General features: G+C 44.5%; 46 protein-coding genes and 8 tRNA genes (1 of these 54 running past the window's edge). 28 read left to right on the forward strand and 26 right to left on the reverse strand.

The window, feature by feature from the left end; translation table 11 throughout:
* The first annotated feature begins 53 nt into the window (after positions 1–53).
* Both N4A56_RS08005 and N4A56_RS08010 read left to right on the forward strand, forming a co-directional pair.
* Positions 54–139 (forward strand) — tRNA-Tyr (locus N4A56_RS08005).
* 111 nt (positions 140–250) lie between these two features.
* Complete coding sequence (locus N4A56_RS08010) at positions 251–448, forward strand: hypothetical protein (protein WP_295546373.1); 198 nt, start codon at positions 251–253, stop codon at positions 446–448.
* Between the two features lie 51 nt (positions 449–499).
* Here N4A56_RS08010 and N4A56_RS08015 read toward each other — a convergent pair whose 3' ends face one another.
* Positions 500–709 carry a hypothetical protein gene (locus N4A56_RS08015; protein ID WP_293668387.1) on the reverse strand — a complete coding sequence of 70 codons (210 nt, stop codon included), beginning with the start codon at positions 707–709 and terminating at the stop codon, positions 500–502.
* Between the two features lie 395 nt (positions 710–1,104).
* Between N4A56_RS08015 and N4A56_RS08020 the strand changes: the two genes are divergently transcribed.
* The 11 genes from N4A56_RS08020 (at position 1,105) to N4A56_RS08070 (ending at position 10,440) form a co-directional block, all read left to right on the forward strand.
* Positions 1,105–1,190, forward strand: a tRNA-Tyr gene (locus N4A56_RS08020).
* 195 nt (positions 1,191–1,385) lie between these two features.
* Positions 1,386–1,565: a hypothetical protein gene (locus N4A56_RS08025; RefSeq protein WP_293668386.1), complete on the forward strand. Its 180-nt coding sequence runs from the start codon at positions 1,386–1,388 to the stop codon at positions 1,563–1,565.
* Positions 1,566–2,225: 660 nt separating this feature from the next.
* Positions 2,226–3,479, forward strand: coding sequence for an electron transfer complex subunit TmcD (gene tmcD, locus N4A56_RS08030; protein WP_295546377.1), 1,254 nt, complete (start codon positions 2,226–2,228; stop codon positions 3,477–3,479).
* Between the two features lie 18 nt (positions 3,480–3,497).
* The gene (gene tmcC / locus N4A56_RS08035; RefSeq protein WP_295546380.1) at positions 3,498–4,154 is read left to right on the forward strand and encodes a TmcC family electron transfer complex membrane anchor subunit; all 657 of its coding nucleotides are present in this window, start codon (positions 3,498–3,500) and stop codon (positions 4,152–4,154) included.
* A gap of 17 nt (positions 4,155–4,171) precedes the next feature.
* On the forward strand, positions 4,172–5,485 hold the full coding sequence (tmcB, locus tag N4A56_RS08040; RefSeq protein ID WP_295546382.1) for an electron transfer complex ferredoxin TmcB: 1,314 nt from the start codon (positions 4,172–4,174) through the stop codon (positions 5,483–5,485).
* 12 nt (positions 5,486–5,497) lie between these two features.
* Entirely contained in the window at positions 5,498–5,893 is a 396-nt protein-coding gene (gene tmcA, locus N4A56_RS08045) for an acidic tetraheme cytochrome c3 TmcA (protein WP_293668382.1), read from the forward strand.
* 23 nt (positions 5,894–5,916) lie between these two features.
* Positions 5,917–6,450 carry a hypothetical protein gene (locus N4A56_RS08050; RefSeq protein WP_295546384.1) on the forward strand — a complete coding sequence of 178 codons (534 nt, stop codon included), beginning with the start codon at positions 5,917–5,919 and terminating at the stop codon, positions 6,448–6,450.
* 3 nt (positions 6,451–6,453) lie between these two features.
* Positions 6,454–7,359, forward strand: coding sequence for a universal stress protein (locus tag N4A56_RS08055; RefSeq protein ID WP_293668380.1), 906 nt, complete (start codon positions 6,454–6,456; stop codon positions 7,357–7,359).
* 26 nt (positions 7,360–7,385) lie between these two features.
* Positions 7,386–7,793 carry a response regulator gene (locus tag N4A56_RS08060; RefSeq protein WP_293668379.1) on the forward strand — a complete coding sequence of 136 codons (408 nt, stop codon included), beginning with the start codon at positions 7,386–7,388 and terminating at the stop codon, positions 7,791–7,793.
* A gap of 26 nt (positions 7,794–7,819) precedes the next feature.
* A complete protein-coding gene (gene divK, locus N4A56_RS08065; RefSeq protein ID WP_293668377.1) occupies positions 7,820–8,188 on the forward strand; it encodes a DVU0259 family response regulator domain-containing protein in 369 nt (122 codons plus the stop codon).
* A 308-nt stretch (positions 8,189–8,496) separates the two neighbouring features.
* Positions 8,497–10,440, forward strand: coding sequence for a response regulator (locus tag N4A56_RS08070; RefSeq protein WP_295546386.1), 1,944 nt, complete (start codon positions 8,497–8,499; stop codon positions 10,438–10,440).
* Between the two features lie 749 nt (positions 10,441–11,189).
* Here the strand turns inward: N4A56_RS08070 and N4A56_RS08075 are convergent.
* The 8 genes from N4A56_RS08075 to N4A56_RS08110 all read right to left on the reverse strand — a co-directional run bounded on the left by N4A56_RS08075 (position 11,190) and on the right by N4A56_RS08110 (position 21,336).
* Positions 11,190–11,795: a hypothetical protein gene (locus N4A56_RS08075; RefSeq protein WP_295546388.1), complete on the reverse strand. Its 606-nt coding sequence runs from the start codon at positions 11,793–11,795 to the stop codon at positions 11,190–11,192.
* 445 nt (positions 11,796–12,240) lie between these two features.
* A complete protein-coding gene (locus N4A56_RS08080; RefSeq protein ID WP_295546390.1) occupies positions 12,241–13,392 on the reverse strand; it encodes a hybrid sensor histidine kinase/response regulator in 1,152 nt (383 codons plus the stop codon).
* Between the two features lie 100 nt (positions 13,393–13,492).
* Entirely contained in the window at positions 13,493–15,754 is a 2,262-nt protein-coding gene (locus tag N4A56_RS08085; protein WP_295546393.1) for a PAS domain S-box protein, read from the reverse strand.
* Between the two features lie 184 nt (positions 15,755–15,938).
* Positions 15,939–16,475, reverse strand: a complete 537-nt coding sequence (locus N4A56_RS08090) for an Rrf2 family transcriptional regulator (RefSeq protein ID WP_293668369.1) — start codon at positions 16,473–16,475, stop codon at positions 15,939–15,941.
* Positions 16,476–17,155: 680 nt separating this feature from the next.
* On the reverse strand, positions 17,156–17,404 hold the full coding sequence (locus tag N4A56_RS08095) for a hypothetical protein (RefSeq protein ID WP_293668368.1): 249 nt from the start codon (positions 17,402–17,404) through the stop codon (positions 17,156–17,158).
* Between the two features lie 383 nt (positions 17,405–17,787).
* Positions 17,788–20,274: an ATP-binding protein gene (locus N4A56_RS08100; protein ID WP_295546397.1), complete on the reverse strand. Its 2,487-nt coding sequence runs from the start codon at positions 20,272–20,274 to the stop codon at positions 17,788–17,790.
* Between the two features lie 9 nt (positions 20,275–20,283).
* Complete coding sequence (locus tag N4A56_RS08105; RefSeq protein ID WP_293668365.1) at positions 20,284–20,715, reverse strand: Hsp20/alpha crystallin family protein; 432 nt, start codon at positions 20,713–20,715, stop codon at positions 20,284–20,286.
* A gap of 339 nt (positions 20,716–21,054) precedes the next feature.
* Positions 21,055–21,336 (reverse strand): peptidylprolyl isomerase, encoded by a 282-nt coding sequence (locus N4A56_RS08110; RefSeq protein WP_293668364.1) that lies wholly within the window; start codon positions 21,334–21,336, stop codon positions 21,055–21,057.
* A gap of 314 nt (positions 21,337–21,650) precedes the next feature.
* Between N4A56_RS08110 and N4A56_RS08115 the strand changes: the two genes are divergently transcribed.
* The 4 genes from N4A56_RS08115 (at position 21,651) to argB (ending at position 27,257) form a co-directional block, all read left to right on the forward strand.
* Positions 21,651–23,117, forward strand: coding sequence for a 30S ribosomal protein S1 (locus tag N4A56_RS08115; protein ID WP_293668362.1), 1,467 nt, complete (start codon positions 21,651–21,653; stop codon positions 23,115–23,117).
* Positions 23,118–23,337: 220 nt separating this feature from the next.
* Positions 23,338–24,783, forward strand: a complete 1,446-nt coding sequence (locus tag N4A56_RS08120; RefSeq protein ID WP_295546400.1) for a DegQ family serine endoprotease — start codon at positions 23,338–23,340, stop codon at positions 24,781–24,783.
* Between the two features lie 182 nt (positions 24,784–24,965).
* The gene (hslU, locus tag N4A56_RS08125; protein WP_293668359.1) at positions 24,966–26,324 is read left to right on the forward strand and encodes an ATP-dependent protease ATPase subunit HslU; all 1,359 of its coding nucleotides are present in this window, start codon (positions 24,966–24,968) and stop codon (positions 26,322–26,324) included.
* 39 nt (positions 26,325–26,363) lie between these two features.
* Positions 26,364–27,257: an acetylglutamate kinase gene (gene argB, locus N4A56_RS08130; protein WP_293668358.1), complete on the forward strand. Its 894-nt coding sequence runs from the start codon at positions 26,364–26,366 to the stop codon at positions 27,255–27,257.
* Between the two features lie 153 nt (positions 27,258–27,410).
* Here the strand turns inward: argB and N4A56_RS08135 are convergent, their stop codons facing one another.
* The 3 genes from N4A56_RS08135 to N4A56_RS08145 all read right to left on the reverse strand — a co-directional run bounded on the left by N4A56_RS08135 (position 27,411) and on the right by N4A56_RS08145 (position 30,515).
* Positions 27,411–28,262 (reverse strand): 2-oxoacid:ferredoxin oxidoreductase subunit beta, encoded by an 852-nt coding sequence (locus N4A56_RS08135; RefSeq protein WP_295546403.1) that lies wholly within the window; start codon positions 28,260–28,262, stop codon positions 27,411–27,413.
* A gap of 5 nt (positions 28,263–28,267) precedes the next feature.
* Positions 28,268–29,956, reverse strand: a complete 1,689-nt coding sequence (locus N4A56_RS08140) for a 2-oxoacid:acceptor oxidoreductase subunit alpha (protein WP_295546406.1) — start codon at positions 29,954–29,956, stop codon at positions 28,268–28,270.
* A 211-nt stretch (positions 29,957–30,167) separates the two neighbouring features.
* Entirely contained in the window at positions 30,168–30,515 is a 348-nt protein-coding gene (locus N4A56_RS08145; RefSeq protein ID WP_293668353.1) for a helix-turn-helix domain-containing protein, read from the reverse strand.
* 437 nt (positions 30,516–30,952) lie between these two features.
* Between N4A56_RS08145 and N4A56_RS08150 the strand changes: the two genes are divergently transcribed.
* A complete protein-coding gene (locus N4A56_RS08150) occupies positions 30,953–32,104 on the forward strand; it encodes an iron-containing alcohol dehydrogenase (protein WP_295546410.1) in 1,152 nt (383 codons plus the stop codon).
* Between the two features lie 78 nt (positions 32,105–32,182).
* On the opposite strand, the gene N4A56_RS08155 is transcribed toward N4A56_RS08150, so the two are convergent.
* Positions 32,183–32,689 carry a ferritin gene (locus N4A56_RS08155; protein WP_293668350.1) on the reverse strand — a complete coding sequence of 169 codons (507 nt, stop codon included), beginning with the start codon at positions 32,687–32,689 and terminating at the stop codon, positions 32,183–32,185.
* 260 nt (positions 32,690–32,949) lie between these two features.
* Between N4A56_RS08155 and N4A56_RS08160 the strand changes: the two genes are divergently transcribed.
* Positions 32,950–33,159: a dual CXXC motif small (seleno)protein gene (locus tag N4A56_RS08160; protein WP_293668348.1), complete on the forward strand. Its 210-nt coding sequence runs from the start codon at positions 32,950–32,952 to the stop codon at positions 33,157–33,159.
* Here the strand turns inward: N4A56_RS08160 and N4A56_RS08165 are convergent.
* The gene (locus N4A56_RS08165; protein ID WP_295546414.1) at positions 33,156–33,821 is read right to left on the reverse strand and encodes a phosphoadenosine phosphosulfate reductase family protein; all 666 of its coding nucleotides are present in this window, start codon (positions 33,819–33,821) and stop codon (positions 33,156–33,158) included. The genes N4A56_RS08160 and N4A56_RS08165 overlap by 4 nt on opposite strands.
* A 461-nt stretch (positions 33,822–34,282) precedes the next feature.
* Between N4A56_RS08165 and N4A56_RS08170 the strand changes: the two genes are divergently transcribed.
* The 6 genes from N4A56_RS08170 to N4A56_RS08195 all read left to right on the forward strand — a co-directional run bounded on the left by N4A56_RS08170 (position 34,283) and on the right by N4A56_RS08195 (position 38,248).
* A tRNA-Arg gene (locus N4A56_RS08170) sits at positions 34,283–34,359 on the forward strand.
* Between the two features lie 216 nt (positions 34,360–34,575).
* Positions 34,576–34,652 (forward strand) — tRNA-Arg (locus N4A56_RS08175).
* Positions 34,653–34,757: 105 nt separating this feature from the next.
* A tRNA-Arg gene (locus N4A56_RS08180) sits at positions 34,758–34,834 on the forward strand.
* Between the two features lie 106 nt (positions 34,835–34,940).
* Positions 34,941–35,017, forward strand: a tRNA-Arg gene (locus tag N4A56_RS08185).
* Positions 35,018–35,452: 435 nt separating this feature from the next.
* Positions 35,453–38,068: a hypothetical protein gene (locus N4A56_RS08190; RefSeq protein WP_295546415.1), complete on the forward strand. Its 2,616-nt coding sequence runs from the start codon at positions 35,453–35,455 to the stop codon at positions 38,066–38,068.
* A 103-nt stretch (positions 38,069–38,171) separates the two neighbouring features.
* Positions 38,172–38,248, forward strand: a tRNA-Arg gene (locus N4A56_RS08195).
* Positions 38,249–38,492: 244 nt separating this feature from the next.
* Here N4A56_RS08195 and glpX read toward each other — a convergent pair.
* The 7 genes from glpX to rsmD all read right to left on the reverse strand — a co-directional run bounded on the left by glpX (position 38,493) and on the right by rsmD (position 44,686).
* Positions 38,493–39,464 carry a class II fructose-bisphosphatase gene (gene glpX / locus N4A56_RS08200; RefSeq protein WP_295546418.1) on the reverse strand — a complete coding sequence of 324 codons (972 nt, stop codon included), beginning with the start codon at positions 39,462–39,464 and terminating at the stop codon, positions 38,493–38,495.
* A 275-nt stretch (positions 39,465–39,739) separates the two neighbouring features.
* Complete coding sequence (locus N4A56_RS08205; RefSeq protein ID WP_295546422.1) at positions 39,740–40,336, reverse strand: OmpH family outer membrane protein; 597 nt, start codon at positions 40,334–40,336, stop codon at positions 39,740–39,742.
* Positions 40,337–40,542: 206 nt separating this feature from the next.
* Positions 40,543–41,502, reverse strand: a complete 960-nt coding sequence (locus tag N4A56_RS08210) for a hypothetical protein (RefSeq protein ID WP_295546425.1) — start codon at positions 41,500–41,502, stop codon at positions 40,543–40,545.
* A gap of 36 nt (positions 41,503–41,538) precedes the next feature.
* Entirely contained in the window at positions 41,539–42,459 is a 921-nt protein-coding gene (locus N4A56_RS08215; RefSeq protein ID WP_295546427.1) for a hypothetical protein, read from the reverse strand.
* A gap of 244 nt (positions 42,460–42,703) precedes the next feature.
* Positions 42,704–43,624: a tRNA (adenosine(37)-N6)-dimethylallyltransferase MiaA gene (gene miaA, locus N4A56_RS08220; RefSeq protein ID WP_295546429.1), complete on the reverse strand. Its 921-nt coding sequence runs from the start codon at positions 43,622–43,624 to the stop codon at positions 42,704–42,706.
* Between the two features lie 4 nt (positions 43,625–43,628).
* Positions 43,629–44,138, reverse strand: coding sequence for a pantetheine-phosphate adenylyltransferase (coaD, locus tag N4A56_RS08225; protein ID WP_293669648.1), 510 nt, complete (start codon positions 44,136–44,138; stop codon positions 43,629–43,631).
* Positions 44,114–44,686 (reverse strand): 16S rRNA (guanine(966)-N(2))-methyltransferase RsmD, encoded by a 573-nt coding sequence (rsmD, locus tag N4A56_RS08230; RefSeq protein WP_293669649.1) that lies wholly within the window; start codon positions 44,684–44,686, stop codon positions 44,114–44,116. The genes coaD and rsmD overlap by 25 nt, the downstream gene beginning before the upstream one ends.
* 217 nt (positions 44,687–44,903) lie before the next feature.
* Here rsmD and N4A56_RS08235 point away from each other — a divergent pair, with 217 nt between their 5' ends.
* The 3 genes from N4A56_RS08235 to N4A56_RS08245 all read left to right on the forward strand — a co-directional run bounded on the left by N4A56_RS08235 (position 44,904) and on the right by N4A56_RS08245 (position 46,288).
* The gene (locus N4A56_RS08235) at positions 44,904–45,569 is read left to right on the forward strand and encodes a TIGR00730 family Rossman fold protein (RefSeq protein WP_293669650.1); all 666 of its coding nucleotides are present in this window, start codon (positions 44,904–44,906) and stop codon (positions 45,567–45,569) included.
* Between the two features lie 3 nt (positions 45,570–45,572).
* Positions 45,573–46,133, forward strand: coding sequence for a tRNA adenosine(34) deaminase TadA (tadA, locus tag N4A56_RS08240; protein ID WP_295546433.1), 561 nt, complete (start codon positions 45,573–45,575; stop codon positions 46,131–46,133).
* Positions 46,134–46,193: 60 nt separating this feature from the next.
* Positions 46,194–46,288, forward strand: a tRNA-Ser gene (locus N4A56_RS08245).
* Positions 46,289–46,402: 114 nt separating this feature from the next.
* On the opposite strand, the gene N4A56_RS08250 is transcribed toward N4A56_RS08245, so the two are convergent.
* The 5 genes in view from N4A56_RS08250 to N4A56_RS08270 are tightly spaced (at most 10 nt apart) and all read right to left on the reverse strand, a layout consistent with a single transcriptional unit that may run on beyond the window.
* Complete coding sequence (locus tag N4A56_RS08250; RefSeq protein WP_295546435.1) at positions 46,403–46,822, reverse strand: phage tail assembly chaperone; 420 nt, start codon at positions 46,820–46,822, stop codon at positions 46,403–46,405.
* A gap of 9 nt (positions 46,823–46,831) precedes the next feature.
* Positions 46,832–49,372 (reverse strand): hypothetical protein, encoded by a 2,541-nt coding sequence (locus N4A56_RS08255; protein ID WP_295546436.1) that lies wholly within the window; start codon positions 49,370–49,372, stop codon positions 46,832–46,834.
* A 9-nt stretch (positions 49,373–49,381) separates the two neighbouring features.
* Positions 49,382–55,408: a hypothetical protein gene (locus N4A56_RS08260; RefSeq protein ID WP_295546437.1), complete on the reverse strand. Its 6,027-nt coding sequence runs from the start codon at positions 55,406–55,408 to the stop codon at positions 49,382–49,384.
* Between the two features lie 10 nt (positions 55,409–55,418).
* Entirely contained in the window at positions 55,419–57,167 is a 1,749-nt protein-coding gene (locus N4A56_RS08265) for a hypothetical protein (protein WP_295546440.1), read from the reverse strand.
* Positions 57,168–57,174: 7 nt separating this feature from the next.
* On the reverse strand, positions 57,175–57,671 hold the 3' portion of the coding sequence (locus tag N4A56_RS08270; protein WP_295546442.1) for a hypothetical protein. 1 nt of this gene lie beyond the right edge of the window; only the last 497 of its 498 coding nucleotides appear in the window; its start codon straddles the right edge of the window (only 2 of its three bases are visible, at positions 57,670–57,671); the stop codon is at positions 57,175–57,177.

Genomic DNA, 57,671 nt, shown 5'->3' on the forward strand with positions numbered 1-57,671 from the left:
TGATTTGTAATCAGCAGGTTGCGGGTTCAAGTCCCATCGCCAGCTCCAGTACAGGTGGGGTTCCCGAGTGGCCAAAGGGAACAGACTGTAAATCTGTCGGCGTACGCCTTCGGAGGTTCAAATCCTCCCCCCACCACCACGTTAATTAAGCCAGTCGCAAGACTGGCTTTTTTTGTGCCTAATTTCTGCATAACCTCTTTTGCATATTATCCAATAAAAAAGCCAACTCTACTTAAAGAGCTGGCTCATCATGTGTGATCTCAAAACTCATGCCTGTTTTCCGCAACCAATCATAAGCGACCGGCTCCCCAAAGCCGATCACGCCATCCTGTCATCCATTACGTGCAAGTTAGATTCGATCATCAAGCTCACCAACACGCTTATTAAAGATTATCTCTATCGCAAAGAAACTGCTGTTGTCTCAAAAAAGCAGTTCTTGTCGCATTAAAGCAAGTTCGTAATAGACGCACCCCCATAACGAACATACCCCCACAATTTTCTATTGTGGCTTTTGGGTCACCGGTACAGAGCGTTCGAACTGAGCCTGACTGTACACTTCGCTTAGAAGCTGATCGGCGACTCCATTTAAACGTTTCTGGAAGCCAGATGGAAGCGCTTCGATTTCTTCTGCAAGTTCTGCCATCAGGCTAAACAAATTCTCTGAAAAATATCTGCTCTTGGGATCAACTTTATGTGTTGCTTTAGGCATTTTCCCCTCCGTGAGTTGGTTTTACTTATGTGGTTTCGCATTCTGAAAAAAACATGAATGTAGGGTTTGCATCAAACAAAATTGGCGTATTTTGCCTGACATAGGAACGTATTAACTGTATGCAAAATCAAAGCGAAGATCATGACGTATATTTACAGTGGTTCGCATCGATTTTTTTTGATGTTGGTCACATAACCAAAAATAATAACGTGTTGGCTAAAGTGTCTTTTGTATTTTTGCAAACATTATTTTGCATTTTTTAATATTTTCTGCTGTAATTAGACATTTTTATTTAGTTATCGCTCAAAAAAATCTTTTTCACTTGCCAAAACACTGTTGCATGCGTAGAAATTTTTCGTTGCCAAGATCCACTAATTCTTAGCAAGACCATCCAAGGTGGGGTTCCCGAGTGGCCAAAGGGAACAGACTGTAAATCTGTCGGCGTATGCCTTCGGAGGTTCAAATCCTCCCCCCACCACCATGGAACACGTTGTGGTTAGCTCAAACAAGCTAGCCACTTTTTTATTGCCTTTCACTCTCCCCTCTGAATCAATCTAGAACGATATTCTTCTATCCTCATAATATAATAAGAATCTCAAGCCTTATAACAGCTTTGCATAAAGTTATAATAATAATCAAGCATTGATTATGACATAAGCTAATTTAGGAGATTTTTATGCAACAGCCCAAACGCTCACCCGAAGAAGCAAAAAAGCTAATCTGCCCCTATCAGCTCAGCAATGCCGACTTTGCGTTTCGTTTCAAAGACGAAGCCTCAGACCATGGAAAATGCATGGCAGAACGATGTATGGCTTGGAGCGATGGACGCTGTTTGCTTATCCCATCCACTCCATAGCTAGTTTTAGGCTACGTCACTCCATACACCGCCTGAAGCACTAGTCGCCAACCCCTCATAAAACACACGACCCAAAACTCCTTGGTTCGCTACCGTAGTATTTTTTACGACCTGCATTTTTTGTCTATTCACCAGCCCGCCCCATCTTATGCCAAAATATTTTAATACGATTGTCAAACAATCTATTCAAAACCATTCTCCACTTATGCAGTAGGAATATTGGCGTAGCCTGCCTAACGTATCACCTCACTATTACAACATTATATATACATGTATAAGTACGGTATAATTTGGCATTCAAATATTTTTTCTGAAGTAATTATATACTAGATTACTCTATTTTCCATAACCATGCATACTTTCAACAAGCCATAGTCAATGCGACAAAGTTACAGACTAAAGCGGTATAGTTATAATTGGAATAACAGTTTTTGTAACACCTTGTTTTCAAGCACATTATAAAAGAGAAAAAGTAACAATCCTATTTCCCACCACGCTTGTTACGTATTAATTTTATTTTTTCTAAATCATTTTTCATATAATTGTGTTACGTTGCTTAAGAAATAGGAAAAAATATGTTGCAACTATATTTTCTCCCTTTTGTCGCGTGTCTTGACAAAAGGAACGTCTGTTAACCCTTGGATGGCCAAGGAGGCCAGCATGTATAAAACTGAAACGTGGAATTGGGAGGTCGGTCAACGCACCACTGCGGATATGACACCCGACAGCACCCACAAATGGCAGGAAGAAATTTTTATTTCTCCTGACGGGGAGAAGGCTTCTGCCGTTGTGTGTCTGGATGATGCTGAGTTCTCAATACGGACGAATGACAGTGTTTCTGAAAACACATTCGAAAAATTGTGGGAACTTACATACGCTGCAAATGGTAACCTGTGCTGCTATGCAATGCAGGATGAAGAATGGACCGTCGTCGTAGCCGACAGCCCATGGGAAGAATCATACGGCTTTGTCTGGTCACCGCTAATCAGTGCCGACGGTACCAATGTAGCGACAGCGGTTCAGCAGGATATGGAATACGGCATGTCCGTAAACGGGGTACTGTGGGAAAATCTTTTTGAAAATGCAAATAACTTTGCAATAAGCTCAGACGGTAAAAAATCCGCTGCCGTTGTTCAGGTGAAACCAATGGGGCAAGCAGACCTGCAAACCTTCCGCGACGGAATTTTTTCCATCGCTGTAGATGGTGTTGCATGGGATAACAACCTCATGAATCTTTGGACACCTGTATTTGATAACAACGCTTACCGCGTTGCAGCGCAAGTTCGCCTTACTCTTTATGATTATAGTATTATTGTAGACAACACACTTTGGGACAATACGTACCAAGGAGTCTGGGAGCCTCTGTTTACTCCAGATGGAAAACATGTAGTTGCTCCCGTACGCCAAGGTGGAAAATGGGGAATGGCTAAAGACGGCCAACTCATTTGGAAAGCCACATACGCAAACTGTTGGCATCACCAGTTCAGCGCAGATGGCGAGAACCTTTACGCTATTGTTGCACCTGAATACGGTAAATTTTCTGTTGCCGTAAATGACAAGCCATGGAGCATGCGCTCCCCTGTCATAACTGATCTTGCCGTTTCTCCCGATGGAAAAAGTGCTGCTGCTCTGGCAAACACCGTAAATAAAAATTGGCGCATTTGTGTAAACGGTTCCGTTTGGGATGGAACCTACGACATGGCATGGAAGCCAGTATTCTGTCCTAATAGCAAGTCGGTTGCTGCCAAGGTACGTAAAAATGGCAGATACTCTGTCATCCTGAACGGTAAAGCTGTTGGTGGTGAATTTGATATGTGCTTTGACCCTATTTTTAACGCTGACGGCAGCAAAGTTCTTATTCGCGGTATTCTCAACCAAAAAGTACTGCGTGTTGTTGCAAATGTGTCCAACTAACCAACCGGAGATTTTGCTATGAACAGTCTCTATAATTTTGCTGTAGGACCGTTAGCATGGGCAGCCTTTATCATTTTGGCTGTAACAGCAGTATGGCGCCTGTGGTCCATGTACGTGCTTGCTACACAAAAAGATGCGTCATCTATAGCTTATATGAATTGGAGATTCAGTCTCCGCTCTATTTTTAATTGGCTTATTCCTTACAAATCATTGGGTTGGAAAACTAACCCAATGCTCACCGCTGTTACGTTTGTTTTTCATGTCAGCTTTGTTGTGCTTGTTATATTTGTAACCCCGCATCAAATTCTTTTAGAAAACACCTTCGGCATAACCTATCCCACTCTTTCTCCGCAAAGCGCTGAAGTGTTAACTCTTATTGTTATCGCCTGTTGCTGTTACTTTGCCTATCGCCGTCTGACCAATGTTACAGTCCGCTATGTTACACGCAGCAATGACTGGATAAGCCTTGGTCTTGTTGCTGCTCCTTTTATTACAGCTCTTCTTGGCTCATGGGGGCTGGGTGGAGAAATTATGCCTGTGCTGCATGTACTCACAGCATTGGCTCTCATAGTTGCTATTCCTTTTACGCGTCTTTCCCACATCCTGTTTGCCCTGTTTACCAGAGCCTACATTGGGTCAGAATTCGGCGGCGTGCGCCACTGTAAAGACTGGTAAAGGTTCTGGAGGAAAAAATGAGTATTCAAGACAGAAAAATCGAGGATGAAGGTCTCGCGTACGGTGTAAGTAAGCTTACTACCGACAAAATCCAAAAGACATTCAAAGCTCTTATCGATAATGAAACCGGTGCTAAGCTCAAAGCATTTTCAGAAACCTGTATGCGTTGCGGCATGTGTGCTGAAGCTTGCCACTTCTTTGTGTCTCATGACAACGATCCTTCCTATTCACCAGTTGGCAAAGTTTCTCAAACAATGACGAAACTGCTTGCCCATAACGGTAAAGTAACACCGGAAGATGTCTACGGCATGGCACAAATTGCATACACAGAATGCAACCTGTGCCGCCGCTGTGTTCACTACTGTCCAATTGGTATTGACGTTGCTTACATCATGACAACTATCCGCCGTTTTTGCCACAATCTAGGTGTAACTCCTCAATATATTCAGGATACAGCACACTCACACTCCGCAACCATGAACCAGATGTGGGTGAAAGACGATGAATGGATAGACAGCCTGTTCTGGCAGGAAGATGAAGCCCGCGAAGAATTCCCGAACCTTCGCATTCCAATGGATAAAGAAGGCGCTGACTTCTATTACTCAGTTATCGCACCAGAACCAAAATTCCGCACTCAGCTTATCTATCAAGCTGCCGCCATCATGAACCAAGCCGGATGCGACTGGACAATGCCATCCATGCCGGGTTGGGATAACAGTGACATGTGTATGTATTCTGGTGACTTTGAAATGATGGGGCGTTTAAAACGGCAGCATTTCGAACTCGCACAAAAACTTAAGGTCAGCAGAATTGTTATGGGCGAATGTGGTCACGCTTTCCGCTCCATTTATGACAATGGCAACCGCTGGCTCGGTTACAAAGACTATCCAGTCCCTGTGGTTCACTCCATTGAGTTTTTTGCAGAACTTTTTGAGCAGGGACGAATCAAGCTCACAGGTAAAATACAAGAACCAGTAACAATTCATGACCCTTGTAACATTGTTCGCGGCTATGGTCTTATGGACAAGCTACGCTATGTTGCACATCAGTTATGCGACAACATTGTAGAAATGTACCCAAATCGCGAACATAACTTCTGCTGCTCCGCTGGTGGTGGTGTTATCAACTGTGGTCCTCCATTCAAAAAGGTACGAGTAGAAGGCAACCGTGCAAAAGCAGATCAGCTTAAAGCAACCGGTGCAAAAATATGTATCGCTCCTTGTCATAACTGTCATGGCGGACTTGAAGACGTAATTCACCATTACGACCTTGGGATTGAACTCAAATTCCTTGGAGACCTCATTTATGAGTTAATGGAAAAACCGGAGTAACTGGAGAGCATCATGAATAAAGTATTCACATTGATACTGCTGATCGCTGCCTTCATGCTCACTGTTCCGGCAGTATCCGCAGTTGCCGAAGGCATGCCGGAAGGTAGAATGAACGTACCAGAGCTTGAGCCGTTCAAATACGCACCTGCTGTTTTCGATCATGATCCGCACAATGAAAAAGCCGGACTGGAAGAAGACTGTACTGCGTGCCACCATGGCGGCGAAAACGGAATCATAGATATGGAAGAAGATTCTTCTGGCACTCCATGTGTTGAATGTCACACCGTAAAAAAACAACGCGGTGTTACTGCGCTTCGCAGAGCATTCCACCTGCAATGCATCACCTGTCATGAACAGCAAAACAAAGGTCCTGTGCAGTGTAGATCCTGCCATGTTCCACAAAAATAGCGTGTGAAAAACAGGAGAGAAGCATGGAAAACTTAAGATTAGCGCAAGATGGCACCCTCCGGCTAGATAATGCCGATGTAACAGACATTATCAGCTGTCTTGGTTACAAACTTACGTTTGAACAAGGCGTAACTTTGCGCTCTTTTTTCTCCCTGTTTTCTGCACACCCCGACTTGCTTCGCCTGAATCCATTTTTGCAGGGAGCGAGCATTGACGCTGCTGCCTGCAAAAATTCAGGATGCACGACAGAGGAATTCACGCATTTGGAGCTGTATAGACAACTGGAGATGACTGGTGCTCCGGGCACACCGGAAATGAACATTCACACTCTAGTACGCGGTATAAATGACACAGGCAGGCATGAGCTTCGTTTTTTCCGACTTCAACACCTGCTGGATATGCCCTTTTTGCTCGGTCAGATGCGTCATGTAATATTCGGAGACAGAACAAGTGAGCTTTATTGCAACACAACGTTCTCTCTCTTTGAAGTAATCGAGGGGATAGCTTGGGAACTCAGTTTTCAAGGCGGTTCCCTTACATGCAGCCTTAGGAGGTAGCATATGTTTAAAAAAATTCTGTTCGCCACATCAGCTTCTCCCGCCTGTGACAACGCAGCCAAGGTTTCTTTTGACCTTGCACAAAAAAACGATGCTAAACTGTTTACCCTGCATGTGTTAGGTGTTCCATCCCGTGGATTCAGCAATACTGTTACTGATCTTCGTACTGGAGAAGAAGAAACAGTTGATGCTGATTACCGCGACTGGGTAATGGAAGAATTGTCCACAACCTATGCAAACCAGCTGGCTGAACATGAAAACACAACACTAGAGCTGGCTGTTGGCGTTCCTGCTACTGAAATTCTGCGTTTCGCACGCAAAGAATCCGTTGATCTGATTGTCATGGGCGCAAACACCCGTGACGATGACCCAGAATCCGCACGATCACGCTCTATTGTCGGGCGAACCATGGAAAAAGTGGCACGCCTTGCTAAGTGCCCTGTGCTCATCGTTAACAGACCATGTACCACCTGCTGGAAACTCTTTTCAAACATTGTGTACTGCACCGACTTCTCACCTGCGGCAGATACTGCATTCGAATTTGCCAAGACCACTGCTGAAGAAATCGGCGCTAAGCTTAACATTTTCCACGCATTTGATATGTCCAATGCTAAAATGGGACTGTTCCCGTCACAAAGCGATATTGAACGTCAGCTTGCGGCTGCGCAAAAGAAAATTGACGAACGTTATGTTTCCAAGCTGAAAGACTACGACAACTATGATGTTGAAATATGGGAAGGTACTCCGTACGTAGAAATTCTTAAATTCGCACGGGAAAAACAAGCCGACCTTATTATTATGGCTCACCATACCGCCGACGTTCCGGCAGAAGATGCAGAGCTCGGCAGTACTATTGAACAAGTTGTTGTCCGTTCTGCCTGTCCTGTTGCCAGCGTATCACGTGCATAACAGCACTAGTTGGTAAGAGGTGAAACATGAAAACACCGCGCGTACTTGTAGTAGATGACGAACTCAGTTTTAGGCTGTTCTTAAAAACGCTGTTCGAAACAAGTGGCATGCGGGTTGAAAGTGCCCGTAACGGCAATGAAGGGTACGATAAAGCACGTGCTACAAAGCCTTCCTTAATCGTACTTGATGTGATGATGCCCGAATGGGGCGGAATCAATATGTACAGAAAAATTAGAACAACACCCGAACTGGCAGATATACCGGTTGTTATGCTTTCGGCTGTGGCTCCTGAAGGTTTTGCCCATGCTCTTAACATGATAGGTATCTCAGAAACGGAGCTTACTCCCCCCGAAGCGTATGTGGAAAAGCCACCAAACCCTGAAAAGCTGCTTGCAACAGTTCGCGGTCTTCTAAAACAGAGTGTTTCCGACTAACCTGCTACAACCAAGGAGTGACCACCATGCCACACAAAGTCCTTGTAATTGATGATGATCCATATATTGTCAAATATCTTATCGATATATTAACCGACAACGGCTATGCAACATGTTCAGCTTCTAACGGTGCTGAAGGCATTGAGGTGCTGAAACGCGAAAATCCAGACCTTGTTACGCTTGATCTGGAAATGCCGGAAGAATGGGGACCACGTTTTTACCGTAAAATGACAAAAGAACCGGGATTTGAAAACACTCCGGTCATCGTAATCAGCGGGTTACCTGGTATCCATTTGGCGATCAAAAATGCGGTCGCTTCACTTAAGAAGCCATTTGACCCCAATGCGCTGCTTGAAATTATTAAAGACGCTTTGGCAAAAAAAGAAAACGCTTAGCTGTCTGCACCTTAACTTCTCAAAAAACAAAGGTTGTGCCTCCATAAAAGACCTTCAGCAATGCAGTCACTTTTTTTAAAAAACGGCTCGTGCTGCTAGCTCGTTGCAAGGAAAGCACACCAGACCTACGGTTTACCCTGCATTTGATGGCAGATTTATCTAATTATTAAACCGATTGCACATCTCTTGTAATCTGCTTGAGTAATGTTTTATGAACAGGTGGCAGAGGGAAAATAAATACAACGTCCCTCTGCCATCGACAGTAAAAAGTATTCACAACATCCTCACTACAACCCGCTGGAGAAATAATGTTGCACACAATTCTGCTTGTGGATGATGAGGAAGGCATTCGAAAAATCTTAGGACTCTCGCTGCGAGATCTAGGATACACAGTACACACAGCTGCTAGTGGCGAAGAAGGTATTGAGCTCTTCAATAAGCATGAGCCGGACATCGTCCTGACTGACATAAAAATGCCGGGAATATCCGGCCTTGATCTTCTGGATCATTTCAAATTTCAAGCTCCTGATACCGAAGTTATAATGATTACCGGTCACGGAGACATGGATTTAGCAATTCAAAGCATCAAGCGTAATGCTACAGATTTCATAACCAAGCCTATCAATGAAGATGCTCTGGAAATTGCGCTCAAACGCGCGCATGAACGCATTAGCATGCGCCGCCAGTTGAACCAATACACATGTGATCTTGAACGGCTTGTTGATGAACAAGCAACACAGTTGGTCGAACAAGAACGTCAGCTTGCGGCATTGCAAATAGCTGAAGGCTTTGCTGACGGTCTACGTAATATTGTCAATCTTATTGATGGCGGCTCTTCAATATTTAACCAGCTGCCATGCTTTGTTTCCGTACACAACGCCAATAGTGAGATAATTTCAGCCAATCCACTTTTCACAGAGCGCATTGGTCCCTCTATCGGCAAGCCCAGCTGGTGGGCATACAAAGAATACACAGAACATCGTCCAGACAGTTCCCCTGTAGAGCGTGTTATCCTCTCAGGTGACGCCCAGTCATCTCAAGAAGTTATTACTGATAAAACCGGACGAAAACTACCGGTACAGGTAAATGCTGTTCCTATCTTAGATAACGATGGTACGATTGAACTTGTACTTGAGTTAGCGGCTGACATGACAGAAGTACAAAATATGCAGGAAGAGCTGCGTATTACACGTCATCGCTATCAACAATTGTTTGAAGAATCTCCATGTTACATCAGCGTGCAAAACAGGGACTTAAAGATTATCGCAAACAACAGACGATTCCGCGAAGATTTTGGAAGTTCTCTCGGTAAAAGTTGTCATAAGCTATACGCCCACAGAGACACTCCATGCACGAAATGTCCAGTGATGAAAACGTTTGAAGATGGCAAAACACATCAATATGAAACAGTCATTACCACAAAAACAGGTGAACAACGTAACGTTCTCATCTGGACTGCACCTATATGCGACGTCGAAGGTAACATTTCCGAAGTGATGGAGATGTCTACAGACATTACCCAGCTTAGAGCTTTACAAGACCGACTTTCTACACTCGGACTACTACTCGGCTCCACTGCTCACGGCATTAAGGGGCTGCTTACAGCTTTAGATGGAGGAATATACCGCCTAGGTTCCGGCATCAAAATGGATAAGCCTGAGCGCGTGCTAGACAGTTTCAACGACCTTTCTCACTTAATTGACCGGCTGCGAAAAATGGTACTCGATATTCTCCATTATGCGAAAGAGCGGTCACTAAACTGGGAAGTTATCATTCTTCCAAACTTTGTGCGCGAGATCGAAAGCATCATACGCCCCAAAGCAGAAGCCAAAGGAGTTACATTTAACTGTATCGCGCCGGAAGACGGCACCCTAGAGGCAGATTATGGCGGACTCACATCCGCACTGGTTAACATTCTAGAAAATGCTGTTGACTCATGTGAGGCATCCAAATCAACATCCGAGTACTGTGTAGAGTTCGTAACCTGTACAGACGGCAAAACTGTTGATTTCACCATTACTGATAATGGCACTGGGATGTCGCAAGAAACACGCGAAAAACTATTTACGTTATTCTTTTCTTCCAAAGGTTCTGCGGGTACCGGAATTGGACTTTTTGTCGCAAATCAAACCGTCCAGCAGCATGGAGGAACCATCTCCGTTTCTTCTGAGAAAGGGGAAGGAAGCAGTTTCGCGGTACGTATGCATGCAGAACTCCCTGCTCACCTAAAACGAGAGCTTCCCGAGCTATAGAAGTTTTCTACACCAAGTATAGCCCAGAGTACTCAAGCCAACGTACTTTCACGTTCCAATTGCATAAACCCACACCCTCTGACAATCGCAGAGACCTTCTTGGGGCGGTGTAAGCCCGCATCGCCCCAACATCATATCCACTCCTTCCAGCCGACGAAAATAAAATCCGTGACCTATTCGCCCTTACATACCGACGTTTATTCAGCAGGCTACTATCCTTAACATGATTTGTGTCTACAGCAGGCACTGGCTATGCTGATATTTTAGTTTTTCAATCTCTTCATCCTCCTCCAGCCCATTTAAAGTGCGACGACACACCGTGGTTCAGTGTCATTTGTTTATAAATATAAACAAAAAAAAGGACAGGGGGGTGTCGGACTTCCAAATAGTTACGCTGTAAAAAGCACAAGATGAGACTTCAATCCAAAATTCATAAAAAAATGTTTATATATATAAACAAATTTCCCAAATAAAAAAGCCACGCAGGCTTGCATTCTCTCGATTCAATTTACAGTTAGCAACAATTATTTTTTTTATAAACAAGCCTAAATGACGCCAAATTTCAAACGAAAAAATTCCGCTATCACTATTGGTTAAAACCAGCTTGATAGCGGAATCTCTTCAAAAGGAGCTAGCCGAACGGGTAAAATGTAGCGTTATTTGTTAAATAAAGCGATTGTTTTTTTACACTAATGTATTTTTCTCAACATGATAGAAAAAACAACAGTGCTCAAAAACAGCAACACATTTTACGCTGTAACACGGATGCTCGCTTGCGCAGTGGACGAAACTGCTCGGGAACTCATTGGCTTGTACCCTCCATAGCTGGAGACGCGTGGTGTTGATTGCACAGTCGAAATCGACTGAGCACTCTGCACCGTTTGCAGATCAAGCGGAACTTGCGGAGTTGTGGCACCCATTTGCGCTGCGATTGCAGCATGCTTTACAGCACCGGAGTGTTGATCGCCACGAAAAAACGCCTCGTCAGTAGCACGAGCCATTTTACGCATCATAACAGCACGTACATCTCCTAACGTTGGAGACTGCGGCATTGCTATCATACGCGCTTCATCATAGCTTTCACTCACTTCGACAGTTGAGGGAACCTCACCGGAAGTACTAACAATTCCCGCATGGTTGTTTACATCAAACTGCACACCAGCAACTACCCCTGTCATCAGAGCCTGAAATTCTTCAGACAACTCAACAGAGTCAGTCACACTAGACTGCACTGCCTCATCGCTCTGTACAAACGGTTTTGCCAGCTCGTTGTTTTGAATACCATTCCGTTGCGCATTACCTGCGGACAACGGTTGTCTCAATACACGCTCTGCATTCAATGTTGCGGTAATCATAGTAAACCTCACATATATCACTTTCTGTACTAACTTTCTGATCGGCAGGAACCTAGAATAATTTACCGCAACCATCAACCTCAGACAGGCTAAACAACCTAAAATAGCAAATAGTTAGAGCACACTTTCCCCTGAAACCCTCATTCACCTAAGAGAATTTTTGACCATCACTTTCAAAAATTTTTTAAAAAAAATTAAAGTTTTTTTAATTTTGACCTGTAGTTAGTGGCAATATCACAAAAAAGAACGGCTCATCATAAAAAAAGAGTGAAGCAATTTGCCTCACTCATATAAAAAAAATGTATGCACGAACGCTAAACGCCTACTGCGCTGTACACTAGGTAGGTTACGCAAGGGAAAAATATCCAAAAAAAGTACACACTGTATCGAAACTCACACTTTAGGATGTACTATGGACGTTCAACAAAAATAAACAGAAAAGATATTACGCAGGAACAAAAGGCAACAAAAGAATCGCACGAACCCCGCCCTCAATTCCATGTTCTAAAATAAGCTCACCGCCCATTTCACGAACAGCTTTGCGTGTTGCCATAAGCCCAAAGCCAGAACCACGATTTTTAGTAGTCACAAGCCCTTCTTCTAACTGCTCAAAAAGCTCTGCTGACAATCCTCGCCCATTATCTTCAACTAAATACCGAACATGCTGAGAGTCACACTCTGTATGAAGTATTACTTTGCCGTCGCCAAACTCCCTATGCCCAGACTGAATAGCTTCTTCGACCGCCTCCACAGCGTTAGTTGCTAAGTTCATCAAACAAGTGTGCACCGCCTGTTCATCCAGCATAGCTGTGTGCTGAGGCACACAGGCATGGATAATTTTGCCACCTGCTTCATGCATACGGGCAGTAAGCAATTCTGCTATCTCACACAAGGGAGCGCCGGGGTCTATCCCCGCAGGGCGCAATGCCAAAGGACGCGAAAGCTGTAGCAGATTCATTGTTAAATCCCGCACCCGCGTCACATCACGCTTCACCATTCCCCAACCCTGCTCAAGGTAGTCTTTTCGATCAAGCTCAAGCCCTTTTTCCAGCACAAACAGAGCGCCTTCTAGCCCGCCTGCGATATTCTTAATGGCATGTGCAAGCCCCGCAACGGTCTCCCCCATTACTGCGAAACGTTCCGCACGAACCAATTCCTTTGTCCTCTGCTCAACAAGTGATTCCAGATGCATAGTATGTTCTACAAGCTGCCTGCGCATAATCACACGCTCCACAGCCCGCCGCAACGCAAATTCTAACAGTTCTACATTTACTGGTTTAGTTATAAAGTCGGTTGCTCCAAGCCGAAGACAGTCCACCGCAACAGAAACATCTGCATGACCTGTTGCAATAATAACCGCCGTCTCTGGCCATTGCTTTTTGATTTCTTTGAGCAATGCGACTCCATCCATGCCGGGCATTCGCACATCTGAAACAACAACCTCATACGATTTTTGCTGCAACTTTTCGATAGCTTCTTCACCGCTGTGTGCAGTGTCGACAACGTAGCCTAAGTCAGTAATGTACGCCCCCAGCACAAGAGTAATACCCTTTTCGTCGTCTACCAACAGTACTGATGATCTTGATGCTATAGTCATTTGAATTGTGCCTCCGGCGAATCATGCTGTGAGCTATATTGAACGTTCAGCCTTTCCTGAATATCCGTAAGACTTCAATGAAAGATATATTTTCAAACAGTTACTGGCTTCTAGGGAATGTGAGTGTAAACTTTGCACCACCTTCTTCTTTATTTTGAACTCGAATGGTTCCACCAAAATCTTTTATCAAACCATAAGTAATCGAAAGTCCAAGCCCAGTACCCTTACCCACTACTTTAGTTGTAAAGAACGGCTCAAAAATCTTATCCACAAGCCCAGCAGGGACACCTGTTCCTGTATCTTCCACCACCGCAACGACAGCACGGGGCGTAGAATAGGTGGTCAGAGTTATCACCTTATCTGTGTTTGGATTTTCTTCCTCCGCTTCTTCGATTGCATCACGCGCATTTAGAAGCAGGTTGATAAAAACTTGCTCCAACCTGTTCGACACTCCAAGGATTTCCGGCAAATTTTCTTCAAACTCGCGTTTAACGGCAATACCACGAAGAGTAAGCTGCGAGATAAACATTTCGACAGAACTAGATACCACAGCGTTAACATTGACTCTTTCTAAAGAATGATCTGACTGCCGCCCAAAGGCACGCATATGATCGATTATCTGACTGGCTCTATCCACGTGCGAGTCTATTTCTTCCGCCATGGTTTTTAATATGTCAGAATCAATCGGCTGCGAGCGACTAATTTTACGTATAATAAACCCGCTAGCAGCCTTAATAACAGTTAACGGTTGATTCAGCTCATGTGCTACCCCCGTAGCCATTTCGCCTAATGTAGCCATTTTCCCTGCTTGAATAAGCTTCTGCTCAGTTTCTAGCCTGTCAGTGACGTCTGTTGCTGTCACAAGCAATACATTCCGGTCATTATAGACTGCTGGCGAAAGACGAAAATCAACATAAAACAAGCTATGATCTTTACGCTTCTGCCTAACACGATTTAATGCTGTAAACGCCTTAACATAGGACTTAGCCTTTTCCTGCTCTTCCTCAGGGAACAATGTAACAAATGAAAGTCCATGCATTTCGCCGGATGCAAAACCATAGCTCCGTTCCGCCATTTCGTTACAGTCAATGATCGTATATTCTTCGACATCAAGTACAAATACAGCGTTAGGAATGTGATTGAAAATAGCATGATATTTCGCTTCTGAAGTAAGAAGACGTTCTTCAACACGCCTACGGGCGGAAATGTCTATTCCCATTTCCATAGCGGCAACGACTTTTCCATTTTCATCAAATACAGGGCTGACATGCACAATCCAATGTGTTTTCGAGCCATCTGGATTTATACTACTTTCTTCAGAACAATACGGGCGTCCAGTCTGAAATGTTTTATCTAACGGACAATCAGGGCATTTTTCCGAAAGTCCCTTATATGCCTCATAACAATACGCACCCGGTTCAGGATTAAACCGTTCTGCGAACTCTTTATTGTATTTCAAGATACGCATGTCAGCGTCTTGGACAGTTATACTACACGGCACTTGTTCAAATAAGTCCTGATACTCCTGTCTGTTTTTATCAAGCTCATCCTGCTTCTTAGCAATAGCATGCTCCATTGCCACGACAGTATCTATAAGTTGCCCAAGCTCATCTGTCCTTGCCATTCGTTTCAAGCCAGAAGGCTTCCCTTCACTTATACGCTGCATGGACGCAATAACCTTCCGAACAGGATTCGTAATACACCGCCGCAACCCAAGCACAAGTAGTGAGACAGCGAGAATATAAATTAATCCAGTAAGCGAAAGGAGCTTTTTTTGAACAGCAGCAAGCCCCAGTGCAGCTTGATCTGTTCGCAAAATCAATTCCAACTCTCCTAAGACCGTATGGTCAGCATTATGAGCATGACACGGAGCCTCAGCACAACCTTCATCATTCATTATCGGAGTAATAGTTCCAAGAAGCACGGTATCATGTTCCGAGAATGTTCTGGTGCGTTCTTTCAAAGTCAGAAAAACTTTAGGAGGATCTACTGAATGGCAAGCAGAACAAGCAGGCGCATCTGTAGCAACCTGCGTGCCCACTTCACTTTGAACATTAGAAAACCGGATAACACCCTGTTTATCATATATTCTTACAGAGGTGATATCCGGATGTTTTGCTATATCGGAAACAATCTGGTCAATTTCGCTACGCGCGTTAGCCATCATAGCATATCGGGTAGAAAGTAAAATCGTCTTACTAAGTCTGTCCGCTTCAATCGAAAGCTTTGCCGCAGTGTACTTGTTAAGAAAGTGCATGGTTCCCCATGAATGCAGCCCAAGACATAAAATCAGAACCAATGCAATCAACAAAAGAACTTTAGCAGCCAACGAATTGCGAAGTCGGGAAAGCCAGAAATACATACTCTGCCCCCAGATAAAACGGTACATAAAAAGTACAAGTCTTAGTAATCTATTTTACCAAACAGTGTGGCACAACCTTGTGTGACACGTATTCTTAAAGAATCGATCATATCGGAAGCAAGGCACAGCTAAGAAAGCTTATATAGCCAATCATGCGCGCACACCAATCCCTTCCGCAGCCTTGCTAAAAAGAGTCTTCCAATCCAGTCAGTGAGTATTCACGTAGCAGGTTGAGACGCCTTTGCTCGTCGTCCATTGGTGCAATGCCTGAATTTTGTACTGTTCGCACACAGTAGTCGCCAAATTTAACACCTTTTTCAGAATAACTTACCAGCTCTGCAAAGGTAAATTTATCCAAATGAGCATACATAGCGACACTAGCTTCTTTCCAGAGCAGACGGGTAAGGCATCCAGGTGCATCACAGCATGTTGCAGCATCCTCACCACAACCTACTATATCAGTTCCTCCCTCAAGCAATCTGACAACTTCTCCAACGGTTACATCAGCAGGGTCTACTGCCATTCGATGCCCTCCGCTAGGTCCACGTCTTGTCTTCAGGTATCCCCCTGCACGCAACTGCCTTGCAATTTTTTCAAGATACTTTTGAGAAATACCAAGGCGCGCCGAGGACTCTTTCATAAGCACAGGCTTATCCTGACCGTGGGTTGCAATATCGAGCAATAATCTCGTGCCGTATCTACTATTGGTTAATAGCCGCATAACGAACTCCTTATGATAATACCCTACAAAAAAATATATATACCAATTACTAACTCCGACAAAAATCAGTCGGCTAAGTAACTTTATGGGACTATACCCTACCAGAGAGTTTCTAACAACTAATGAATTTTCCAGACTATTTTAATCAACAATAACTTATTTAAACTCATACGATAAATATAACTGTGAGTCAGTTGAGCAACCATATTTTCTTTTTATTCACCTTGAGAATTTGTATACACCTGCTACCTTAAAAAGTGGCAATTGACTCTTGGAGGGATAATGGCACGCTCAAAAAAACATGATTGTAACTGTTGTGTTTACCATAGAGGTAAGTGCACAATAGGTATTACAACAAAGTCCAATGGAACATGTGGCAATTTTATTCCACTTTGTGTTTCCTGCCCATACCCTGACATGTTTTGCGCGACGTGCCGATTGCGACCACAAAATGATTTAAAAGATGAAATATATAGAGATACCGAACTTGGGAATCATATGTATGGTTGTGTGTGGGATTCCACAACATTAGATGAAAACTTCTTCAGTAAAAAAAGTACATGAAAATACAAAAAGTACGTTAATAACGTAAAAAAAGAGCAGATTACAATTGTATCTGCTCTTTTTTTGAAAAAACGCCATACTACAGTTACGCATAGTACAGCTACGATATTCATATGCTATTGTTCTACGACTTTTTCAAGGCTGTGCGCCAATCCCTCCAGCATATTTTGCAAACGCTTTTTCTGGTCAGTCGGAACTTTTTTCCATGCTTCTGCATAGTTAATTTTACACTGCTTATCAGATTCAACATCAATGTAGAGTAAGCCGTTTGTATCTACATTAACCTCAATCCGCTCGCCGCATGTTTTTGTTAACACAATCTCCACACAGTCGACAGCAGTAGCAGGTTTGCCATTGTTGCCCATAACTCACTCGCTCCGTTTGATTTGCCCGAACTCATCCGGTTAGTAAGTAACGCTTAAAAAAATTTTTGTTCTTTATTTGTTGCACGACAAACTGGCTCTTTGCAAAATAAAAAAACGCACTGCGCATTCAAACAATATCCTGCTAAAAGGCTGTTGCTGAAATATTCTTCTTTTTTTCTTTAAAAATTAAACAAAAATTCAAAATATTGCATAAAAAAAGATGTTTCCTTCATTTAAAAAAAACATCTTTTTTACAGAGTTACATTATCCTTACGAACACTTTTTTCGACTAGCGCACTCCACAAACGTGCTACTCAAATTGATAGAAAACCATAGACTTAGTCGCTGATCTATCCTGCGTGCCAGACATCTTAGTAATTACTCTATTCTTCGTCATTACTTTTACTAGAAGACGGTTCGTCGTTATTTGTATCTTTTCCAAAATTACGCAGACCTTCAGCCAGTGATACAAGACGCTCATCCACAAGACCGTAAATAGTGTTCTCGGGATACTGTCCATCTTCGTCTCTGGCTCCCGCCGCAACGCCAGTCAGAATTTCTATGCCCTCATGCACATTCTTTACAGCCCAGATGGCAAACTTACCATCTTCCACTGCGTCTACAACTTCCTGTTTCAGCATTAAGTCCTTTACATTGGATTCAGGAATCATAACCCCCTGATCGCCAGTAAGCCCTTTGGCCTCGCAGACCTTGTAGAAACCCTCTATTTTCTCGTTAACGCCGCCGATAGGCTGAATCTCACCTTTTTGATTCACAGAGCCTGTAACAGCAATAGACTGCTTAATAGGGACGTGTGCAAGACTTGATAGCAATGCATACAATTCAGTTGAAGAAGCAGAGTCACCATCAACTCCACCATAAGACTGTTCGAAAGCAATAGATGCGGCAAGCGTAAGCGGTTTGTCCTGCGCAAAATTTCTTCGCAGATAGCCACTCAATATGAGCATACCTTTATTATGGGTAGGACCCGACATTTTAGCATCACGCTCAATGTTAATTATACCTTCTTTTCCCATAGATGTTGTGCAGGTAATACGCGACGGTTTACCGAACATAATATCGCCTGTGGAGTACACTGCCAGACCGTTAATCTGTCCTATTTCTCCACCGGCTACATCTATGAAGATACTACCGCGGTCTATCATTTCCTGAATTTTTTCTTCGACTAATCCATCTCGATAAATTCGCGCTTCCAATGCTTGCTCAACATGCTCGGCGTCCACAAGCTCTGCACCAACACTATCAGCAAGATAATTAGCCTCTGCCATTATATCACCCATAACAGGGAAAGAGGTACTAAGCTTCTCCTGCCTGCCGCTCTTACGCACACTATGTTCAAGTAATGCTGCGACAGCCTTGTTGCTGAATGGCTTAAGATTTAGCTTATCCACATAGGTGGCAACAAGACGGCAAACTTCATTTACACCTTGATCCGTTTTATTCATGCTTGAATCAAAATCAGCACGCACTTTAAAAATCATCTCAACTTCTGGGTCAAAGTGCTTCAGCAAATGGTATAACTGGGTGGTTGCAAGCACTACAACCTTTACATCCATGGTAATGGCTTCCGGCTTAATTCCAGTCGAAGCCATAAAGGAGTAGGGGTCAAAGGTCTGGATTTCCAATTCAGACGTTTTCAAAGCACGCTTAAGGGTCTGCCATACACCCGGCTCTGCAATAGCATCTAATAGGTTGATAACAAGAAAACCGCCGTTAGCTTTTATGAAGGAACCAGCAGTAATTTTTTGATAATCCGTGCGCCATAGACCTGATCTATCCATAGCTCGCTCAATAGAGCCGAACAAATTTCGATAATTAGGAAAAGATTCTACAATAACGGGAGAACCTTCACTTTCAGCATTATCAACAAGCAGGTTTACACCGTATGGATGCAAAACCGCTTCTGCATTAATAGCAGGAAGCTGCATACCGGGCATTGGTCCCGCTTGAGGCTGCCCTATCATTTTTATTATATCGAGCTGTTCTGACATATTCGCAAGCATGTCACTTATATGCTTAGAAGCTTTTTCGTGCTCTTTCCAAGCATCTGTCAAAGTCATTGCAAGCTCACGAGCAGTATTCATGAACATCAGGCGGTCAACTTCTTCACTCTTAGTCTTCACATCCTTCTGCAACCGACGCACGTCCATGAATATTGTATCAATTTCGTCTTTAAGCTCTTTGTACTTTTCTTGTAAGGCTTCAAACTCTTCCCTAGGGAAACGTCCTTTTTCAACCAGCTCTTCGAGTTTGAGTAAATGGGTAGGCTCACCATCCACCACAGGAACAATATCTGGTCGCTGCACTTGTCCCATTTGCATATTTACAAGTACAAAACCAGCTTCTTTTACTCGTTCCTCCAACCCCTTAAAGAAGTCGCGTGTTTTCTTGTCATGCTCTTCCAGCAAGGCATTTTTGCTGTTTATATATTCCTGACTTTCGAATAACTGCGGAATTTCACGCTTAATATCTTCTAAAAATTCTTCAATATCTTTTTTAAACTTCTGTCCCTGTCCTGCATCAAATGTAAGCAGGATAGGTTCTTCAGGAGTTTTAAAGTTGTTTACGTAGCAAAGATCACTGGGGGTATGGCGCTTGCGCTTAGCGTTGCTAAGCAATTGCCTGACCATACCCATTTTCCCAACATCTGCTGCACCTGTTACAAAAATATTATAGCCCTTCGCGTCTATCCCCATTCCAAAGCGAAATGCTTCAACACCACGAGACTGACCAATGATATCTGTAAGTTGATCTAGATCCGTAGTTTTCGAAAAAGGAAGAGTTGCCGGATCAACTTTCCACCGCAGCTGATCTAAAGGAACCAAATTGCGCTGTTCTATTTCTGTCATGAGTGCCTCCTATTCCTTTTTATCGCCGCTGGTAATTGGAATGGTACGTCTTTCCGGAATATGGCAGCTCGGCAACGAGACTATCAACTTTCCACCCGTAAAGCTGGCTTCCACATCTTCCAATTTCACTTTGCAGGGCAAGCGCATTTGGCTCTCAAAAGAACCGACAGACTCTGCACCTTCGCTATGTTCGGAGTAGGCACACCGTAATGTCAGGTATGCACCATCGATATGTAACTCCAAATTTTCCTTTGTAACACCGGGAAGCTCTGCCTCGATGCGGTATCCTTCATCAGTTTCAACCAGCCGTAATTCTGTGTCCATTAATGGCTGACATACAGAAGGCAATCCGAATTCAGAGCAAATCTGATTAAACATTCGATCACTATCGAGTTTTAGCCGCTGTAGCTGCTGGTTTCTCCATGATTTTAGATTGGACATTGAGACCTCCTGCGCTTGCGCGCGTTCATCGATTACTTCTCGCTCCTATGGTTGTACCCCAACACACTTTTTGTAGATATGATTCTAGTCTGTTATACAATGTCACTGGCTTCAAAATAAATACGCCCCTCACAAAAGGGACGTATCTAGGCATACCATGTGCGGGGGGGAACGCAAGACAACTAGCCACAATACCCCGCTTGTACATGCTATACAAAACATACAAAAAACCCCGTTATGCGGCTTGGCATAACAGGGCAAAAATACACAAGATAATCAAATCAAACTATCTTGTATCGTGCGATACACAATGTACCGCTTACTTTTTTACTAAGGCAGTTAGTCCTGACGTTCTGTAACTTCCACAAGGTGGTAGCCAAATTGAGTCTGAACAGGACCGTGTACAACGCCTACTGCTTCATTAAAACACACTGTGTCAAATTCCGGTACCATCTGACCAGGGAAGAATTCCCCGAGTTCTCCGCCACGGCGTCCAGATGGGCACTTAGAGTACTCTTTCGCAATTGCAGCGAAATCTTCACCGCCTGCGATGCGTGCCTTAAGTTCGTTACAAGTATCCTCAGAATCAACGAGAATATGACGTGCTTTAGCTTTTGCCATGGTAAAACTCCTAATGTATGATATAAGAAGACATATAATGCCAGATGATACAAAATGAATCAACTTAGTAAATAATCACCTTCTCTCTATACAGCTTCACAGAAAAAAAATTAGATTTCATGGGGAGTTGCCCATATTGAATTATTCGTCATAAGGTGAATATTTTCAGCGTAAAAACATTGTGCGGTTGTTTTTGCGTAGAATTTAGTGGCGTTCTTTACGTTTTCGCACTTGTATATAAAACAAATGAACGATATAGCGCCCAAAGCGTATTGTGCATCAACCATCTAACCCCCTCTTTCAAGGAGAACTGGATGACCGGTTCCGAAGATAGCCGTCAGAACGGCACCATGGAAAATTTTGAAGAAATGCTGGAAGCATACACAGGCGCTGACAAAGCTCTGTCAGTTGGCGACAAAGTTTCCGGCCCAATCATCGGCATGTCCGGCGACAACCTTTTTGTTGATGTTGGAGCAAAAATTGACGGTCTTGCTGATCGTACAGAGTTCCTTAACGACGAAGGTGAACTTACCGTTGCTGAAGGCGACACAGTAGAACTTTTTGTTACTGCTGTTAAACCAGATGCAATTCATCTTTCTAAAGCTGTCAGCGGTCCTGCTGGTGCAGCAATGCTCGAAGAAGCATTCAACACAAAACTTCCTGTTGAAGGTAAAGTTCTTGCCACCCGTAAAGGCGGCTTTGATGTTGAAGTATCTAAACGTCGAGTATTCTGTCCAGTAAGCCAGATCGACACCCGCTTTGTTGAAAACGCTGAAGAGTATGTTGGTAAAACATTCTCCTTTGCCATCATCAAATTTGAACAGCGTGGTCGTAACATCGTTGTTTCCCGCCGTGCCCTGCTCGAACAAGAACAGCAAGCAGCTCGTGATGAATTCCTGAAAAATGTTAAAGAAGGCGATCTCGTTGATGTTACCATCACACGCCTGACTAACTTTGGCGCATTTGCAGAACTTGCTGCGGGCGTAGAAGGTCTTATTCACGTTTCCGAACTGTCTTGGACACGCATTGCTCAAGCTGACGAAGCTGTTTCCGTAGGCGACAAACTGCGCGTTAAACTGCTCGGCATTGAAACCGATAAAAAAGGTCAGCTGCGTATTTCCCTTTCTGCTAAACAGGTTCAGGAAAATCCTTGGAACCGCGTTGAAACAGAACTTACCGCTGGTGAAGTGCGCGAAGGTAAAGTTGTTCGCCTCACACCATTTGGCGCTTTTGTCGAAGTACTTCCGGGTATCGATGGCTTGGTGCACATTTCAGAAATGTCCTACACCAAGCGCGTTCATAAAGCAGAAGACGTTGTATCCGTTGGCGATACCGTTTCTGTTAAAATTAAGTCTATCGACTTGAGCGCTCGTCGTATTTCCCTCAGCATGCGTGATGCTGAAGGTGACCCATGGGCAGACGTTGAAGAACGCTTCCCAGCTGGTACCACAGTTGAAGGCACTGTAGAGTCTTCCTCTGATTTCGGTCTGTTTATTAACATTGCTCCGGGCGTTACCGGTCTTATGCCGAAATCTCTGATGGCAAAAGCTGATAAAGCAGCAAACCTTGATGCACTTAAGTCCGGTGACAAGGTAGAAGTAACCGTATCTCAGCTCCGCACTGCTGAACGCAAAGTTACTCTTGCTCCTAAAGGCGTTTCTGCCTCTGAAGACACTTCCTGGAAAGCGCATCGCAAAACACAGACTGCAAAGTCAGAACCACAGAGCAACTTCGGTTCTTTAGGTTCCCTGTTGCAGGACGCGCTCAACAAGAAAAAATAATCTGTTGATGCACATACCGATTACGAAAAAGGATCAGCTCAGGCTGATCCTTTTTTTATTGCATTTTTTTACCCCCAGCCTTCTCTCCTATAAAAAATATCCAACCTTAATATTTTTTTTGGTTTACAATGACAAAATAGAGATTATGTACAAGGTCAGTGTGTATTACGCACACTATTGGATAGAGTGCCCACCTGAGCATTTTAGGAGATTTTGAACAATGATACTTCGTAAAAGACTACTGTTATTACCTATTACTGTATTAATCCTTACTCTGACAGCTCTCCCTGCTATGGCGGACTTACCTAACTTTACCGAGTTAGCAAAAAAAGCAGGTCCTGCTGTTGTTAACATCAGTACCCAAAAGAAAGTACAAGTTTCCCCTAACAACCCTCAAGGGTTGGATAACTTCTTCAAGCAAAACCCGCGCACCCCTTTTGACGATTTCTTCAAACAATTTGAGCGCTACTTTAGAGACAGACGTCCACGTGCCGAAACTGAACGTTCTCTCGGCTCCGGTTTTATTGTCTCCCCCGACGGCTTCATTGCTACAAACAACCATGTTGTAGAAGGGGCTGATGAAATCAAAGTCAATATTCTGGATGAAAAAGGGAAATACCAGTCATACGATGCCAAGATTATCGGGACAGACCCGTTAACAGACCTTGCCCTTCTAAAAATTAAAGCAAAACGGGAGCTCCCGACTCTTGAACTTGCTGATTTTTCCAAGGTAGAAGTTGGGCAATGGGTACTCGCCATCGGAAACCCATTTGGGCTGGACCATACCGTAACGAGCGGCATTGTGAGTGCCCTCGGCAGAAACATCAGTAACAACCCGTACGACAACTTTTTGCAAACAGATGCATCCATCAACCCGGGTAACTCTGGTGGACCATTACTTAACCTTGATGGTGAAGTAATCGGCATAAACACTGCGATCATCGCACGCGGTCAAGGCATTGGCTTTGCCATCCCAAGCTCGACAATAAAAGATATTATTAACAAATTAAAAACCGACAAAAAAATTCGTCGCGGCTGGATTGGTGTTTCTGTTACCAATGTAGATCCGAATATGGCGCAAGCTCTCGGGCTTAAAAATACTGAGGGTGCATTTGTCGCACAAGTCGTTCCGGGACAGCCCGCCGCAACGGCTGGTCTCCTAGAAGGGGATATTATCACCAAGGTGAATGACGAGCCTATCGCTGATACCTCAGAACTTATTCGCAAAGTTTCAGCTCTTAAACCTGGTAGTACTGCTAAGTTCACTCTGTACCGCAAAGATAAGCTCATAACAGTTGATGTTAAACTGGGTGAACGCGATTCTGCACAGAAAAAAGAACCAACCCAGCAAGAACCAAAATCAGGTGAAAGTGACATTGAAGCACTAGGTCTGACACTCACTCCGTTGAGTGTAAAAGAAGCACAGGCTCTCGGACTGAAAGACATTCGCGGGCTGCTTATCACCAATGTGCTTGATGCAAGCATTGCAGCACAAGCTGATTTACGTCCGGGTGATGTGATACTTGAAGCAAACCTGACACCGGTAAATACCGTAAAAGAGTTTATAAACATTCTTAAAACGCAAGGCGAAAAACGAGGTGCAATGTTCCTCAAAATAGTTCGCCAGCAACAAACAATGTTTAGAACAATGACTCTGGAAAAATAGACGCCGAATATACACAAGGGCACCATTCCGGTGCCCTTTTTTGTTTTATTACTCAAACTGCTCCACATATGCCCATACACTGCTGGGTAAATAAGAGCTGTGTTTAATTTAGGATTGGCAATTACTCGGCTGCTTGTTACTGTAGCCCGTTATTGCACACATACTTATCAGGAGATTATAACGTGCTTACACCACGTGAAATTGTATCCGAACTGGATAAATACATTATTGGTCAACATGGTGCTAAACGTATGGTTGCTGTTGCCATGCGTAACCGCTGGCGACGTCAGCAGATTGATCCGTCCTTACGCGACGAAATTGCACCTAAAAATATTATTATGATGGGACCTACTGGCGTTGGTAAAACAGAAATCGCACGCCGCCTTGCTAAACTTTCTGCTTCCCCATTTGTAAAAGTTGAAGCAACCAAGTTTACAGAAGTAGGTTATGTGGGTCGTGACGTTGAATCCATGGTTCGCGATCTGATGGAATTGAGTGTTGCTCTTGTTCGCGATGAAGAAACAACACGCGTTCGCGCACAAGCAGAAAACAATGCAGAAGAACGTCTTCTCGATTTACTGCTGCCAGGCTCTGCACCAAGCCCAATGGCTGAGCCTGTTACAACATTTGATGTTCCGCCAGCGCAAGAGCCTGATCGAAGTAATTCTACCCGCGAAAAAATGCGAAAAATGTTCCGTGAAGGAAAACTTGATGACCGCGAAGTAGAAATGGAGCTTGAAATTGCTCCACAGGGCATCGAAGTTATGGCTATGCCGGGCATGGAAGACATGGGCAGCCAGTTCAAAGATCTTTTCAGCAAAGCATTTCCTTCCAAGAAAAAGAAAAAGCGTATGAAGATTGGTGACGCTCTTCCTTTACTTATTGAAGAAGAAGCAGCCCGCCTTGTTGATGAAGAAAAAGTCACAGAACTGGCAAAAGATCGTGTTGAACAATCCGGTATTATCTTCATCGATGAAATTGATAAAGTTGCAAGTTCACAGCATGGAGGCAAATCCGCAGACATCTCCCGCGAGGGTGTGCAGCGCGACTTGCTCCCTATTGTAGAAGGCAGCGTTGTTAATACTAAGTACGGTATGGTAAAAACAGACCACATTCTGTTTATTGGTGCTGGTGCATTCCACCATTCAAAACCATCCGATCTTATTCCAGAATTACAGGGTCGTTTTCCACTGCGCGCAGAATTAACAGCGCTCGGCAAAGACGAATTCCTGCGTATTCTTAAAGAGCCGCGCAATGCTCTTACAGTCCAGTACTCAGCACTTCTTGCAACTGAAGGTGTGACCATTACTTTTGCAGAAGACGGGTTAGACGAAATTGCAGCGTTTGCAGAGATGACAAACCAAGAAACAGAAAATATCGGGGCACGCCGTCTCTACACCATCATGGAAAAAATTCTGAGCGACATCTCTTTTGAAGCGCCAGATCGTTCCGGTGAAGAAATTGTGATTGACCGCGCATTTGTAGAACAGCACTTAGAAGATGTTCGCGAGGATAGAGACCTGAGCCGTTACATCCTCTAATATACCAACGGGGGAATCCCCCGCAGCAGGACTACGTACATGAAAGACTACGCTAAAGCACAGCTTACATCACGCATTCTTATTGAATCTCTTCCATATATTAAGCACTTTCACGGTGAAATTGTTGTCATCAAATATGGTGGTCACGCAATGAAGGACGAAGAGCTTGGTCGTGCATTTGCTCAGAACATTGCTCTTTTAAAGTACGTAGGGTTAAAACCGATAATCGTACACGGCGGTGGTCCCCAGATTGGTAAAATGCTTGACGCTCTTAACATTACCTGCCAGTTCCGCGAAGGACAGCGAGTCACCGATGAAGCAACTATGGATGTTGTAGAAATGGTGCTTGTGGGTAAAGTTAATAAAGAGATTGTTAACAAGCTTAATCTGGCTGACTGCAAAGCCGTAGGACTTTCCGGCAAAGATGGAACTCTATTACGTGCCCGCAAATTACAGATGGTCGTTGATACAAACGACAAGGCACCAGAGATCATTGATCTGGGAAAAGTTGGAGAGGTTATTGGCGTAGAATCAGGGCTGCTTCAAGGATTGCTTTCACAGGGCTATACACCGGTCATAGCTCCTGTAGGCGTCGATGTTGAAGGGAATACCTACAATATTAATGCAGATTCCGTTGCAGGCGCTGTTGCAGGCGCATTGCGCGCGAAGCGCCTTTTGCTACTCACAGATGTAGCAGGAATTCTTGATGCAGATAAAAACCTGCTGGAAGAACTAACAATTAAAGAAACACTTGAACTATTCGATGATGGCACACTGCAAGGCGGCATGATTCCAAAAGTCAAATGCTGTCTGGAAGCGATTGGCGAAGGTGTTGGACGAGCAACCATCCTTGATGGTCGAGTTGAAAACTCTGTGCTTCTGGAACTGTTCACCGACAGCGGCATTGGCACACAGATTCTAGGGAATCGCTAGCACAAAACGTTTCAACATCTCTATGCCACTAGGTCATACGACCTAAGCCAGTTAAAGAAAACGTACCAACGTTTCTTCATAAATAGAACAGAAAGGCTGCTCTCCACATGGAAAGCAGCCTTTCTTTGTCTCAATAAAAAACTACGCAAACTGTTAGCAGTACTTTTTCACTACTTTTTTAAACGCGATGCTATCCACCTTTTCTGTACCAAGGGGATATACCAACTCTTTTGGGAGATGCCCGCCATATGCCGGACGATCGTTCGTAAATAATACACCGATTGGAATTTTGTCACCAAATTCATTTGCTTTTTGAATTGCAGCATCCCAACTGGTAGGGTCATGGTCTTCGCCCAGCTCGTAACACCGTTTTTTATACCACCCAAACGTATTTACCTTATTGAATGATACACAAGGCTGGAACACATCAACAAGAGCAAACCCAGGATGTTTTACGGCAGCTTTCAGTGTTTCCACCAAATGCGGTATATTGCCGGAAAAAGAACGAGCAACAAAGTTTGCGCGCATAGAGATAGCCACTTCTACAGGATTGAATGGAGCATTAGTGACTCCCATCGGCTGGGTTTTAGTAATCTGCCCCTCAAGGGTTGTTGGACTGGCTTGCCCCTTAGTCAATCCGTATACCTGATTATCATGAACCAAAGCCACCATATCAACATTACGACGAATGGCTGCTAGAAAATGATTCCCACCTTCCCCGTACATACACCCATCGCCGCTTGGAGCAATAACGGTTAATTCTGGATTCACTATTTTAACAGCTTGCGCTGGTGGAAGCGCCCTGCCATGCAGTCCGTTAAAACCATTGGCTGTAATATAATGTGGAATTTTAGCAGCCTGACCAATACCGGAAATAATAGCCGCTTTATGCGGAGGAATATCAAGTTCAGCCAAAGTTTGCTTGAGTGCTTTCAGTATGTCGAAGTTACCACAACCGGGGCACCATGCTTCATTGTAATGACCATAATCGTTAATATCTCGCATTGCGCCTACTCCTCATACATCTTATCAATAATGTGACCTGCGGTTATCGGGCGTCCGTCATACCTGCTGATAATTTTCTCAATCGGGATACAAGTAAGTCCCTTTAATAGCCAAGCAAACTGTGCATTGGAATTTCCTTCGATACACACGCGCTTCTTGGCATTATTCAGATAATGCGAGAACTGCATTGTGTCGAGCGGCCAAACCTGAGAAAAACTTATTACAGCAACATCTTCACCACGCTCTGTCATAACCGCGGCTGCTTCGCGAACAGCACCTTCGACTGACCCCCAGCAAATAAGCAACGTATCGGGATGTTCCCCCCCATAATAACGAGGGGGGATAACTTCGTTGCGTATGCTGTTTTCTTTCAAGAGCATTTTTTCTACCATAACATTACGCAGCTGCTTATCTTCGGTGATATTGCCACGCTCATTATGTGCATGACTATCGGCAAGGACGATTGATTTACCCATACCCGGTAAACGCCTTGGCGAAACACCATCCTTTGTCAGCAGATACCGCTTGTAGGCTTCAGGATGCTCATCTGAATAGTCTGGAGTATGCACCTGACACAATTGGTGCATGTCGTATGTATCCACACTTTGCAGAGCATCAGCGAGAAACTGGTCCGTCAAAATAATTACCGGTGTCTGATATTTTTCGGAGTAACAGATAGCTTTATGCCCAATCTCAAAACACTCTTCTACGGAGCTTGGTGCATAGATAATTCTTGGAAACTCGCCATGTCCGCCAAACATAGCAAAAAGCAAGTCTCCTTGCTCCGTGCGTGTCGGCATACCAGTTGCTGGTCCCGGACGTTGCGCAAGAACGACAACGACTGGCTGTTCCATAATACCAGCGAGGCTGACAGCTTCTGTCATTAAAGCAAAACCACCGCCTGATGTAGGAACAATAGAAGGCGCACCCGCATATGAAGCTCCCAGCGCCATATTTAAAGCAGCAATTTCATCCTCAACCTGCTCTACCACTACACCCATTTCTTTCGAATGGTTAATAAGAGTCTGAGCAACAGAAGACCCCGGTGTCATAGGATAAAATGAACAGAACTTAACACCAGCAGCAAGCGCACCCAACGCTATACTTGTATTGCCGTTAACCAGCATTCGATCTTGATGAGCATACATTTCCGGAAGCCGTGAACACTTGTCTGCAACTTGCTGACTCCATTCATATGCGCCTTGCAATGTTGCAATATTATCCTCAATAACTTTCTCACCTTTCGGTGCAAATCGTTCGGATAAAAGCTGCTTCGGCAATGCACTATCTAACCCAAGCAGCGCGCATAGCACTCCGAGGGCAACAACATTTTCATATAGTGGTTTAGGCGCAAGTTCAGCAAAGGGTATGCTGACGCATTGCTTGCCCATTGCATTCAACTTATCACTTAAAATAACAGTTCCGTCTTCATGCAGCATTTCGAAATGCTGAGAAACAGCGTCCTGATCGAATGCAAACAAAATGTCACAGGTATCAGAAGAAGAATATTGTGGTTGATCGCTTATGCGTAGTCGAAAAGAATTATGTCCACCACGAATACGGGACATGTAGTATTGAGTTGCAAAAATTTCATACCCTGCACCAGTTAACACCTTACTCAACAACTCACCAACGGTTACCAGTCCCTGACCAGCAGCACCGGCGATAATTATAGTTCTGTCAAATGTAGCCACAAAACCTCCAATAAAAGAAAAACTGAGGTTGTAGGAAAGTTACATGTAACACTATCAGATAACTGACTCTGACAAAAGTTCTTCTAACAATATCTGTTTGTTATGACTTACCGATTAATACAGCATAACTTTTCCATCAAACTGTAGATACCCCTTTCAACTACTCTCTGGTCAACATTTTTTCACTTTCAATTCTACTAATTGCTACAGCTTATGCATCTCGATTCTGAAGATATTCAACAGCCCAATCATTCAAGCTATCAAACGAAGGAATAAGTTTTTTTCCAATTTCCGTCAGAGAATATTCAACGACAGGGGGAACTTCTGGATACGCTGTCCGATTAATTATACCATTTTTTTCCAGACTTCTAAGCTGCTGCGTGAGCATTTTTTGTGTAATTTTAGGCATTAGTTTACGCAGCTGCCCAAAGCGTTTTTCTCCCTTTGCAAGATTCCAAATTATTTGCGGCACCCATTTGCCTGAAAGAATTTCAAATGCAACTTCAAGCTCATATGTATAACTGCTGCAACTAACTTTATTTGTTCTATCTTCTGGCATTCAAGTCACCCTATATCTGGCTATTATATCACACAAACACCAATTACTATTGGGTATGCAATTACGTTTTTCTACTCGCTTTATGCGAATCTGCACTCGCATAAGCACACATCTATACCATTTTAAACAAAAATTGGACACCCCCGGTACAGCCTTTACGGGTAGTTACTTTTTGTAAACCAGTAACCAATTCTACACTACTGTACCGAAAAGTGCGTACTTTACAGGTTAATTGAAATATTGTTTATACATTCTCGTCTGTGAATCCAACACAGAAAATTAATGTTGTGGTCGTCGCACAATTTTTGTTTTGCAATACTAAATCAGCAAGATTCTAACTATACACTGCAAGTTACCACTCTTTATTATTACAAAGCAGCCCCTGACCTATTAATTGTGTCGACACAGTATATATTTAACCTTCTGGAGTACTATATATGGCTCGTTTTACTATCCCAAGAGATGTTTATTTTGGCGAAAACACAATCGAAGAATTAAAAAACCTGCAAGGGCAAAAGGCTGTTCTGGTTATTAGCGGTGGCTCTATTAAGAGAAACGGTGGACTTGCTAAAATCGAAGGCTACCTTGCTGAGGCAGGAATTGAGACCCGTTTGTTTGAAGGCGTGGAAGCAGACCCTTCTGACACTACTGTCATGAAAGGGGTAGCTCTGATGAATGAATTCCAGCCAGACCTTATTATCGGAATCGGCGGTGGTTCACCAATTGATGCAGCAAAAGCCATGTGGATTTTCTACGAAAACCCTGACTTCACTTTCGAGCAGGCTGCAATTCCTTTCAACCTTCCGCAACTTCGTAAAAAAGCACGATTTGTTGCTATTCCGACAACAAGCGGCACAGGTACAGAGGTGACTTCCTTCTCAATTATCACGAGTGAGAATACCGAACTTAAATACCCTATTGCCGACTTCAATATTACGCCGGATCTGGCTATTGTTGATACAAATCTGGCGCAGACCATGCCAGCACACCTTGTCGCCCACACAGGTATGGATGCCCTTACGCACTCTTTAGAAGCATATGTATCAATTATGGCTAATGAATTAACTGATGCACTTGCTATGAAATCTATTGAAATGATTCAGGAGTATCTTGTTGCTTCATACAACGGAGACACAAACGCTCGCTCTAAAATGCATCTTTCCCAATGTCTTGCGGGGATGTCTTTTTCAAATGCTATTTTAGGCATTGTGCACAGCATGGCGCATAAAACAGGCAGAATGTTCAGCATTCCACACGGCTGTGCCAATGCAATATACCTCCCTGCTGCGATTCGTTTTAACGCAGTAGAAGCAGGCGAAAAGTATGCAGACATCGCAGCCCGCCTCAACCTTAAAGGCACAACCACTGAAGAGCGTGTAGAGGCTCTTATCAGGTTCGTTGAAGAGCTGAACCGCGCACTTAACATCCCAACCTCTCTTCAAGAGTTTGGCGTACCGGAATCTACTTTCCTTGAAAATCTGGACATAATCGCAGAAGGAGCCGTCGGCGATCCGTGCACCAGCACAAACCCTCGACCAATCTCAGTGGCACAAATGAAAGATCTCTTCTTGGAGGTTTACTACGGCTAACACCCTTGCATCTTCTCTCTAACAATAAAAAAGTCCCCGCAACACAAGATGTTGCGGGGACTTTTTGACTGGAAAAAATTATTTTACTGGCGGAGTAAAAACACGTTGTCCAAGTTCAGAGTCAAGCATCAGCATTCCCTGACCTTCGCCACCGATCATTTTAAGCTTGCCAAGAACATCATTAACAGAATCTTCTTCCTCAACCTGTTCAGAAACAAACCACTGGAGGAAAATATTTGTTGCATGGTCACGCTCATCAATAGCAAGATTAACAAGGTCATTGATGCGGGATGTCACAAGCTGCTCGTGTGCAAGTGTTTCTTCAAAAACTGCAATTGTACCAGCCCAATCATGCTCTGGAGCTTCAATTGGCTGAAGAATTACACGTCCGCCACGCTCATTGATGTAATCATAAAATTTAGTAGCATGAAAAAGTTCTTCCTGAGCCTGTGCACGCATCCATTGTGCAAAGCCACCCATACCTTTGTCAGCAAAGTAAGCGGACATGGAAAGGTACAGGTAACTGGAGAACATTTCCCATTTCACTTGATCATTTAATGCTTGGTTCATTTTTTCAGACAACATCAAAAGTCTCCTTATAATACTAGATAATGCACGGAATCGTATACTAACAAGCCTGTCCGGTGTGCAAATCAGGCTGTCATTTAAGGCTGCCAGACAATTTCTTTGGCATGTTGAGGTATAAAAAGCAACCAACGGAACACCACATATGCCTCAGTGACAAAAGTAATTTGCAGTGAAAAACATAATACTGTATCAGCGTATTTCGCAAACAAACATTAACATCAGACTGCATTGTATGCGTAGTCTGAAGGGAGCTTTATATGTGGGGTTCTTCAAGCTGGAAGCGAAGTGCTGAAACAACCATTCCATGTAAAGAATGCAAAAAGCCTCTTACCGTAAAACGCAGCTGCCAGCATGTGTACATGGAGTGTAGCCACTGTAAGAAAAAAAGCGACATTTCATTATATCTGCAAGAAATGGATGACGCGTTAGAAGCGTTCATGGAAGGCGTTTACTGCGACAGGATTTAAAAATATCCGAGGCTTCGCAGCATATCCATTTTAGCTTCTTTATCACCATCACGACCGGAACGCTCTTCACCGCCGTCACATGGCTTGGTGCATGGCACGCAGCCTAAAGAACGGTATCCGGAATCATACAGCGGGCAGTATGGCAAGTTAAATTGCATTGTATATGCCCAAATATCCATTTCAGTAAAATTCAACACTGGATGCATCATAAGGCAGGCTGGCCGATCTCTTTGCTCACGCAACGGACGGTCCCTGTCTGGATGTTCATCTTTGCGGATTCCCGTCAATAAAACTTCTATATCCTGCTGCTTAACCCCTCTGCTCAGGGGTTCAATTTTAAGGTCTGCACAGCAAGTAATTTTATCCTGCGCTATCGGATACTGTGACATATCCACTTCAGGACGCACAATGGTAAGGTCAATACCCCAATCCTGCGTCAACGTGTCCCGATGGTGCAATACTTCAGGAAATTTGCATCCTGTGTCAATATTAAGCGCAGTCACACACTCAACGCCCATTTCTGCTAAAATATTCTTCCACATATGCAGTGTTACGGTAGAGTCTTTACCGCCTGTCCACGCAACGGAAATATTGTCTGCACCATATTCCGCAGCTACTTGTCGCAACTCATTTTGAGCAGCTTCTATCTTTCTCTCGAGCATAATATTCTCTAGTTCATAGCCCATAGTAATTTAAAACCAGCGATACACTGTACCATAACTGGCTTTACAATCAAGATGAGATGGTCAGATTAGTCGCAAGCAGACCTGAAAATTAATCGATTTATTATCAAACAGTTATATACATGAGCACACATAACATGTCTGCATGATGATGAAGCGGTCTGTTGTATTTATGTGCTGATAATTCATTCTGTACCAAGCAAATTGCGTACAGACACAGCAAACACAGTGTTCCCCTACTCACTTATGCCAGCGTAGGCAATAGACAAAAAAGGCAAAAATAGAATCATACATAGAACCAGCCAGCACGTATTCATTATATACGCACACCAAACTGGTTCATTATTCAGAGAACATTCAAGTTTTTTTCAATTTCGGCTTGACTGACTGCACAATGCTGCATATAACCCTCCTCACGTTGTTAGCGACGTACCTAAAGCGGGGATGTAGCTCAGTTGGATAGAGTACCTGGCTACGAACCAGTTGGTCGGGAGTTCGAATCTTCCCATCCCCGCCATAGATCATAAAGCCTGTCAGTTTTGCTGACAGGCGTTTTTCTTCCAAAGAAAAATAGATGTTGCTAATACTACGAGTCAGATTTTTTTGATTAGTTTAAAAAATTGCTTGACGTTGACGAGAGTTGGCAATATACACCCTCTCGCTGTGACACAAGTCGCAATACAAATTTTAGTTAGGTTGTGTTCGTTAAACAAACGCAATCTCAACATCCTGCGGGGATGTAGCTCAGTTGGATAGAGTACCTGGCTACGAACCAGTTGGTCGGGAGTTCGAATCTTCCCATCCCCGCCATTTTGATTTTAAATGTCCGTTAAGGATATTTACACGAGGGTGATACCCTCCCCAAGTAACAACAAAATTGTTACTTATATATATTGTGCGCTCGCACACCTCTGCGGGGATGTAGCTCAGTTGGATAGAGTACCTGGCTACGAACCAGTTGGTCGGGAGTTCGAATCTTCCCATCCCCGCCATTTTGATTTCAAATGTCCGTTAAGGATATTTACACGAGGGTGATACCCTCCCCCAAGTAACAACTAGATTGTTACTTATATATATTGTGCATTTGCACACCTCTGCGGGGATGTAGCTCAGTTGGATAGAGTACCTGGCTACGAACCAGTTGGTCGGGAGTTCGAATCTTCCCATCCCCGCCACGCTTATAAAAGCTGCTAGTTTTCTGACTAGCAGCTTTTTTTGTACCCTACTCCATACTCCCTTGCACCACATCATAGATCAGAGAAAGACACTTACTATATTTTTCTAATGACCACTCTAAAAAAACACCAAACACTTCTGTATGTAGCGCTTTAAAAAACAAATCGGACGTCTACCATACATTGAGCGCCATTTTTCGTGCCTACCCTACACTAGACTTTTATTCCTTTTATTCTGGCCTTTCTAAACAACTCGTCACACGCACCCACCCTAGCCATATGCGTTTTTGCATCTAACGAATTGATGACACCTCTTTTTGATGCACATATTGACACAGGCTGCCTCATATTATACGCGTTTTAATTACATTCAACCAAATATTTTAAATGGTTAGAATAAAAACACAACATAACGAACCATATTCAGGAAAAAACATGGTACACACGAGACAATTTGCAGCCATAGCACTGATGTTCTGCATGCTGCTTACCGCTTGCGGGGGTGGCAGCGGTGGCTCACATAAGCCAGAGCAAACGACAATCACTGGGGCGGTCAGCGCGGCACCTGTAAAAGATGCAGCTATTATGGCGGAGGCAAAATACTTCACCACGCAGGCACAACAGGAGTTTGCGTCGCAAGCCCCTATTGAAGTGGGACGCTCAGATGCTGAGGGCAAAATTGTTTTTAACACAGCTTTGTTCGACAAGCTTGATCGTTCACAGAATGCCATTCTGTATTCTGAAGGCGGGGTACGGTTCAGTTCTGAATTTACCACTGTTCAGGCAATGAAGGACGCCAATGCCCCGGCGCAGACGCATGCCTTCAACGGAAGACTACGCGCTGTGCTGCCGAAGGGGTCCAACGAGGTGTACCTGACCATTCCAAATACACTAGTTGCAGATATGGTTGAGCAAGGCGAACCTTTGGTTGAAGCACAGAAGGTTATCACCAATATTATCCGCAATCAGCTTCGGCTGACTGCGATGAATGATCTGTTTGGCGACCCACTAGCAACGTTGACAGAAACGGAAGTTATCTCTCAGGCTCTGTTACTGACTGCCGGTTTAACGGAAGAAACATTTGCGGCTGCGCCTGTAGTGATAGCCAGCTACACCCCTGATCGGTTTGATCCTACACTGGTTGCCCAACGAGTGAAAAGCGTACTCGGCACCAAGGTCGACGAGGCGGTGCTGAACACGGATGTAATGGTGGACAAGACACCTGTACCGTACCGACTAGGCTACTCTGCTGGGGGCGAGCTTGTTAAGGTTGGCTCCAAGCTGTGTGTGCTTCCTGTAAAAATTTCTGCCAGCAACATGCTCTTCAACGTATGGGCTGACATGAGCGATAAATCCAAGGGCTATTTTATGCTGACTGCTGTCAGCGGCGGCTATCTTTTCTTCGGCGGTAATCCGGTGGAACTAAACAAGCCGTTCAAGGGCAGCACGGCTTTTTCCTGCTCTCCTTCTGCTACGCTGGGCAGCCCAAACAGTGCCGATATTGCAGCATTTACAACTGCATCCTTCACGTTTGCAGCAACGGATGAAAAAGGGAATACGGTTCCTAACGTTAACCCGCTCACCGTAACCATCCGTAAGGCAAGCGATAACGAGTGCATTGTGATAGATTATTCCTTCGCCATTGCAAATGCAAACGCGGCGATTGAATTCAACAATATTATTCCTTCCGGTGCTACAGCACGCGACACCGCGCAGATTAAGGATAATCTGACCCTCAATGAAAAATCTAAATTGCCGCTTACATACACTGCAAGCGTAAACTACATGAACAGCACACCACCGAGCGATGATACTAGCATCAAACTACAGCTTACTGCGCCGCAAGGCTTTGCGTTTGTTCGAGACAGCGGAACACCTGGGTCGTCAACAATCGAACTGCCTGTAAGCCCTATCGCAACGGATGTGTATATGCAGCGCACAACCTCCACGCGGGTGCACCATGTAATCGCCCCAATCACCGCACGCCTGACAAAAAACGGCAAGCTAATTGATGTTTCCGACAACACACAGCGCACATCATTTGGTAGTGCTCCTGCCAACAACACAACTAAAGGTATTGAGCAGCAGTGCGCATTTGCTCCGGAAAATCGCGTCAAAACAATTCGCGATTTCACTATAGTAAAGGAAGGGCGAGCCAAGGTTCAAAGTTACAGCTCCAAACTGAGCATTGATTCACCGTACGGCGATTACACAACGCAAGTGGAAGCCACGTTTACTTCGTGTGCGCTTGAACTTGCTGTGATACGCAACGGTGGTAAGATGACAAAATTAATGGTCAACAATGCTGTTGATGCCCCTGCTGTAAACAGGTTCCATGTGTCTTCTGTACGCAAGAATGATATCTACACAGAAGCCGGAACAGTTTCCGATGGTATTGGTGCTTCCAATGATGATATTGCCCCGATGGAATCGCTCACCCCTGAGCCTGAAGGAAATGTTGCACGACTTGTTTTCAACTTCATGAAATCTACCGGAGTCGCACTGGGCAACTCTGCCCTGTCGTTTCAGAGTATTAACGCCGATGACGACACGTACATCCTGCGTATCTACTCTGATGAAATACTCAACAACATGCCAACGTTCACCGCAGATGAAAAGCAGGCTGCGCTCAGCAAGCTCAACCGCGGGCTAAACATCCTGAGTATGTCACCGGGTGAAATCGTAAGCATGGCAACCACAGCACAGTTGCAGGTTACAAACTCCGGCAGTACAATTATCTACAACCCAATTTCGCAACGTGCCTCGCTCTATGCTGAAACCACGAAGACCAATGAAGCGACAAAGATCATGCTTGAAAAGAACGGAGAATGGCTTTCTACAACAAAAGCTGTAGCCGGAAGCTCCGCGGTCACAACCAGAAGTGACATGCAAGCCACTGAACGCTCTGACGGCAGCGGCTATGATGTTAGCGGACATTTTTCTGCAGTGAGCGGTGGGGCAGGGGTGACCGAATATTCCCTGTACCACACCACAAAAAGCGGAACCGGCATTGGTGCAAAAAAGATCGTACGCGCAGTCTTTGATCAATAAAAAAGCAAAAATGATTCTGTATCTTTTTTTCATAAAACACTTGACGATCAGCGCGTAGGCACATATACATTTTCCCGCGCTGAGGAAATCAGCACAACACTGCGGGGATGTAGCTCAGTTGGATAGAGTACCTGGCTACGAACCAGTTGGTCGGGAGTTCGAATCTTCCCATCCCCGCCATGCTTATACAGCTGTCAGTTTTCACTGACAGCTTTTTTTTTGCTTCGAAAAGCTTATCTTTTTTCACACCGCAAGTGCCTCCCTTCAAATTGTATTCCCACTTATCCTTTTCTTCGTTCAGGTCTCATAACTCCTGTGACTGATTTTAAGACGAGAAAAATTGCAATAAAAAAAGGCTGCTCATATGAGCAGCCTTTTCTAACATCATGCAACAAATACACTGCAAATCGCAGCATATTATACTTTATAAACCTTCTGGACGAGCACGATCCCAGTTATGGATACTTTCAAGGTAACGGATAGAGCCACTGTGACCTTTAATAACCATTGAGTGGGTTACTGCGCCATTTCCTGTATACTGAACGCCACGAAGGAACGTACCGCCGGAAATACCGGTTGCAGCAAAGTAGACTTCATCACTACGTACGAGAGTATTAACAGTGTGGATTTCACGAAGATCAATACCAGCTTCGAGGATAGCTTCTTTTTCTACATAAGACTGCGGGTCAAGACGGGCAAAAATCTGTCCACCTACGCCTTTAATCGCACATGCAGCGATTACGCCTTCCGGTGTACCACCTGTTCCCATCATAACATCAACTTCACTTCTAGGATCAACAGCCATCAACGCGCCTGCAACATCACCATCAGTATGCAGCTGAATACGTGCACCAGCTTCACGAATTTTAGCAATAAGCTGTTCATGACGCGGTTTGTCGAGAACAAAAACAACAAGGTCATCAACATCTTTACCAAGCGCCTTGGCAATGTTGTTCAAGTTTTCTTTAACAGGAGCATCGATGTCAACAACGTCTTTTGCTGCCGGTGGTACAACAAGCTTCTGCATGTAGTAGCTTGGACCAGGGTTGTACATAGTCCCTGCCGGAGCAGTACCTACAACAGAAATTGCATTAGGACGACCATATGCAAGAAGGTTTGTACCTTCAACAGGGTCAACCGCAACATCTACTTGTGGTCCTTTACCCATGCCAAGCTTTTCACCATTGAAGAGCATAGGCGCATCATCTTTTTCACCCTCACCGATAATGACTGTGCCGGAAAGGTACAAATTATTAAAGGCGAAACGCATTGCATCAACGGCTGCACCGTCGCCCTCATTCTTCTTTCCCTTGCCGAGCCAGCGGCCGGATGCCAAAGCAGCTGCCTCTGTGACACGAACAAGGTCTAAAGCAAGGTTTCTATGGGCGGCTTCCATCGGGTCTCCTCCAAATATAAGTTGCTGATACACATTACTATAATGTGTGGCGGATTATTAGCTAAGCGCTTGAAACAACAAGACACTTGAAACTGCAAAAATAAAAATGCATCATTGTGCTCACTGGCACGTGATTATCTGCGGTCTATTTACCCCACTAGTCACGCACCATCAAGCATTTACCACGAAATAAAAAAAGGGAGACCGCTATAAAGCGATCTCCCTGACGTATACTATCAACCTACTGTAAATACCAGTAAGGTTTTCGCAGAATATTATTGTTTAGTATCAGTCTTTTTTTCTGGTGCAGTCTCTGGTTTAGCAGAATCTTTTTTTGCTTCTTCCGGCTTAGCTTTTTCAGCAGCAGGCTTTTCTTTTTCAACAGGCTTCGCTGGAGTTTCAAATGTCACAGACTCTTTATCCATAAGCGCTACTACTTCGGCTGTTGCATCTGCACTTTCATCATAGCTAAGTGCCTGTTCAATAGGAATAACCACCGCAACGCCATTTTCTTTGCGATACTGCTCAAGAACTTTCTGGAAAAGATCATTCAACTTGGTCACAACCATCTGCTGCTCAGCCGTCACGCGTTCCTGAATATTAGCAACCTGTGCTTGAATGTCAGTAACGGTGTCTTTGCTCTGTCCCTTGCTCTGCGCAGCCTGTTTCTGCAAGTCTTTAAACTCTTGCTGTACTTCTGCACTCACTTTTTCAAGATATGCCATGCCGTCTTTACCCGGTTTAGAATCTTGAAATACTTTTGCTGGATCAACAACTGCTACCTTTGGAGAAGAACCAGAAGGCATTTCCTGATTACATCCAACGAGCGCCAAACAAAGAACAGCTGCACATACTAAAACAATCTTTTTCATCGAGATCTCCGAAGGTTATTGATACCACATGCTTTTTTCGTATTGAAAACACACCAAGCACTTCGCCTGCAACGGCATAGTAAAAGTAAGGTACCTAGCGTATTTTCCCAAGGATTAATTGCATTTTTGCGGTCAGTTAGAGATATAATAATACGAAGTAGTAAAAAAACGGCTGTTACTTATTCAGCTATCCTGATGCCAGAAGTTCACTTGAATAACTCTGCCACTGGCCGCTTATGAATAGCTTCAACATTCTCTTCTATATAAGTCCCTCGAGGCAAAACGTACTGTACTGTTTTACGCAGGTACTCCAAAGGAATCGTATCTTTCTTCAAAACCATTTGGGCATCCGGTGTAATTACATAATGAGCATCAAAATTAACTGTAATTTTATGCAAACTGCCTTGAGGGGTTACGGTAACTATCAGAGCATCACCCCAATACACGCCCTCTTCAGTCACACGCAAGGAACTATGCATTGCAGGAATTTCTTGTTGCAGCAATTGCCGTATATGTTGCGTACCAAGCGCTGTCACAGCCTCATAATGAAGATTCACTACTTTTTGAGTTTGCACAGAATTTTTTGCAAAAGTCTGCATCGCCCTTACAAAAAATTTTAACACATGCTCATCTTGTCTATTTTCATCTTGTGGCCAGAATACTACGCCGTATAATTTATCATAAATCTTCCGCTGTGCTGTGGAGACAGCTTCTACAGCCATATCATTCACAATGCAACGTACTTCAAATCTTTTTTTGTCTTTATCATGTTTATACTGAACATTAAAAATATACGTAGTACTAGTAGAATCCAGCACCTTGCCATTTTCATACAAATATTGATTCAACGTAACCGCAGCACTGTTATCACCAGCCCAAGTCGGCTTAAGCTCACTAAATATCGAATAAGTTTTATATTTCGAAACACTGTTATCTTTTGCATAGTGCGCTACCATGGTAGTAGAAAATGCTTTTTTCAACGCATCCTTTGTAACAAAAGAGCCATCGTGAAACGTATCTGGTGCATAAAAAACTGTTTTTGGCACTGCTACAGTAATCGGTCTGCATGTAATCTTCTCTTGGGCAGCACTGGCAGCAAAAGATAATGATTGTAAGCAACACCATGTAACTACAAAAAAAAGCACGCCTATACTATTTTTCTTCATGGATATCCCCATAATTGCTGCAAGGCAGCACGTATATTACGAAAGAGTTAAGTAATGTTTTATAAGGGACAAAATACGCGATTCTACATCAGCATCACCATAGGCAGTACTTTTAAGCCCTACATATTGTGGCAAATCAACATCCCATAAAAAGGTCACAGCATTAGCTGAATCAACCATACACACAAGCTGCTTATCTCCTAAGAACACACCACTATTGGTAATAACAGCATTCGTATTTTGTTCACGCATATATGCAGCAAATAATTTTCTAATCAATCGAGGGTCACCATCAAGAGTTATAAAAAACCTGTTCTTAACGGTTGTTGAGTGATGAATGGCTGTCTTATTGTAATCAACCAAATCTTGTGCGGTGGAAGATACAGCATCAGCGATGTCTATATCTTGACTAGCCACTGCGCCCCATGCACGAGAGTGCTCACATTCTGTAACACCTTCACCCCCAGAGCTCGCTAGCTCGCAACATTCCGGCATTATCTTTTCTACAACCAATTGGTTGGGAATGAGCCGCACAACATATTCTTTTTCCGACACATCGTGATTAATTTGTACTTTTACGGTGTAAGTACGCACCAATGATCGTACTTCCTCAGAATTTTTTCGTATCGATTTCTTCTTCTGAATTTGTAAGACGTCATTGCCCACCCATTCCAGCTGCGAAAACGTAAACACAAAAAACTCTTCTTTTGTCTCTACGCTATTTTGATTATTCAACGCTGCTTCAAGACAGTTACGTATCGCATCCTTAATATGAGCTTCTGTAACGGGCTTCTCGTCTATAAAAACATCTGCAAATTGTACTACAAAAATCTGCGAAGGAGCTTTCGAAACAACAGCTGCTGTATGAGTTTCCAATGGAACTTGATGATGAACTCCACTGCACCCTGTCCACAAAAATAAGCATACGAGTAAAAGTACTCTGAAGATATTCCGCATATGTTCCTCTAAAAAATGTAGCATGTATTAGGCGAGTAATCTGACCACCATAAAAAGAATCAGGCGTCAACATCTTGCACTTATTGCACAATACATTCACACCTGTTTACAAAGCAAAAGGGTGAAGCATCCACTTCACCCTTTTGTTATATGCAACCAATTGTATTCGGAGCTAAAATTCTATCGACACCGAGCGTAACAGAAAAAGACGATAGTCATTTGCATCTCCAGCGTCAATTAACGGCTAATCCGCTAAAAAACGTGCAACCTCATGATTCATTGTTTCAAAATCCTTAGGCTTTACCCAGATAATTTCTTTATCTTTTCTGAACCATGTCAATTGTCGCTTTGCGTAAGCACGGGTATTTTTGAGCCACAATTTTTTACAATCTTCCAAAGACATCGCGCCCGTTATATACTGATACAGTTCTGCACAGCCAATACCTGACCATCCGAAAGAATCCGGATCATCATTTTTCTTGAGTGCTTCGCGAGCCTCTTCAATGGCTCCAGCTTCAATCATGAGGTCAATGCGTTTACCAAGTAGCGGAGTCAATTCATCGAGGCTGACATCAATACCCAACCTCACTCCTCGGAACGGGGTCGGCGTCATAGGCTGAGAATGCCACCAAGTAAACGTCTTACCTGTAGCTCTGTACACAGCAAGCGCACGGCAAATTCGCTGACTATCATTAAAGTGAATTTTCGCAGCATAGTCAGGATCAATTGCCTTCAAATCTTCATGCATCGGCGCAGATCCACGTTCCGCCATTTCTGCTTCGGCAACATCTGTATACGCCTGATCGATTCTTGGAATCTGTGCCAGACCTTCTAACAAAGCTTTTAAATAGAAACCAGTGCCACCTACCAGCATCGGCAACAAGCCTTCTGCACGCGTTTGATGGATTGCATCTGTAGCCATATCCATAAATTTGCCCACATCAATTTTATCTTCGGTTCGCAAAAAACCATAAAGCTTATGTGGACAGAACTGCTGTTCCTCTGCTGTAGGCTGTGCAGTAATTATGGGAAAGTCTTGATACACCTGACGGGAATCTAAATTAATAACACCGCCATTAAAGGTACGGCAAAGATTGAAGGATGCAGCAGTTTTTCCTGCACCGGTAGGTCCAACCAGACAGACGATAGGAATTTTTTTCGACATATATTTAGTTCAACGGGTATGGATACCCATATTTTTCACGCAGCTTGCGATATACATTATTCGGCACAAGCCCCTTTATATCGCCACCCAGCTTACCGGCTGCTTTGACAATAGTAGAACTGATGTACAGCCACTGATAATCTGTCATTAAGAACACAGTTTGAATATGTTTTTTGAGCTTACGGTTCATCAATGCAAGCTGAAATTCATATTCAAAATCTGAAACAGCACGCAGTCCGCGCAAGACAACATGCGCCCCGCGGCGTTCTGCATATTCCACAAGCAAGCCCGAGAAAGGCTCTACTGTAACCTGCGGGATATCTTTAAAGACTTCTTCTGCCATTGCCACACGTTCAGTAATTGTAAACAACGGTGACTTAGGAGTATCGTTAGCCACCGCAACAATTACATGATCAAAAATTTCGCAACCACGTTTAATAAGACTCACATGCCCCATGGTCATAGGATCAAATGTGCCCGGATAAACGGCTACTCGCTCTCCTCTGTTGTCCATAGCAGAATCCTTGTCTGTCCATATGCTCTATTAGCAATAAGTTCGAGTTCAGCATGATCTGCTTCAGGTGGTAAAGCGAGTTTAGACTCAACCTCAGCGCAGATAATACCGCCCTCTGCCAACCAGCCGTTTCTAAGCACAGCTTTCATAGCAGGAGTTAAAAAATTCTTTCCATACGGAGGATCAATAAAAATCACATCAAACGGCTCTGCTGCCCTGCGTGAAATTATTTTAAACAAATCTTCTGCCATTACACGGTATCGATCATGTGGAATTTTTATTTTTTCCGCATTTTCAGTAATCAATTTTGCAGCAGTTTTGTTCATTTCAACAAGCCATGCCTGCTCCGCACCACGGCTCAATGCTTCAAAAGCCAAAGAGCCACTACCAGCGAATAAATCCAAAACACGGCACTCAGGCCAATACACTCCGCGCGCTTCAAGCATGGAAAATACCGCCTGACGCACCTTGGATGTTGCCGGACGATACCCCGGAGCACTGGTTGTTTTGAGTACGCGACCGCGGTACTCACCTGCAATAATGCGCATAACTACATAATATCCTTACACTACCCTAAAATCTTAGCAGAAGGGTATATTTACTTTTTCTTTCTTGCCATACTATAACCAACAATTGCTAACCGATACAGAAACAATTGCTAACCGATACAGAAACAATTGCGCGTATTCACGTAGACTACACGTTGCGAAACCAATTTCCAAGTCTGATGAATAACAATTCTCCAGAGCTAGTTACGGAGCGACTATGAGCACAGCTAAACAATATGTAATTGATTCTTTGTCCACGCAAGAATCATGGCGACTTTTCCGCATTATGTCTGAAATTGTAGACGGAATTGAAAACTTAAGCGACATAACAAACTGCGTATCCATTTTTGGCTCTGCACGTACCCCGTCAGACCACCCTATGTATCAGGAAGCCGAAGAAATTGCACGGCTCCTTTGCGAGGCAGGTTACGGCGTTATCACCGGTGGCGGACCGGGGATTATGGAAGCTGGCAACAAAGGCGCACAAGAGGCAAATGGTACCTCTGTCGGACTGTGCATCCAGTTGCCAATGGAACAGGGCTCCAATCCATTTATAGATGTTCAATGTAATTTCAAGTACTTTTTTGTGCGCAAACTCATGTTCATTAAATATGCTCTGGCGTACGTGGTCATGCCGGGTGGTTTTGGAACATTGGATGAGCTGACAGAAGCATTTGTTCTGCGGCAGACGAACAAAATCAAACCATTCCCGATTATTTTGTACAAAAGCGAATTCTGGAACGGATTATTAGACTGGACACGCGACCAAATGGTTGCTGCTGGCTATATCGGCGAAGACGAGCTAGATGCAATGGTTGTGCTAGATTCTCCTGAAGAGGTTGTTCAATACATCATGGATCATTCTCCAAGTCTCCAAGGGTAACGCATGACAACCAAACGCGAATTAGAACACTGCTACGCTACGCTGACAGCCCTGCCTGAAGGTTGGTCAAGCTGGGATGACTTAATGCACATAGCGATGGAAGAAGCTCAAAAAGCCAAAGCCATAGGTGAAGTGCCAGTGGGAGCTTTGCTGGTTGCCCCCGATGGAACTATCGTCGCCAAAGCATATAATAGAACAATCACCGACCATGACCCGACTGCGCATGCAGAAATTCTTGCACTTCGCGCAGCAGGCAAGCAGCTTAAAAATTATCGCACAGAAGATTTAGTCTTAGTTGTAACGCTTGAGCCTTGTCTCATGTGCAGTGGAGCGTTAGTCCACGCCCGCATTCGAGGAGTAGTGTACGGTGCTCCAGACCATAAAACAGGAGCACTCGATTCGCAGTTAAACAGCTTTGATCTACCGCTACACAACCACGCAATCTGGCACCGTTCCGGCGTGTTACAAAAAGAATGTAGCAACATGCTTTCTGCTTTTTTCAAAAAACGCAGAAAAGAAATCAAAGCGGCCAAACAAACCCAAGCGGCAAGCAGCAATAATTAAACACAATTATTATCGCCAACATCTTGCAATACTGAATAAAATCACATAAACAACATTCACGGAGAGGTAGCGAAGTCCGGCTGTAACGCACACGACTCGAAATCGTGCTTAGGTCTCAAAGCCTAACGAGGGTTCGAATCCCTCTCTCTCCGCCAGAAGATTGCTAAATAAAAGGACTTCTCTTTAAAAAGAGAAGTCCTTTTTTCGTATAAATTTGGTTCGAATAAGTTTTGCGGTTCGATTTGTGGTTCGATTTTGCAAAAAACTTTTTATTCTCTTCCCTTCTTCACCTGCTCCGGCGGTGTTCCCCAATCTATGACTTTCGGAAAGCCCTTTTGGTGATTTATGTTCCGCAAGAACGTGCGGTATGCCCGCCATTCTTGTTGGTTTTCAACAGTTAATGGCGAATCGTTGCCGATTGTCCAGTCGCATTCCAACAGGAGCTGTTTACAGCGGGCTTGAGCGCGGCGAGTGAGTTCGGCGGAGTATGCAGGTTCGGGGATGGGACGCAACTCCTGTTGTTCAATAAAACCGTCCTCATGCTGAACCAGCCCTACAGTGTGCGCCATATGCAATGAATCTGTAGGAATAGCAGCAGTAGCATATACAGGGGTCAAATCCGAATAAAACGCCGCACGGCGTAGGCTCACAGGCTCCCCGTCAGTTTTCACATAATATAAAATGTTCATATCAGCCCTTTATATATATGTCCGAGAAATTGATAACGGATTATCTACAACAGTAAAACCTAAGTTTGCATTTTCAAGCGGAGTTTTTGAAAGCGAGATTGAAGGGATTGACGAAAATTCAGATGAACTAGACTCAGATTTAGAATTTGTTCTATCAAGCATAGACAGCTCAGATAGTTGTATTTCTGTTAAATAGAAATTTTCAGCACTGACGTTCCGCAACGAACCTGTGGCTTCAACGCTAAAAATATGACGAGCTGACCATGTATACCCTGCTTGATACCCAATTTCGAGTAAAATACCTGTTTCATGCCCTGCCACATTCTCTATCGCACGCCCCTTAGATGTTGTAAATGCTCGAAGCAGCGTACCTGCTAAGTCAAACTCTAGTAGATATGACGGAGAACTATTAAACACCACATAAACTTTATTTCGCACAACATAGACGCTAGTGTAAGATTCTTGAGCCGCATAAAATTTATCTATTCCTGCAAACGCAAATGTTAACAGCTTAATAGTTCGCCCACTTGATGCGTCAAACATCGCAAAAACAACTTCATGTTCGTCATCTGACTCTACACCTCCTGCACAATATACCGTAGAAGGAGTACTACAGACACCGCCAAAACGGACAGCGTTTGAATCAATAAACACATCTTTTGCATTCCGATATGCACCATGCTGATTTGTCATAGCAATTGTAACTCGCGAACTCGGCGCAGCGCCGCCGCTAGTTGATGTGTGTATAATATAGCCCTGTTGCTTGAAAATATACGGAAGAACTGCATGCGATATATACTCACCGGTAACTTTATTAACTCTATAAATTGCAGGAAACCAATAGTCATCACTTCGTCTTATAGCTCCTTTAATATAAAGATATCCTCCCGTTACCCACGCTCTTTGCGCCGATAGCCTACTCTTTTTCAACCAGTTCATCGTCTTTTTTATTGTGTTAAAACTAAAGAGATAGTGAACTTTTGATGATGACTTATATCCCTCACAAATCAAATTATCCCCATCTGCACAGCTTGCAGAAATTCGAAAATCATTATCCCCTGAACCTGTTGTAAAATCCAAACAAAACGTAGGGTCGCCTGTATGAACATCGAATCCATACAACTTTCTGTCTATTGAATCAGATTGTACGTACCCCCAACACAGTAGACTTGATTTTATCGAGTAAACACCATTAAAGACATTGGGAGTACCACCTAGCGCAGGAGCAGACATAACAAATGATGACTTCTCATTCGTCTTAAAATTAACCGTAGACCAACCTGACCAGCCGCGAACCTTATCGTACACGCGGACTTCGAGCACAAAATCTTTCAAGCGCTCCAAAAACGGCAACTTTTCATCAAGCAGGTTTGTGGTGATTGTTTTGTGTACAATTTCAGTGTCACCAAACTTGACGCGATACTCTGTTTTCGTATGTTGTGCAGGCTGGCTAGGGTCTACAACAATGGGCTTTAAACGCATCCGCATGGTTGCACCTGAGTAGGCTTGACCTTCCAACGGTTCCAAAGTTTCCGGTGGCGCAACAAACTGCAACACATCGCCTGTAACGACCTTCAGCGGTGCAGCAACGCGGGACACAGCACCCTTGTTGCTTTTCTGTTCACAAAACGGATAGTACGTTGTGTTTGTGTTTAGGTAATGAAGATGCAACTCATGAGAAAGCCCGTTGTTTTCATCCGTGACAACTTCTGTATGACGGGGATACACAACATCGGTTCCTTCTGGGTCTGAACACATCCAGAAGGTTGTGGCGGCTAACGTATCAGCAGAGTACGCCATGCGTGCAGGATGCACTTTCAAGCTGCCACCATTGATGGTTGCGCCATATGCTGGCGAAGCCCACTCCGGTGGTGCAACTTGGCAAACATCAGTGTTCGGCACTAGTCCGGCAGCGGTTTCTAAAATTGCTGTGCTTTCTCTGGTAATGCGTAAAACCTGCGCGTCTCCTTCATCATGAACCCGCGTAAACTCTTCATTCCCCGCTGCGTGAACACGTTCCTTCTCAACAAGCGCTGCCTGATGCGCCACCTCTGCCTGCCGTGCAGATTCTTTTGCTTTTGTTGCAGAAGCAGCGGCAGCCGTGGCAGAACCTCGTGCATCGCCGGTCGCAGCGTTCACATTACGCAAAATGTCTACGATGTTAAGCACAATCCCTTTGTCTGTACCCGCCGGATACGTAACAGCGCGATCTGCCCGTTCTGCAAGCTGCTGAATCATCATAACGATTCTATCCAGCGCGCGGTTCAACGCACCTTCAGGGAGAATACCATTCGATGGAATCTCTAAAAGCTGCACAAAATCAATCAAACGCAGCACCGTTACGCGGGTTCCACTTGCCGGAGCGTTCGTAAGCTTCACCTTGCCGCCGGAAGCATTGCCAGCACCAGTAACGGTGTAATCTGTGTTCAGCGTTTTACGTATTGTGTCATACAAAACAACAAGATCGGCAGCATCATAGAACACAAAGGGAACCTGAATATCACCGCCGGAGTACAACACCGTCACCGCGTTTTTGTTTGTCTCTAACATACTGCCCCTCTATTGATGTTGTGGAATTGCATAATTAAAAATAGTGCCTTCACCCTCTTCACGCTGCTCCATCCCTTTTTTGAATCTACGAGCAACCTGTGACACCGGAATTTTTGTTGCGTATGACCCCAAATGAAACAACGACCACAGCATACGCTCGGTTTGTTTTTCGTCCGGATTTTCAAAAAAGTCCCAGCCTGTCCGCAAGGCGCGTTGAGCAAGAACTAACCCTGTCCCTGCTGGCATTCTGTCCGCATCAAACGCAGAGAAAACTGACGAAACTAACGGGATGCCTGCAAACTGGTACATGGCAACGCCAGCTCCCATGTCCAGCATAAACTCAACTACCTGTTCATCGTCGTCAAGATCCGGCGCATCGCCCCACAACAGAGCAAAGGCAAGCTGCATAGCGATAGGTGGAAAAATTTGATCGTACAGAACATACTTTGCGTACTCCACCTTGCTCATCTTTCCATCTCTCATGGCTCGGTAATGATGTCGCTGCCGCGCACCGAAGGTTCGCACAGTGAATGTCTGAAACATGGAGAGCATACGCATAGCGCCCTTGTGTCGCTGCCACATGGTTTGATCGATAGCTTGAGAGGATGGCTGAGATTTGCGGATGATATCATCGGCAAATAAAACAGCTTCTTCTGGACTCTTGCCTCGTCGCATGGCTTTTTCATATGCAGAAACCCAGAGCACGTATGTTGTTGCCATGTCCGCCATACGGATAGGCCAGAAACCGAGATCAACAGCGTCCTGATGACTCAACTCTTTACCGAACACCTCAATCGTTCGTACATCCATGCGAAATTTATTCGCCATGTCGGACAATTCCCTGTCCATCGATGTAGAACGGTCTCGCATGTACGGTGAAACTTCATGAATCCACTGCATCTGTTTGCGCGGGCTATGCGACATGACCGTTTTCAATCCCTTGCAGAACTCCTTCATGCCGATGTCATGCACGCCACCGGGCAGAGAAAATATCTGCTTTGCAGCTACACCAAGATTCCAGCCTAAAATAAACGGCGTTGCAGCAGTTCGCAGATTTTCCCCAACACGCTGCCAAACATCCCGCACGGGCTGTTCAGGTCTGGCAATAGCTTTTAGGTGTCCACGCACAGCGTTGTAGGCTGCTTCACCCATCACTTCTTTAAAAGCTTTTTCCCACTTTTGATGCTTGGTAACTCTGTCGGCAAAACGTAGCGCTTCAGCGTGTGTCATGTAGTGAATGGTTTCGTACATGTGTTCAACAGCTACGTTAACAGACAGCTTTAACGGAAAGCCCGGAGCTTTGTTTTTACGTCCCTGCGTAAAACCGGAGCGTGCAGCCGGTGTCTGGTTAATCGCTTCGGAACGGGACATCAGTTCGTCCAGTTCTGTGTACTGCTTTACAAAATGCGTTTGCGGCAGCGTGTTGTCATAAATTGCAGGAAAATATCCGCCTGCATATTTTTTCACAACACCACCGCGCTCGATGCCGAAAGGCTGCGCTTCTATCTTGGTCATGTGAAAACCGTTCATTGTTTTGTGAACAGCATCAAGTTCAGGATACAAGCTGTCGATGGCATCCCAGATTTCTTGGATTGCATCCCAATCTTTATGATTAAACATGCTTTTCAAATACGCGAGGGTCTGCCCCTCTTTTAGCTCAGGATATCCGGCAAACACGCGCTCCATGTTGGATTTAGTGCCTGTATGCAACATAAGCCCAAGAATCGCGTCACCTGTCCACTTGCGCCCGTCCTGCTGCATAATTTCTGGAACAACCAACTCAAGGTATTCTTGACCTTCAAGGGTTGCGTTTGCCCCCTCGCCAATCTGCTTGCGTAGTTCATCTGTTAAGCGGATGCGGGAAAAAGATTTACCGTGCTGCTTTTCAAGTCTGCTGACAGTCTTACGCAGGTGCACCAGTGCAGGTCCAACCCTGCGCTCCATTTCCGCCCACTTTCGACTTTTTTCATTTTGAGCGGCAACAAGCAGATCAAAAATCAACCGTACGTTTGCACCACGTTCGCCATTTTTCCCCGTATCGGTCACAGCATCAAATGTTGCTAACAGATATTGCAACGTATCAAGCGAAGCAAAAATGCTGTCCTTCATATCCATAAATTTTCGCTTGAACGTACCTTTCTGATGTAATTTGCGTGCATTTTTTTGCGCGCCCTCTGTGCACGCTTCTGCTGCATTATCAATCCGTTCCTTTGATACCGCCTTGCTCTCTTTGCGGGACTCTCGCCCTCTGTGGTTTAAAAACTGGATTAAATCGTTTACAGCGCGTAGCTGATCCACGGTCAAATCTTTCCAGTTCACCTGCTCTGTTCCATCCACAAGCCACTCAGGGAACGAAGGCGGCATATCGTTTATGTCCTTTTCGGATTCCAGCAACGTACGCAAGCTGGACATATCAGCAGGGTTTTGTGGTTCTAAGGACTTGCCGCCCATGCCAAAGCGTTGCACAAGAGCGCGGATATGATCGCGGTAGTGAAAATCCAAGCCGGACTTATTTTTTGCAAACTTTTTAGCGCGGTTGACAATTTTTTTTGTCTCCTCACGCACACGGATAGCTTCACCGATCATCTCAAAAGCATCGCGTAGCTTTTCAAGATGAAATGCTTCTGCGTTATCGTTCTTCTTCCTTGCCGCTTCTTCACGCAGCTTGCTATGCTTTCGCATGGTGTGTTGGTGTATATCGTAACGAGTTGCCTTTCGAATTACTGTTGCACCTATCTGCTCTTTTACATAGCGACGAATATATTCGCGAGTGCTGTACGTTCTACTGCGAGTGCGTTTCGAAAGTTCAGCATTACGTTTTTCAAGATATCTACCAAACGCTTCGCTAGCCAAAACAAGCTCTTCCGGGTTCACCTGTGCTTCTTCGGCTGCGAACAGTTCATCAGCAAGCTGCTGTATGCGCTCTGTTCTTCGTGGAGCATCAACAAAAGCATCCACCATGTGGCCAGCTTCATCGTATCCAAGTTCACTGGCAATATCGTCTGCCATTTGCCCGTTCTTTTTAATCAGCCCCCTATGCTTCTTGTGAATGTCGGCAACTGTATCCTTTCCGTAATATTCCAGCATATATGCTTCATCTAAGCCGGAACCTTTCGTAATAGACATAATTTGATGGTACACTGGCTCATTATCTACAATCGCCCGAGCTTCTTTTTTTGCCGCATTCTTTCGCTTTTTCCGGTCACGCAAAGTTACTCTATCCACGGCGGCAATTGCTAACCGCTCGGTTTCTGACAACTCACGTCCCAGAAAGGCTCTGTCTACGTCGTTCGCTTCTGTAAGTTCGTTAAGTCGCACCCTTTCTTTTTTCACCATCTCATTGATATACAGTGCTTCTCTTACCTGTTCACTTGTGGCAAGCATCCGGTCGAACACATCACGCACGTCGTTGTTCAAATCTACATGCAGCAGTTTGACGTTTTTATAGATAGAAAGAAGCCAGTCGCGGAACCGCTTAAACACTTGAGCCAACTCTAACGAAGGCGCTTTGCCCTCGCGCAAGTACGCTTCAAAACCACGGGCAAATTTTTCATGATGCTCTGTTGCGATGGCATCACCATCATTCAACTTCATCCATTTTCGCAGCGTTTCCATATCCTTCTGCAACTGTGCCGGAACATCCGCCGGAGTTTCAGCCTCAACAACCTGCACAAGTGTTGCTTTTTCCTCGTCGTACTTTACGTCATTTTGATACAAAGCTTCGTCAAAATCACGATCAATGGTTCCCGTGCGGAACGCTTCTTCTTTATTTTCCCAATCTGGAATAATTTTTTTGTACGGCACACCCTGTGGATTGATAGCAGCCACAGAATTTTCAAGCCCGGCGTTCAACGCTTCACCTAGCATCTCCTGCTCTGCTGCGATATCCGCAAGCTTTGGTGATGAAAGATTTTGATCGAACACCTGCTTCTGCCCTGTCATGCGGGAGAGTTCAGCAAGGAAAACATGGGCGCATTCGTGCACAAATGTAGAGCTGTCCGCTGATGAACCAAGCTTGATTAAGTAGTTGTTATCAGGCAGAAACGATAACGAGCCGCGCTGCCCTTGCTTGAGTTTGGTTTTGACTTCGCTTTGGGCATTGGGTACACTATTTTCGTAGTCGAATTGTAGGGGCGAAGTGCTCTCGATATTCCCCTCAAGGCTGGCCGTTTGGGACACTCCAAGCTCGGCCCCAACCTCTCCCACATGCATACGACGCAAAAAATCTACCCCGTCTAACCCGTAGGTGCTGTAACTTTTTGCAAAGGCATGAGGAATTGCCGCCATCACCTTGGCGTTATCTTCATGTACTCCCTGCCCGACAAGCCCTTCTACTATCCTGCTGCGTTCTGCATCCAGAGCAGATTCAAGCTCCATATCCGGCTCGTACTGAGCAATCGTGCGCCGTGCTTCTTCGTTTATATCTAGCTGCAAACTTTCCGCTTCGGACATGGCAAGCGGGTTTGCTTTCATATGCGGGATAAGCATGTCACGCTCTTGCTTTGTGCAGTTCTGCATAAGCGTAGGTATAGACAAAGACATAACAGAGCCTTGCTGTAAGGCTTTCCCAAAGTCTTCAGGGGAGACTTCCAAACGGCTTAACACGTCTTCAACTGTACCTATGTCCTGCCCTTCCTCAATTCCTTCTTGAAAGAGCATGGCGAACTGCCCGGCATCAATAAATTGCTCACCAAAATTTTCACCAGTTTCATCTTCTACAGCAGTAAAAACGCTGTTAACGAATCCGCCAAAAGCCTCCGGTGAACGCTCCGCAAGCTTACTTTCAGAAACAGTTTCAGAAAGAGCAGCGAGTCGTGCCGCGTTTTCACCAGCTTCATTTATTAGTTGTAATTTTCCTTCTACGCGCTTGATTGTTTTAGGGATGCCTCCGGTGGTTGCTACCCCAACCATTCCTGCACCGAGCATCACCTCAACATTTTTTAAGCTGTCAACAACACGATCAATAATCTGAGGTGTGGACTCTCCTTTAGTTATGCCTGTAATCACTGCCTGCGCTGGCTCTTCTAAATATTCTGTAAATCCTTCTGTAGCACCACCTGCCAGCCTTCTTGCAAAGTTATGAGCTACAGTTTCCTTCGGCATCTTCTTCAACAGCTTGTCAAAGCCGATGGCGTTTAACACGCTGGCAACGCAGCCCATCGCAATACCCGCTGCGAGTGCTTTATCTTGACTTATGCCATCCTGTTGCAACTCTTCGGAAAGCGAAGCACCTTCTAACCCGCCGCCCGTGAGTCCTGCCACAACAGACCCGCCACCTGTTAGCAAAGCACTGCCGATACTTAACGCCATAGAAGGAGCCATTTCGCCCACTTGAGTAACTAAGTAGCCCATATCAGTAACCAGACCTAGATTATCCAAAAGCCGTTTTCGATACTCTTCTGGTATTTCGAGTGCTTTAGAGGAAAGTGTCTGCTCATTCGCCTGAATAAGCCCTCTTCCCATATCCCGTATTTCACCGAACACGGTTTGCCCAAAAAGCTTTTTATGCATTTTATCCACGCCAAAAAGCTCAAGCTTCTTTGTTTCTGCATAGTCCAAGGAGTCTGCCAGAAAAACACCAAGCTCAGTTGCTCCTTTGGCTACAGCAAAAGGGAAGCGTTTCATTTCACGCCATGCAGCACAATCCTGCTCGATCTTAGCCAGCGTCTCCACATCATCATGCGCCAACGCGGCATTCTCAGGGTCAGCGATAAAACGCATAGTTCCAGCACCGCCAACCCAAGAAAGATGACGCTGCAAACGCTCTGCTTCCGCCTTGCCGGAAACTTCCGCATGGAACTCTTCAACAAGTTCCGGTGACAAACCTTGCTGTTTTGCAAGTCTTCTGGAATCTGCAACAACGTCAGGATTACGACCGGAAACCTCTTGCAGAACACGGGCAACAGGCGGCACTTGTTCCGCTACAGAAAAGTCAAATTCTCCCTCTAAAGTATTCCCAGCAGAAGGTTTTGAAAGGCTGAAAGAAGTATCGTTAGGGTCAGCAACGGAGAAATCAAATATATCGCTCGGATTCATGGTACTTCCTTTATCCTTTTGTCCGGTACACACGCAAAACATTGGCAGGTGTCACAGAAATGCCTTTTTTTAAAAACTCACCTAAAATTATTTCTAAATCTGCCGGAGGAACGGTGCTAAACACAGGTGCAAACGCCCTGTATACTTCCCGCGTTGCTTTCTCGCCTTTAAATCTTGGCTTTTGGCTGGCAGGGGCAGAAAATTTGTAATTTAGCGCTGTCATGAGCGTTTTTAAGGCAGGCTTATGCTCGTCCAACACATCAGGGAACCACTGATCGGCTTTATTTTCTGCCACAGCCTCGGCAAACGTCATCCCTTTATCACTGCCAAACATGCCAGCATCAGGCACTATGCCATCCCTTTCCATCTGACGTTTAAAGGCGAGATTCGTTGCCATCTCTTCTTTAAGGCTCTGCGGGTTACGTTGAGCAAAAAACACTCTGTACGCAGCACGAACGGCATTAAATTCCTTCATTTTTTTAGGGTTATTCATTTTCTTTATGTAACCCAACTCAGCAAGTACGCGGTTTTCTTTGTCGATGGTCAGCTTAGGCACTTCACCTTTTTGAAATTTAGAGAACCTGTCTTCAAGCGTAAGCTGATCTTTACGAGAAATCCCCGCATAGTTGGTTCTCAAATCTTCAAGCGATGTAATTTCTTTGTTGAGGATGCCCTTTTCCAGCTTTGCCATTTTTTCGTAGTCCGTCAGACCGGATGGATTCAAAATTTCGTTAGCCTGTGCTGTCAGTTCTCTTTTTAATTCCGGCGGCGCGGAATCGATGATCGATACTAGCTTTTCAGAAGCCGCGCCCCTGTTCTCAGGGTCAACCTCAACAGCCTGAACCTGCGCCACAAGCGCCTTTTTTTGCTCTGCCTTGGCAGCAGCAACAGACGTTTGTTCCTCTGCAAAACGCATCTTCAAGCGTGTTACCAACTTGTCATGCAGTTCCGGCTGATCGGCGTACTTTTCATGCACAGAGTCCAAGTTTTCCTTCAAACTCTTGCCGTTGCCGGAAAGCTCGTTAGCTAACGTGATACTTTGTGCAGTTGATTGCTTATCTTTATGTTTTTCCACATACACAGCTTTCATGCTGTCGCTTACGCCGTATTCTTGTGAACGCTTTAACGCCTCTTCCGGTGCAAGCTCATACAAAGATGACCACGCTTTTTCTAACAAACCTGCAACGTTTACCTTTAAAAACGCTTCACGGTCAGCCGCCTGCACAGCACCGGAAGAAACAGCATGGTCAAAGGTCTGAACCAGCTTTGCACGGAGAGCAGCAACGTCATATGGAGCATCAACAGCTTCTTTTGCAATCACCGCCATTGCGTTGTTAAATGTGTTCTGTGCTGAAGCTATGCGCCCTTTATGCTCTGCAAAGGCATGAAACTGGCTCTTTTTACCAACCACCCCACCACGGTACTGTTCAAACGCACGGGCAGCTCGAGGAGACAGACCGGAATAAATTTCATTCCATGTTGTTTCCTCGTCTTCCTGATATTTTTTCACCAGCCCTTTTGTTGCATCCCCTTGCAACTGTGCAGACTCAGTTTCAAAAGCTAAGTTAAATTCATCATATTTTGTACGTGCTGCAAGAAACTGGTCGTTGTCCTGCCGCACCTGCTCTTTTTGCGCTATCTGCTGCACCATCTGCCCCATAGCAGCCACGCCTTGCCCCATAGCAGAACCTTGCTGAAGCGTAGTTACAGGAGTATCGCTAAGTTGAACGACTCGTGTTGATGTTGGAATTTTTACCATGTCACACCTACCGCAACAAAGAATGCACGCCGCTTCCTGCCTGCGCTAGCCCGTTAAACAGTGAAGCGGTGCTGTTTGCTTTTGCCTGATTTTTGTACGCTGTGCCCTTTGCTTGACCACCGTAGTAAACCTGCATTGCGTCCATCTCCATATCCACCATAGTTTCCGCCAGCACATCCGACGGTGTACCGCCATCATCCAGCTGCACACCGCTTGCACCGTAGTTAGCTTTTTGTGTACTCATCAGTTTGCGGTACTGGTCTTTTGTAGATGCAGCATTAAACGCACCGACTTTTTCAGAGTAGTCAGCTTGCACTTCCGCCATATCGTTCTGGCTTTTCATAGACATAGCTGTACCACCTAAACCTGCAAGCATTCCGACAGTGCCAAGTGCCTGCATAGCAGAAAATGCCCCACCAACACCAAACAACCCCGCTGTCGCAGCCGTTCCCGCGGTTGCACTCGTTGCTGCAACCGCTGCTGTTCCCAACATCATAGATGCCA

The sequence above is a fragment of the Halodesulfovibrio sp. genome, from assembly GCF_025210605.1.
In the GTDB taxonomy this organism is placed as follows: domain Bacteria; phylum Desulfobacterota; class Desulfovibrionia; order Desulfovibrionales; family Desulfovibrionaceae; genus Halodesulfovibrio.

Bases quoted from the DNA above. Each gene is read 5' to 3' on its own strand.
- N4A56_RS08010 (WP_295546373.1), top strand. From the start codon at position 251: ATGTGTGATCTCAAAACTCATGCCTGTTTTCCGCAACCAATCATAAGC.
- tmcC (WP_295546380.1), top strand. From the start codon at position 3,498: ATGAACAGTCTCTATAATTTTGCTGTAGGACCGTTAGCATGGGCAGCC.
- N4A56_RS08255 (WP_295546436.1), bottom strand. From the start codon at position 49,372: ATGTTAGAGACAAACAAAAACGCGGTGACGGTGTTGTACTCCGGCGGT.
- N4A56_RS08080 (WP_295546390.1), bottom strand. From the start codon at position 13,392: ATGACTATAGCATCAAGATCATCAGTACTGTTGGTAGACGACGAAAAG.
- N4A56_RS08015 (WP_293668387.1), bottom strand. From the start codon at position 709: ATGCCTAAAGCAACACATAAAGTTGATCCCAAGAGCAGATATTTTTCA.
- N4A56_RS08210 (WP_295546425.1), bottom strand. From the start codon at position 41,502: ATGAAGAAAAATAGTATAGGCGTGCTTTTTTTTGTAGTTACATGGTGT.
- N4A56_RS08135 (WP_295546403.1), bottom strand. From the start codon at position 28,262: ATGCGAGATATTAACGATTATGGTCATTACAATGAAGCATGGTGCCCC.
- tadA (WP_295546433.1), top strand. From the start codon at position 45,573: ATGACAACCAAACGCGAATTAGAACACTGCTACGCTACGCTGACAGCC.
- N4A56_RS08090 (WP_293668369.1), bottom strand. From the start codon at position 16,475: ATGCGGCTATTAACCAATAGTAGATACGGCACGAGATTATTGCTCGAT.
- tmcD (WP_295546377.1), top strand. From the start codon at position 2,226: ATGTATAAAACTGAAACGTGGAATTGGGAGGTCGGTCAACGCACCACT.
- N4A56_RS08085 (WP_295546393.1), bottom strand. From the start codon at position 15,754: ATGTATTTCTGGCTTTCCCGACTTCGCAATTCGTTGGCTGCTAAAGTT.
- tmcA (WP_293668382.1), top strand. From the start codon at position 5,498: ATGAATAAAGTATTCACATTGATACTGCTGATCGCTGCCTTCATGCTC.
- N4A56_RS08110 (WP_293668364.1), bottom strand. From the start codon at position 21,336: ATGGCAAAAGCTAAAGCACGTCATATTCTCGTTGATTCTGAGGATACT.
- N4A56_RS08070 (WP_295546386.1), top strand. From the start codon at position 8,497: ATGTTGCACACAATTCTGCTTGTGGATGATGAGGAAGGCATTCGAAAA.
- N4A56_RS08060 (WP_293668379.1), top strand. From the start codon at position 7,386: ATGAAAACACCGCGCGTACTTGTAGTAGATGACGAACTCAGTTTTAGG.
- tmcB (WP_295546382.1), top strand. From the start codon at position 4,172: ATGAGTATTCAAGACAGAAAAATCGAGGATGAAGGTCTCGCGTACGGT.
- N4A56_RS08055 (WP_293668380.1), top strand. From the start codon at position 6,454: ATGTTTAAAAAAATTCTGTTCGCCACATCAGCTTCTCCCGCCTGTGAC.
- N4A56_RS08155 (WP_293668350.1), bottom strand. From the start codon at position 32,689: ATGTTGTCTGAAAAAATGAACCAAGCATTAAATGATCAAGTGAAATGG.
- N4A56_RS08150 (WP_295546410.1), top strand. From the start codon at position 30,953: ATGGCTCGTTTTACTATCCCAAGAGATGTTTATTTTGGCGAAAACACA.
- N4A56_RS08260 (WP_295546437.1), bottom strand. From the start codon at position 55,408: ATGAATCCGAGCGATATATTTGATTTCTCCGTTGCTGACCCTAACGAT.
- N4A56_RS08215 (WP_295546427.1), bottom strand. From the start codon at position 42,459: ATGCGGAATATCTTCAGAGTACTTTTACTCGTATGCTTATTTTTGTGG.
- glpX (WP_295546418.1), bottom strand. From the start codon at position 39,464: ATGGAAGCCGCCCATAGAAACCTTGCTTTAGACCTTGTTCGTGTCACA.
- N4A56_RS08165 (WP_295546414.1), bottom strand. From the start codon at position 33,821: ATGCTCGAGAGAAAGATAGAAGCTGCTCAAAATGAGTTGCGACAAGTA.
- N4A56_RS08100 (WP_295546397.1), bottom strand. From the start codon at position 20,274: ATGACAGAAATAGAACAGCGCAATTTGGTTCCTTTAGATCAGCTGCGG.
- coaD (WP_293669648.1), bottom strand. From the start codon at position 44,138: ATGGACAACAGAGGAGAGCGAGTAGCCGTTTATCCGGGCACATTTGAT.
- rsmD (WP_293669649.1), bottom strand. From the start codon at position 44,686: ATGCGCATTATTGCAGGTGAGTACCGCGGTCGCGTACTCAAAACAACC.
- N4A56_RS08105 (WP_293668365.1), bottom strand. From the start codon at position 20,715: ATGTCCAATCTAAAATCATGGAGAAACCAGCAGCTACAGCGGCTAAAA.
- N4A56_RS08205 (WP_295546422.1), bottom strand. From the start codon at position 40,336: ATGAAAAAGATTGTTTTAGTATGTGCAGCTGTTCTTTGTTTGGCGCTC.
- N4A56_RS08095 (WP_293668368.1), bottom strand. From the start codon at position 17,404: ATGGGCAACAATGGCAAACCTGCTACTGCTGTCGACTGTGTGGAGATT.
- N4A56_RS08115 (WP_293668362.1), top strand. From the start codon at position 21,651: ATGACCGGTTCCGAAGATAGCCGTCAGAACGGCACCATGGAAAATTTT.
- N4A56_RS08120 (WP_295546400.1), top strand. From the start codon at position 23,338: ATGATACTTCGTAAAAGACTACTGTTATTACCTATTACTGTATTAATC.
- N4A56_RS08265 (WP_295546440.1), bottom strand. From the start codon at position 57,167: ATGGTAAAAATTCCAACATCAACACGAGTCGTTCAACTTAGCGATACT.
- divK (WP_293668377.1), top strand. From the start codon at position 7,820: ATGCCACACAAAGTCCTTGTAATTGATGATGATCCATATATTGTCAAA.
- N4A56_RS08190 (WP_295546415.1), top strand. From the start codon at position 35,453: ATGGTACACACGAGACAATTTGCAGCCATAGCACTGATGTTCTGCATG.
- N4A56_RS08145 (WP_293668353.1), bottom strand. From the start codon at position 30,515: ATGCCAGAAGATAGAACAAATAAAGTTAGTTGCAGCAGTTATACATAT.
- N4A56_RS08160 (WP_293668348.1), top strand. From the start codon at position 32,950: ATGTGGGGTTCTTCAAGCTGGAAGCGAAGTGCTGAAACAACCATTCCA.
- N4A56_RS08235 (WP_293669650.1), top strand. From the start codon at position 44,904: ATGAGCACAGCTAAACAATATGTAATTGATTCTTTGTCCACGCAAGAA.
- N4A56_RS08250 (WP_295546435.1), bottom strand. From the start codon at position 46,822: ATGAACATTTTATATTATGTGAAAACTGACGGGGAGCCTGTGAGCCTA.
- N4A56_RS08050 (WP_295546384.1), top strand. From the start codon at position 5,917: ATGGAAAACTTAAGATTAGCGCAAGATGGCACCCTCCGGCTAGATAAT.
- miaA (WP_295546429.1), bottom strand. From the start codon at position 43,624: ATGTCGAAAAAAATTCCTATCGTCTGTCTGGTTGGACCTACCGGTGCA.
- argB (WP_293668358.1), top strand. From the start codon at position 26,364: ATGAAAGACTACGCTAAAGCACAGCTTACATCACGCATTCTTATTGAA.
- N4A56_RS08025 (WP_293668386.1), top strand. From the start codon at position 1,386: ATGCAACAGCCCAAACGCTCACCCGAAGAAGCAAAAAAGCTAATCTGC.
- N4A56_RS08075 (WP_295546388.1), bottom strand. From the start codon at position 11,795: ATGATTACCGCAACATTGAATGCAGAGCGTGTATTGAGACAACCGTTG.